Raw genomic sequence first — 56215 nt, 5'->3', positions numbered from 1 at the left:
CGGTGAGGTCGCGTTCCCCGGCGAGCGCGGTATCGCGATGGGAGACCCACCCGTCGGCCAGGATCGCATCCTCGTTGTGGTCGCGCACGAGCCCGGTCCGCGTCACTGCGGCGTACTGAATCTTCACTGACGGCCCTTCTGCCGATTCTCGGCCGGGTCGGGGAGGCCCTGCCTGTCCCTGCACGGTAGTACGCCTGCCCGGGCCCTGGAACGCACAATGGGCCCCGGAACGCACAAGGGGCCCCGGAACGCACAAGGGGCCCCGGAACGCACAAGGGGCCCCGGAACGCACAAGGGGCCCCGGAACGCACAAGGGGCCCCGACCATCGGTCGGGGCCCTGCAGGTTGTGCGCGAGAGAGGATTTGAACCTCCACGTCCCAAGGGACACTGGCACCTGAAGCCAGCGCGTCTGCCGTTCCGCCACTCGCGCGCCGCCTCAACGAGGCAACCGGAGTACCTTAGCACGACATACCGGCTCCGATGCAAATCGGGGTCAGCGGCCCTGCCTCAGCACGTTCTTGCGCACCTTACCGGTCGAAGTCTTGGGCAACTGACCGAAGTGCACTTCCCGGGGCGCCTTGAACTTCGCCAGCCGCGATCGGACATGCTCGATCACTTCCTGTTCGGTCAGTTCGACCCCGTCCCGGGTCACCACATAGGCGATCGGCACCTCGCCCCACTTGTCGTCGGGCTTGCCGATCACGGCCGCCTCGATCACTCCGGGCAGTTCGGTGATCGCCGCCTCCACCTGGACCGAGGAGATGTTCTCCCCGCCGGAGATGATCAGGTCCTTGAGGCGGTCCTGCAGCTGCACATACCCGTCGGGATGCATCACCCCGATGTCGCCGCTGCGGAAGTAGCCGTCGGGGGTGGTCGCCCGTGCGGTCGCTTCCTCATCGAGGTAGTAGCCGAGCATCACATTGTTGCCGCGCAGGCAGATCTCCCCCTGGGTGTGCCCATCGGCGGGGACGTCGCGGAAGTCGCCGTCCAACACCCGCACCGGTTCCCCGACCACGTTGGTGACGCCCTGCCGGGCCATCAGCATGGAGCGTTCCACCAGCGGGAGATCGGCCCATTCCGGCGGTACCTCACAGATCGTCGCCGGCCCGTAGGTCTCGGTCAGCCCGTAGACGTGCTGCATCGAGATGCCCAGCTCGCCCAACCGCTGCAGCAGCGCCGGCCACGGCGGCGCCCCACCGGTGACCACGTTGATCGGGTGGTCGATCTCGGGGATGTCGGTGTGGTTGGCCAACATGGTGAGCACGGTCGGCGCGCCGCAGAAGTGGGTCACGCCGGCGGCGATCTTGTTCCACATGTTCGCCCCGCTGACCTTGCGCAGTCCGTAGTGCACCGCCCCGGCCGCGGTCACCGCCCACGGGAAGGTCCAGCCGTTGCAGTGGAACATCGGCAGCGTCCACAGGTACTTCGAGGACATGTCCAGCTTCATGTGGTGGGCCATCGCCACCGCCTGCAGGTAGGCGCCGCGGTAGTGGTACATCACGCCCTTGGGCTGTCCGGTGGTTCCCGAGGTGTAGTTGATCGACACCATGCCCCGCTCGTCGGGGCACTCCAGCACCAGCTCCGGTGCGGTCGCCGCCTGATCCTCGTAGTCGGCGTCGGTCAGCACCTGCACCGGGTGCGCCACCTGGGTCAGCGCCTCGGCGAGCACCTCGGCGTACTCCCGATCGACCAGGACCACACCCACCTGCGCGTGCCCGAGGATGTACGCGATCTCCGCCGGGGCCAACCGGGTGTTGAGGGCGACCAGGACCCCGCGGGCCAGCGGCACCCCGTAGTGGGCATCCAGCAGCAGTCGGGTATTCGGGCTGAGCACCGCCACCCGGCCCCCGGGCCTGACCCCGAGGCCGGCGAGCAGGCCGGCCATCCGTTTCGCCCGGGCCCAGAACTCGGCGTAGGTACAGGTGAAACCGTCGTCGTCCACGAGGGCGGTGCGGCCGGCGTAGACCACCGCCGCGCGTTCGAGAAAGTTCACTGGGTTGAGTTCACGAAATGCAATCTGGGCCATCATCGCTCCTGTGCCACCGGTGCCGCGGCAGGCAGTTGCCCACCGTCCCTCACGGTAATGTTTCCGGGCCTGCCGCGTGGGCCGATCGCCCCATTGCGGTGCCGATGCGGTAATGCAATCCCGCCACACCTGCGCCGCGAATAGCTCCACTTGCCATCCACACCTAAGATCGACGGTGGCTGTCTGCAACCATGGGCGGTCACAGGACCAGCAGGAGCAGGGGAGGGACGTGGGTTTCGCCAGCGGAATGAGAAAAGCCGTCGACGCGGCCGAGCGCGGCATCGAGGGTGCTGTCAACGGCGTCTTCGCCCGTGCCTTCAAGGGTGAGGTGCAGCCGGTCGAGATCGCTGCCCGCCTGCAGAAGGAGATCGATCATCGCTCGGTCCTGCTGTCGCGCGAGCGCAAGCTGGTCCCCAACGAGTTCAGCATCGAGTTGTCCGAGCACGATTACAACCGACTGACCCCCTACGGGCGCAGCGTCTCCCGCGAGATCATCCCGCACCTGCAGCAGCACGCCAAGGACATGGGCTATGTCTTCAACGGCCCGATCCGACTGCAGTTCGAACTCGACAACAGCTTGCACACCGGACATTTCCGGGTCCGCTCGGAGGCGGTGGCCGACAGCCGCTCGCCGCAGCGGGAGAGTTCGACGGCGATCCGGACCGCGGAGCTGGTGCTCGAGGTGAACGGGATGCGCCATCCGCTGGTCCCGCCGGGAATCGTGATCGGCCGCGGCGAACGCGCCGACCTGCGGATCAACGACCCGGGCATCTCCCGCCAGCACGCCGAGATCCAGGTCACCGATACCCAGTACGGCCGCCAGTACCGGATCCAGGATCTGGGCTCGCGCAACGGGATCAAGGTCGACGGGCAGCGGGTCACCCAGGCCGAGCTGCACGCCGGAACGCGCCTGGAAATCGGCAGCACCCGCCTGCTGGTGCACTCCCCCTCGGGACGCTGATGCCTGCGATCGCCGTCACGCTGCTCAAAGTTCTCTTCCTGGCCCTGCTGTGGATCTTCGTGATCTCCTGCGCGGGCGTCATCCGTACCGACCTGTTCGGCCGTGCGGTGCCGAGTTCCGATCTGCCCCAGGAGTTGGAGAAGCCACGGCGCAAGCGGCGCAAGCGCGGTACGCCGACCCGGGTCGAGGTGGTCGAAGGCCCCCAGACCGGGGCCTGGGCCCCACTCCCCGATGTCAGCGACCCCCCGGTGAAGATCGGCCGGACCGGGGACTGCGCGATCCGGCTCGACGACGACTATGTGTCCACCCTGCACGCCCAGATCCGGGCCGACAACGCCGGCGGCTGGTTCATCGAGGACCGCGGATCGACGAACGGGACCTATGTGAACGGCCAGATGGTCACCCAACCGACCACGATCAGCATGGCTGACACGGTCCGGGTCGGGCGGACCATCATGAAGCTGGTCAGCGCATGACCGATCGGCTGCACCTGCGCTATCTGACCCATTCCGAGATCGGATTGGTCCGCAAGAACAACCAGGATTCCGGGTACGCCTCCCCGCGGATGCTGGTCGTCGCCGACGGCATGGGCGGCGCGGCCGCCGGTGACCTGGCCTCGGCGGTGGCGATTGCGCAGGCGCAGAAGGCCGATCAGGATGCCCGCCGGATCACCGGTGAGGACATGCTGGCCCTGTTGGCCGGCGCGGTCGACCGGGCCAATGAGAAGATCGCCGATCTGGTCGCCGACGACCCCACCCTGGACGGCATGGGCACGACGTTCTCCGGCGCCATGTTCGACGGGTCCCAGCTGGGCATCGTGCACATCGGTGACTCCCGGATCTACCTGCTGCGCGACGGCGAGCTGACCCGGCTGACCCACGACCACTCCTGGGTGCAGTCCCTGGTCGACGAGGGCAAGCTGACCCCCGAGGAGGCCGCGTACCATCCGCACCGCTCGCTGCTGCTGCGGGTGCTGAACGGGCAACCGGCCAGCGATCCGGACACCGATCTGGTCGACCTGCAGGCCGGCGACCGGCTGCTGCTGTGTTCGGACGGTCTGTGCGGTCTGGTCGAGGACGACGACCTGCGGGACATGCTCACCGAGGCGGACCCGGACACGGTCCTGGCCGACCTGATCGCCGCGGCCCACGAGGCCGGCGGCATCGACAACATCACCATCCTGCTCGCCGACGTCTACACCGATGAGACCCCGGCCGCCGCGGCGCCGACCGATGCGGCCGCCGAACCGGAGACCGGCGCGGAGGCCGACGCGACCGCGGCCACCGCGGCCGAGGATGACGACGCGGAGAAGACCGTACGCCGGACCGCGATCGCCCCGGTGGTGATCGGCGCCGCGCAGACCCGCGAGATCCCCGACATCCCACCGCGGCACGACCTTCCCGAGCGGCAGTCCCCCGCCGAGGACGCAGACGAGGATGAGGCCGAGCCGACCATTCCGCTGGAGAAGGGCGATGAGGAGGAACTGCGCTATGCCCCGCAGTTGGCGCCGCGCCTGCAGTTCCGGCGGTTGCTGCGCTGGGTGGTGGTGGGGATCGTGGTGATCGCGGTCGTGGTCGGCGTCCTGGCCGGCGGCTGGTCCTGGTCGCGCACGCAGTACTTCGTCGGCGCCCATCAGGGTCAGGTCACGATCTTCCGGGGACTGCATCAGCAGGTCGCCGGCGTCTCGTTGTCGGAGGTGTACCGGATCGAGCAGATCCAGGTGAACGACCTGCCGGCGTACTCCCGCGAACGGGTCCGGAACTCGATCGACACCGCCACGCTGGACGGCGCCGAGCGTACGGTCAACGAGCTTCGCCTGCTGGCCGACGATTGCCGCCAGCGCCGGGCGGCGCAGCAGCAGCGCTCCCTGGACCCCACGCCCAGTGCGGCCCCCGCCCCGCAGCCGCCGGTCGACCCGAACGCCACCCCGACTCCGGTGGATCCGAACGCCACCCCGACACCGGTCGAGCCCAACGCCACCGCGACCCCGCCGATCACCGCCGCTCCGCCGATCACCGCCACCCCGGCCACCGCGGCCCCGACCGGGGCACCCACCCCCACGCCGGAGGTGTGCTGATGAGCGACTCCGGCATGGTGGTGGTCTACCCGAAGCGACGCAACATCGAACTGGTAATGCTGATCTTCGCCATGGTCATCGGGGTGGGCGGATACCTGCTCAGCGAGCTCAACATGTTCGGCCAGATCCCGTCGAACTGGTGGCTGGTCACCCTGATCTGGTTCGGGATCGGCATCGGCGCGCATATCGCGGTCCGGATCCGGCTGCCGTACGCCGACCCCCTGCTGCTGCCGATCGTGATCCTGCTCAACGGCATCGGGCTGGCGATGATCCATCGCATCGACAAGGTGCCGCTGCCGGAGCGTCCGGCCACCACGGGTGCCAACACGCAGTTGATCCTGACCCTGATCGCGGTGATCCTGTTCGTCCTGGTGGTGACGCTGCTGCGCGATTACCGGCCGTTGCAGGGCTACACCTACGTGCTGTTCCTGGCCGGTGTGGTGCTCCTGCTGATGCCGCTGATGCCGATCATCGGCGTGTCCGAGTACGGCGCACGGATCTGGATCCGGGTCGGGCCGGTGTCCTTCCAGCCCGCCGAGGTCGCCAAGATCGTCCTGGTGATCGCCTTCGCCTCCTACCTGGTGGAGAAGAAGGAAGTCCTCGCCCTGGCCGGTCGACGCATCCTGGGCATCGACCTGCCCCGCGGCCGGGACCTGGGCCCGATCGCGATCATGTGGGCGATCGCCATGGTCATCATCATCTTCGAGAAGGACCTCGGCACCGCGATGTTGTTCTTCGGGATCTTCGTCGCGATGCTCTACATCGCCACCGCCCGACCGGGCTGGCCGATCCTCGGCCTGATCGCCCTGGGTGTCGGCGCGGTCGGCGCCTGGATGGCATTCGGTCACGTCCAGATCCGGGTCAATGCCTGGCTCGACCCGTTCTCCAACTTCGATCAGAACCGGCAGATCATCAACGCCCAGTTCGGCTTCGCCTGGGGCGGGATTCTCGGCACCGGCTGGGGCCTGGGCCGCCCGGGCCTGACCACCTTCGCCTCCTCGGACATGATCGCCGCCGCGATCGGCGAGGAACTCGGCACCGCCGGGCTGATGGCGGTCATCATGCTCTACGGCATCCTGGTGGCCCGCGGTCTGCGGATCGCGCTCGGCGCCAAGGAGCCGTTCGGCAAACTGCTGGCCGGCGGTCTGTCCTTCGTGTTCGCGCTGCAGGTCTTCGCGATCATCGGCGGCGTCACCCGCCTGCTCCCGCTGACCGGCCTGACCACGCCGTTCATGTCCAAGGGCGGCTCGTCGCTGATCGCGAACTGGATCATCATCGGCCTGTTGCTGGTCATCTCCCATCAGGTCCGCAAGCCGGTCGCCAGCAGCACCACGGAGCCGGAGGCAGCCATGTCGGCGATGACCACCCAGCTGATCCGGAGGTCGGCATGAGCGATTCCTCGACCTCGATGAACGGGCCGCTGCGTCGGTTGGCGGTGTTCGTGATGGTGCTGTTCGCGCTGCTGCTGATCAACTCCTCCTACACCATCGTCGTGCGCCAGAACGACCTCAATGCCCACCCGCAGAACCGGCGCGCCCGCGACGACGAGTTCTCCCGCGACCGGGGTCCGATCCTGGTGGGCCAGGAGCAGGTGGCCACCACCGAACCGTCGCAGGACCAGTACCGCTATCAGCGGGTCTACCCCGACGCCAAGATGTACGCCCCGATCACCGGCTACTACTCCTACGACTTCGGCCGCTCGGGCCTGGAATACAGCCAGAACTCCCAGCTGTCGGGCACCGACGATTCCCAGTTCGTCCGCCGGATGCTCGACATCGTGACCGGGGAGAAGCCCGCCGGCGCCACCGTGGAGACCACCATCAACCCGGACCTGCAGCAGGCGGCGTACCAGGCGATGGGCAACCGCAAGGGTGCGGTGGTCGCGCTCGACCCGAAGACCGGCGCGGTGCTGGCGATGGTGAGTACGCCCAGCTACGACCCCAACGACCTGGCCTCCCACGACCGACAGAAGGCGACCCAGGCCTGGAGCGAACTCAACGCCGACAGCGGCAGCCCGCTGTCCAATCGCGCGGTCCGGGAGGTCTACCCGCCGGGGTCGGTGTTCAAACTGGTCACCGCCGCCGCGGCCCTGGAGAACGGCCACCCCGTCGATCAGCCGGTGGACGCCCCCGAGACGCTGCGGCTGCCGGGCAGCCAGACCTATCTGGGCAACCAGCTCGACTGCGGCGGCACCAAGATCACCATCGAGCAGGCGATGAAGGTCTCCTGCAACACCGCCTTCGCCAACCTCGGCCTGGAGGTCGGCAGTGACAAGCTGCGCGCCCAGGCGGAGAAGTTCGGCTTCGGCTCGCGGCCGCTGCCGGAACTGTCCGGGGTGGCCAGCCGCTTCCCGGCCAGTCCGAACGAGGCGCAGACCGCGCTGAGCGCGATCGGTCAGTACGAGGTGGCCGCCTCCCCGCTGCAGATGGCGATGGTGACCGCGGCGATCGCGAACGGCGGCGACGTGTACGAGCCGTACGTGGTCTCCAAGGTGCGCGCGGCCGACCTGTCCACGATCTCCACCGCGCGTCCGCAGTCCCGGGGTCGGGCGGTGTCCCCGAGCACCGCTCAGGCCCTGCAGAAGATGATGGTCGCCACCGCCGAGGGTGGCACCGCCACCCCGGCCCGGATCAGTGGCCGCACCGTGGGCGGCAAGACCGGCACCGCGCAGACCTCGCCCGAGCGCCCCCCGTACGCCTGGTTCACCTCCTACGCACTCAACGACAAGGGGGACCCCGCGATCGCGGTGACGGTCTTCGTGGAGGATGCCGATGTGGCCCGGGACGACATCTCGGGCGGACGACTCGCCGCACCCGTGGCCAAAGCGGTAATGGAGGCAGCCGTCAAATGATCCCGAACCCGAACCCCCAGTCCACGCCCGGAGGTGACCACCGATGACCGAAGAACCGACAGTGGCGCGACGGGCCCTGCCGCCGGAGGAGCCGGTCGGCCCGCGCCTGCTCGGCGGTCGCTACCAGCTGGGTGAAGTGATCGGGCGCGGTGGGATGGCCGAGGTGTTCGCCGCCACGGACTCCCGGCTCGGCCGCCCGGTGGCGGTGAAGATCCTGCGCAAGGATCTGGCCAATGACGCCACCTTCCAGGGCCGGTTCCGGCGCGAGGCCCAGTCGGCCGCGTCGCTGAACCATCCGAACATCGTCTCGATCTACGACACCGGCGAGGAGTTCGACCCGGTCGTCGGGCTGTCGGTGCCCTACATCGTGATGGAGCTGGTCGAGGGCCACACCCTGCGCGAGATCCTCCGCGACGGCCGCAAGATCCTGCCGGAGCGGGCGCTGGAGTTCACCCAGGGCGTGCTGGACGCGCTCAGCTACTCCCACAAGGCCGGCATCATCCACCGCGACATCAAGCCGGCGAACGTCATGCTCACCCCGCAGGGCCAGGTCAAGGTGATGGACTTCGGCATCGCCCGCGCGGTGGCCGACACCTCGGCGACGATGACCCAGACCGCGGCGGTGATCGGGACCGCCCAGTACCTCTCTCCCGAGCAGGCCCGCGGCGAGACCGTCGACGCCCGCTCCGACCTGTACTCCGCGGGCTGCCTGATGTACGAGCTCCTGACCGGACGTCCCCCGTTCGTGGGTGATTCGCCGGTGTCGGTGGCGTACCAGCACGTCCGGGAAATGCCGGCCCCGCCCAGCTCGATCGACCCGATGATCACCCCCGAGATCGATGCGATCACGATGAAGTCGCTGGCCAAGAACCCGGCCGACCGGTACCAGTCGGCCCGGGAGATGCGCGATGACATCGGCCGGCTGCTGGCCGGACTGGAGGTCACCGCCCAGCTCACGCCGGCCACGGCCGCGGTCGCGGGGAGCACCCCGAGCGAGTACGCCGACCGCGACGCCAGCCTGGTGGCGGCCGGGGAGGACGACGCCGAGCCGGAGACCCCCAAGAAGAAGAAGGCGCTGCCGATCGTCCTGGTCGCCCTGGCGGTCCTCCTGGTGGCCGGCCTGATCGGTGGGGCGGTGTGGTGGAACAGCCGCCCGAAGGGTCCGGTCATGCTGACCGTCCCGGTGGTGGTCGGCGAGCAGCGGGTCTCGGCGGAGAACTCGGTGCGCAACGACGGCTTCCGGCCCCGGACCAGCGAGGTGAACGGGACCGATGACAACACCGTGGGAACGGTGACCAAGCAGACTCCGGCCGGCGGCCAACCCGCCGCCCAGGGCTCGGAGGTCCTGCTGGAGGTCAACATCGGGCCGCAGAAGATCGCCATTCCCAGCGATCTGGTCGGTCAGAAGAAGGACGACGTCATGCGCAAGCTGCGCGACGCCGGCTTCACCAACGTGACCGCGGTCGCGGCCAACTCCGAGCCCCGGGACGCCCAGCCCGACCAGGTGCTGTCCATCGATCCCGGCTCGGGCACCCAGGCCACCGCCGACACCGCGATCCACGTCAACTACGCCAGCGGGCGTTCCCAGGTGCCGGACTGGCGGGGCTGGAACCGCAGCTCGGTGACCAGTGACGCCGCCGACCGCGGCTTCAGCAACATCACCTTCGGTTTCCGCCGGGTCACCGATCAGACCCAGGACGGCACCGTCCTGGCGACCGACCCGCAGGCGGGCACGACGGTGCTGCGGACCGCGGAGATCAAGGTCACCCTCGGTCGCTACGAGCAGCCGACCCCGACCCCCACGCCGACCCAGCAGCAGCAGCCGCCGCAGCCGCAGCCGCCCGCCCCGCCGGCCACCACCCAGAACACCACGGCACCGCGGACCGAGCCGACCCCGGCGCCGAGCACCCAGTCCCATGAACCCACCCCGGAACCGACACCCTCATGATGCGCATCCTGCTGGTCGACAACTACGACTCCTTCGTCTACAACATCGCCCAATACCTCGGCCAACTCGGTGCCGAGGTCACGGTGTGGCGCAATGACGATGCCCGGCTGGACCGGGACCTGACCGCCGACTTCGACGGGTTGCTGCTCTCCCCCGGACCGGGCACCCCGGAGCGGGCCGGGCGCTGCGTCGAGCTGGTCCGGGCGTACGCCGGGCGACTGCCGATCTTCGGGGTCTGCCTGGGCCTGCAGGTGATCGCGATCGCCTACGGCGGCGTGGTCGGCCGCGCCCCGGAACTGCGCCACGGGAAGGTGTCCCCGGTCACCCACGACAACCGGGGCGTCTTCGCCGGCGTGGCGAATCCGTTCACCGCCACCCGCTACCACTCGCTGGCGATCATCGACGTTCCCCCGGTCCTGGAGGTCAGTGCCCGTACCGACAACGGGATCATCATGGGGGTGCGGCATCGGGACCTGGCCGTGGAGGCGGTGCAGTTCCACCCGGAGTCGGTGCTCACCGAAAGCGGCTACCTGATCCTGGGCAACTGGCTCACCGCCTGTGGCGATCCCGACGCAGCCCGGATCGGCGCCGGGCTGGCGCCACTGATGACGCGTCCCTGAACAAGCCAAAAACCCTGAGAAATCTCTCAACTAATGACCTTATTTCTCAGGGCTTCTGTCCCAGAATAATGGGGCACCTCTTGAATTGGTTGGCGCCACTTCGATGATTTACGCTTGCGCCGGAACAGGCATCAGTCAAGATTGGCAGGCAAACGCCGTGGAAACGTCCGTCAAACAAAAGAGCCCCGAAGACGTCCCATCCGACGACGTCGCCACTGCGTCGACCACACAGTCGGCCGGTGATCCCGTAGCCGCGACGTCGGCCGGCGCGCACCGGTTCAGCAAGGCTTCCACCTGGCAGCGCCCCCGCGTCCAGCGGCGTACCCGCCTTGCCTCGGTCGCCGCGGCCGTCATCGCCCTGATCGTCGCCGGCCTGGCCGTCGCCTGGATGGCCATGTCCACGGCCACCGCCGGCTGGATCGGCAAGCCTGCCGACGACGCCCCCAATGTATCGATGCCGCTGGGCAAAGACCCCCAGGTGAACCAGGACCTGGTCTCGCCGGCCCCGGTCTGGGAAGCCCCGCCCAGCCCCGAACCCACCGATGATGCCGCGGCCAACGATGCCGGGCCGGTCCGCCGCGCGCCGGCCGCCAAGCCCAGCAAGCAGCCGGTCCTCAAGAAGTCGGTCCCGCCGGCCCGGGCCAGCCAGGCCCCCGCGCAGGTGAACGCGTCGGCGAAGGCCACCGTCCCGGCGGCGACCAAGGCGTCCGTGGCGCCCAAGGCCCCCGCGGTGACGCACGCCCCCGTTCCCACCAAGGCCCCGGCAACCACTCAGGCCGCGCCGACCAAGGCGCCGGCCACCACGAACCCTCCGGCGCAGCCCTCGGTTTCCACCCAGCCCACGGCTGCGCACCCCAGCGCGACCGCGGCCCCCTGATCCACCGCGCGCGAGCCACGCATACCGGAACGACCCGCCCGATTCGGGCGGGTCGTTCCGGTTCCGCGCCGGCCAGATCGGCTCAGCAGCTCTGCAAGGGTCCGTCCAGGCTGAGATCCTTGATCACCGTCGACATACCTGCGGGGCGACGCGCACAGACCGTCGCCGGATCCCCGGTGTATTCGATGTTGAACACCGCCCGGCCCGACGCCAGGAACGGCACGTAGGGGTCGCATTCCTGGTACTCGATGCACTGCTCGTTGACCGCGAAGTCGACGACGTGGGAAAGATCGGCCAGTTGCTTGGCGTCGTTCTTGAGCCCGATCGCCATTCCCCGATTGTGCGCCTCCTGGGCCAGGGCGGTCTGGTAGGCGATCTGGGCCTGCGGGGTAATGGTGAACCCCGTCTTCTGATTCCAGCCGTCGGTGTTGTCCGGATCGACCGCGTCGAAGCCCTTGTCCGCGCATACCTGCATGCGGGCGGCCATGATCGGGACCAGAACATCGGTCCGGTTCACGTCGAGCCAGTTCTCCCCCTCCCAGCCCTTCATCGACTTTCCGATCACCTCACGCGGGAATTTCTGCTTGTCCGATCGCCAATTCTCCGATGCACCCGCGTTGATGTAGCAGACCAGTTTGACGCCCCGCGCCTTCAACTGTGCCGTCTGTTCCGTGGTGGTCGACTCCCAGTCGAGGTTGTACACCGCCACCGGCAGGGTCAGGTCGGGTTGCCCGGCGTACTGGATCTGGAAGGAGGCGCCGCGTTCGGGCACCCACCACGAGCCCGGGGTCGCCGGCCGGACCGACGTGGTCGGGGTCTCCTCGGTGCTGGTGTCGGCCGAGGTCGAGCAGCCCGTGAGCAGCAGCAGACCGGCCAGCAGGCCGGCCGCCAGGGCTCCGGGACGGGCCCGGTCAGCGCCACGTTCGTTCATTGGTCACCACCGCTTCTGTAGCTGCTGCCAGGGATTCGGGGGTTTGCCCGCTGTGGCCCAGGCGAACTGTGCCCCGTGCCGGGCGGCGCGCCGCAGGGCCGCCTGCTGGCGCCACGGTGGGCACGAATGGATGAGGTGCCACACGCCGGATTCACGAGAGGCATTCAACCACGCCGGGTACTGCGCCCGCGCATGCTGGCCGACAGTGCCCTCGAAGACGCAGGTGACATCGGCCACGCGGACCACGTCGGGATGGGGCACCGTCCCGGGGTTCAGCGCGACCAGTTCGCAGTCGGCGGCGCGGAGGGCATCGACGACTTCCAGCGACCACGCGCCCGCCCGCAGGGTGCTGGGTACCTGGTCGAGGAAGACCGCTCGGACGTCGTAGCGGGCCCGCCATTCGGCCGCCTCGGCCAGCACCGCCCGGACCGGCCGCGCCCCGTACGCCACATCGACATAGCCGAGCAGCCGGGTCGCACTCCCGTCGGCCAGGGCGGCCCGGTACGCCGGATCCGGCTCGGTCCCCGGGCCGTTGTGCACGTTGATCACCGCGAAGGCCAGCCCGCAGCCCTCCACCAGCCGGCGCCAGGCCGCCGCATCCTGGCTCGGATGGACGTACCAGGGCGCCGCCGGACGGGCGCTCACCACGCCGTGGGATGTCCGAAGCGCGCCGCGGCCACCAGCAGGGCCAGGAGGCTGATCAGCGCCGCCATCGCCGCCATCGCGTAGAACCCGCTCGGCTCGTCGGCCGGGAAGAACAAGGTGATGGCCACCAGCAGCTCGGCCAGCGCCGCGAACAGCATGGCACTCAGTCGGGAGCCGGTCCGCAACAGGATGTTCGTGCCGCAGATCACCGCGCTGCACAACACCGCGGCCGCGACGATCGCCGGTTCGTTCAGCGTGATCCGGTAGGGGTCGGACAGGACGATCAGGACCGCGGCGGCGGTGATCACGAGCACGATCACCACGATCACCACCCCCAACAGCCCGATCTGGAACCGTCCGCGGCGCCAGGAGTCCGACCGCTGGGAGACCCGATGGGTCCACATCGCCTGCACGGTGAGCAGGGGGTCGGTCAGGGCACCGGCAGCCATCACCGCCAGGGCGACCGCGCCGAACTCGCTGGCCCCGACGCCGAGGAAGATCTGCAGCAGCACGACCAGTTGGAACAGCACCTGCAGCAGGGCCACGATCAGGGCGCGGGCGCCGCCGCGGACATACCGCGGCCGGGCGCCCCGCACCTCGCGGACCAGCAGCACGGCCGCGACCAGGACCGCGACCGCAGTGATCGCGTAGGCCAGTGGAATCCCCACCGGCGCCAGCGCGGACGGCGCCCAGGCGTAGTGGTTGCGGGCGAACCAGGAGATCCCGCAGATCGCCGCGGTGGCGACTCCGGCGACCACCAGGACAGCCCCGTTGGCCAGCAGCAGCAGGATCGGCGTTGCGGCGCCGACCCCGACCCAGACCAGGAGTCCGGGCAGTCCGGACACGGCCGCGGCGATGGCGGAGACGACCAGCAGGACCAGACCCACGACCCCGGCGGCGGCCATCCCGTCACGGCGGCGGCCGGCACCCCAGGCGTACCAGGCGGACGCGCTGACCGCCTGGCCCACGATCCAGCCGCTGGCCGCCATCAGGAACACGGCCATCTCCGAGGCCTGCGGCAGGCTGGTGGCACACAGGATGACCCCGCACAGCATCACCACCATGCGGATCAGCGAGGCCCGCAGGGAGACCCGGTTGCGCCCGGAATGACGCTGCCGGGACGCCTGCATTTCCTCGGCGGGCACCTGTTCGGTGATGGTGTGGGCAAAGTCGAACACCGACTCGTAGCCGTGCGCGGCAGCCACCCCGCGGGAGACGCCGGAGGACTCCAGCCGCGCGGTGACCTCGTAGATGTCGGTCCCCGAGGCCGCCACCTGCTGCAGCGCTGCCCGACCGCCCGGGGTCGGCGCCACGGTCCCGGCGCTCATCGGGCACCCACCAGCGGGTGATCGGCGCTGTCGTACGCCCGGCGGTACAGGTCCCGGTAGGCATCGAGGAAGTCGGCCATGTTGAACAGGCGGGTGGCCCGCTCCCGGGCGGCCCGACCGAGCGCGTGCCGCCGGGCCGGATCGGTGAGCAGGTCGGTCAGGGCGGCAGCGAAGGCCTCCGGATCGCGCGGTGGCACCACGATCCCGCAGGTACCGTCGCGGCCGACGATCTCGGCAACCCCGCCGACGTCGGTGTTGACGCTGGGCCGCCCGGCCATCATCGCCTCGATCACCCCGTACGGCAGGCCCTCGGAGATGCTCGACAGCGCGACCACGGTGGCCGCCTCGAACGCCGTCATCGACGACTCGACCGCGCCCTCGAAGCTGACGCTCTCGGTCAGCCCGGCCAGCCGGACCTGCTCCTGCAGACTCGCCAGGTACGCCTCGTTGCCCGAGGGCGTCGGACCGAAGATGCGCAGTCGGGCCCCGGGCACCCGGTCGCGGACCAGGGCGAAGGCATCCACCAGCACCTCCAGTGCCTTCAGCGGATCGATGCGGCCGACGAAGACCACGGTCGGCTCGGCCGGCTCGCTGCCGATCGGGCGGTAGCCGGTGGTGTCGACCCCGTTGTAGATCGTCCGAGTCCGGGACGGATCCGCCCCCAGATACAGCTCCCAGTCCCGGTTGAAGTCGCTCACCGGGGCGATCGCGACGGCCTCGGCATAGGTGGCCTGGGTGAGCAGGCGCAGGAAGGTGCCGATCACCGACCGGGTGGACCAGTTCAGGTCGCCGGCAGCCAGGGCCAGCAGGCGCTCGCGCAGGTAGATCCCGTGCTCGGTCACCACGATCGGGGTGCCGTGCTGCCACCAGCGGCCCAGCGCCAGGATCGAGGGCGACCCGTTGGAGGCGACATGGCTGATGTCCACCTCGGGGAATCGACGGTCGGCCAGGGCCAGGATCCGATCGACCATGGCCGCCGCCGCGGCGGCATCGGCGAGGGTCATCACCGGCAGATCGGCCCGCCCGGTGCGGTGCCGGGTCCAGGCGTCAATGATGTGCCGGGTGCTGCCGTGGCGGCTCAGCAGAGAGCCCAACCGGTGGCCGCGCCAGCCGGTCAGCTCCTTCAGGCAGGCGGTGAACCCCGCCAGGTCACCGTCGCCCTCGGCGGGCAGCACCGCGGTCCACAGCCGGCGCAGGATCCGGCCGAGTGCGGCGGCATCCCCGGAGTCCACGATCGGCACCGGGGCGCGTTCGTGCCCCCACATCGGCACCAGGGTCACCTCGGCCACATTGTCCGGGAGCCCGCTGCGGGCGGTCTCGGTCCCCCCGATCAGCGTGATCGGGACGAAGGTGTGTTCCGGCAGCCCGGTGATCAGATGCTCACACCAGGTGCTGACACCACCGGAAGTGACCGGGTAGGTGCCCTCGGTGAACAGGCCTACGCGCATCAGTTGCCTTTCGCTGACCAGGTGGCGTCGGTGGCGAAGCCGGACGTCGCGGACGTTTGAATGGTGACCGTGGCCCCCGGGGCCACGCTGACCCAGTCCGAGGTCGCCCCCTGGTAGCTCGTCCCGAACCCGCCGGTAAGCTGTCCGTCCCGGACGGTGCGGGCCCCCTCGGGCACGGTGACCGGAACCAGCGCCGGCGTGGTCCCGGTGTTGCTGAGCCGGACGGTCTGCCCGGCGACCGAGGCCACCACATGGCCGGTCGCCTCGCTCCAGTGGCGGTGGTTCATCAGGTCGGTGCCGGCCTCGGACATGGTCGGGTTCAGCAGCGGGCTGGAGTCGGCGAAGGTGGCGTGGTAGCGCCCGAGCATGTTGTCGAGCATCGGATAGATCACCCGATCGCCGGTGAAGTTGGCCTGATGGACGAAGTGGGGCCGCGCGTCGTTGGCGACCACGTGGGCGTACGCTTTCTCCCCCTCCATCGGCGCGATCACCTGGTTGAACCCGGTGTCGATGTTGATCGGGGCCACGCACGGATTGTCCGTGGCGGTCTCGCACTCGCCGGAGCCGCCGTCGGCCTTCGAGGTGTTCTTCCAGTTGTACGCATCGGCCACCTGACGCCCGGTCGGGGTGTTGTAGTCCAGGTCGATCGGATAGCGCGGCACCGTCGTGGCCCCGCCGATCTGCCGCGGCTCAGCCTCGGTGGAGGTGTCCGAGGCGACCCATTTGATCCCCGCCTCGTCGAGGGCCGGTGCCAGATTCGGGTTGTCGGTGGGCTGCTGCGGCGGCTTTGCCAGTCCGGAATGCTCGCCGGTGACCAGTTCGGTCTGGTTGTAGTTCTCCAAGCCGTTCTTCTCCACGAACAGCTGGTTCTTGGCCACCTGGGCGTAGATGTCCTTCTTGCTCATCCAGCGGGTGTTGCCCTTGTCGTCCCCGAGGCACCGCCAGTCATCGGGCAGCAGGACCCGGTCACACCCGAGGAAGTTGTGGTTCCAGGTGTGGTTCAGGATGCGGAGTTCGGAACGCTGGGCGACCATCTGCTCCATCAGCGCGTCCCGCCCCGAGTTGGACAGGGCATGCTCGCCCGCCCCGGCACCGTTCAGGGCGAGGCTGACCTTGATGCCGGAACCCTGCTGCCAGGCGACCAGATAATCGATGTCGGCGGCGGTCATCCGGATCGGGGGCAGCTGCTCCACCGTCGGCGGGCAGTTGCGCCCGACCTCACAGTGTCCGGCCACGCTCCATTGCGCGTTGGGCAACAGCACGTCATCGCTGTCCACCGAGAAGTAGTTGCGGCTGTAGGACGTGGTCACGTCCCGGTTCAGCCAGCGAATGATGCCGTGGGTCAGCGCCTGGATGTGGGCCTGCTCGGGGTCGCCCTCCAGGGTGACCAGCATCTCCTCGCGATTGCCCTCCCGGGTCACCGCGAGGAGATCGGCGGTGCCCCCGCCCGGGACATCCATGGTGGCCAGCGGCTGATATTGCGCCGCGGCGGCCAATTTGGGCGGGCGTCCGGCCTTCGGCGCCCGATACCCGCCCGCCTCCGACTCATCGAAGGTGATGCTGCGCTGCAGGTAGGAGAACGGACCGGCAGCGGCTGCCTCGCTGAAGTTCACCTTCGCGCCATCGGTCGACACCTCCGCGAAGTTCTCGGGGAACAGGGCCGTCATGTCGGTCCGTACGCTCCGCACGCCGAAGGTGCTCACATATTCCGACAGGGTCGCCTGTTCGGCCGCGGTCAGTGCGCCGGAGGTCAGCGACGGCGCCACGATTCCGGAGAAATGTGCGGTGACCGCGCCCGAGGCGTCGGTGCCGGCCAGCATGTCCCGGGTCACCGCCTTGCGGGAGCGATCTCCCAGCAGCACCCGCTCCACCGGGACGCCTTCGCGGACCAGCCGGTCGGCCAGGGAGCGGATCATGTTGCTCCCGTCATCGAGCACCAGGGTGCGCAACTCCACGGCCACCTTGGCGGGCTCGGCCGCCGGGCCGGTGGGGGTCTGGCTGGAGTCCTGGTGCTGCTCGGGCGGGGCCGGCGCGGTGCACCCCGTCACGATCAGGGCCAGCCCCAACGCCACGGCAGGGAGCACCGACCGCAGACGGCGACCTCGAGTTTTCGGCATGAGTGCATTTCCCCCGAATAGGCTGATCACTGGGCGACACAGGCGAAGCCCCCGCCCGAGTCCCCCCGGAGCTCGGTGCGTTTTTCGGACACCCGCGCCTGCTGCCTCGATAATATGGACCGATCCGTACTATCGCGAAACCGTGTTTCCGAAGCAGTATTGCCCTCGTAAATAAGGGCAGTCAGCCGGGGTTTGCGTACTTGAGCGTCAATGCCCCCTGATATCCGGGCAATTCCGCGTCCGCCTGGGTATTGACCTCATAACCCAGGTGGTATGCATCGGCAAATTGCCGGTACGCCCGCAGGTGGGCCGAGTCCTGCAAAGATTGACGGATCCGGCCGGTGTCGCCGATGGCGGTGATCTCGTACGGCGGGGCGTACGGGATGCCGTGCAGGACGACCGAGTTCCCGACGCACTTGATCCCGGTGGTGGCCAACACCCGTTGCCCCTGAATCGTCATGGCCTCCGCACCGGCCTGCCACATTGCATTCGCGACGGCCTGAATATCCTGCTGGTGCACCACGAGCAGATCCTGGTCGATGTCGGGCGCCCGCACCGAGGTGGGCGCATCGGAGAGCACCACGGTGACCGCCGGCCCGTGCACCGGTTCGGTCCCCGCGGCGGCCGCCACCCGGGCCAGTTCGGTCCGGGCCTGCCCGCCGTCGGTCTGCGACGGTACGCCGAGGGCATCGACTTCGGCCCGCAGGGCGCTCACCCGGCGGGCCAGTTCCCGGTTGCTGGCCGACTTGTCCTCGACCAGACCGGCCAGGCTGGTGTTCCGGGTCGGCCGCAGATCGGTCCCCCGGGCATGCAGGGCGCTGGCACTCAACATCACCCCGATCACCACCATGGTGAGGATCGTGGCGATCCGGGCCCGACCGCTGGAGCGGCGCCGCTGGAAGTCGCGCGCTTCGCGCAAGACTCCGCGTCCCCTCTCCCACCAGGTCACACCGGCTCCCTCCACCGCGGATGCGTCCGGCCCGAGGCGCGCGATGCCCGGTGGTTGCGAGCTTCTCGACATTGGGTGGGCCAGTCTTGTCGGCTACGCTACTCGGCGAAACCAAAGGAGGAGCGTTGGCCAAAAAGAAGAAGCCGGCCGTTACCGACGCCGAGAGCACCCTGACCGAAGAGGCCGTCGTGGCCGAGGGGGCGCGCGTGGAGACCGCCGACGACCTGGCCGACGTGTCCGCCGCCGACCCGAGCGAGACCGGGTCCGACGAGCCGACCGAGACCGACGAGCCGACCGAGGCCGAAGCCGGGCCGGCCAAGCGGTCCCGCAACACCGCCCCGAAGAAGGCCCGGACCACTGTCGCCGAGGATTCCGACGCGGCGAGCGAGGATGCGGCCGAGGACGCCGACGCGACCCCGAAGAGCAGGGCGAAGTCGACCGGCAAGGCCGCCTCGTCGGTCGACCGGCGCGGCCCCAAGGCCCGCAACACCAAGGGCAAGAAGAAGCGCAAGAAGAAGGTCGCCGGTCCCGGTTCGCGCCGCTGGGTGGTGCCGCTGTTCCTGGTGCTGCTGCTGCTCGGTGTGGTCTGGCTGGTGGTGTTCTACATCGGTTCGGTCACCGGGTTCATTTTCGACGTGCCCGTCATGGGCAAGCTGGGTAACTGGAACATCCTGATCGGGATGGGCCTGATGGGCGCCTCCTTCTTCACCATGACCCTGTGGAAGTAGCGCCGGGGCGCCCATGACGCGGACCGTTCCCGCCGCTGCCGCCGTCCCCGCCCGCAGTCGCGCCGGGGCGGCGGCAACCGGGCATCGACCCGAGATCCACGGCCTGCGCGGCGTTGCGATCGCGTTGGTGATCGTGTTCCACCTGTGGGGCGAGGGGCGGATCTCCGGCGGGGTCGACGTCTTCCTGATCATCTCGGCGTACCTGTTGGCCGGGAGTATGGCCCGCCGCGGGGATCAGTTCGACTTCGCCGATTACCTCGTCCGGCGCTTCCGCCGGTTGGTGCCCCAGGCGGCCGTGGTGATTCTGGTGACCCTGCTCGCCGGCTACCTGCTGCTGCCGCCGGTACGCTGGCCCACCCTGGTCGACCAGGCGTTCTCCTCCCTGTTCTACTGGCAGAACTGGGCGCTGATCCAGGCCTCGACCGACTACACCGCCGACTCCCACGCCCTGGCCAGCCCGCTGCAGCACTACTGGTCGCTGTCGGTGCAGGGTCAGATCTTCGTGATCTGGCCGCTGGTGCTGCTGCTGGCGATCGGGCTGGCCAAGTTGCTGCGGACCCGGGTCTCCTACCTGCTGGCGGTGCTGTTCGCCCTGATCACCGTCGCCTCCTTCTGGTACGCCCATGTGGCGATCGCGGAGGATCCCGCCGCGGCGTACTTCGACACCTTCGCGCGGGCCTGGGAGTTCGCGCTGGCCTCCCTGGTCGCGGTGCTCCCCGCGCCGACGCTGCGCAAGCCGCTGCAGATCCTGCTGGGGTGGATGGGTCTGGCCGGCGTGCTCGCGACCGGTGTGGTTGTCGGCCGGGAGAATTTCCCCGGCATGGCCGCGCTCTACCCGGTGCTCTCGACCATCGCGGTGATCTGGGCCGGTTCGGTGCTCCGCCCGGCGTACGCCGCCTGGTGGCTGTCCACCCGCCCGGTGAAATTCCTGGCCGACCGGGCGTACGGGCTGTATCTGTGGCACTGGCCGATCTACGTCTACTACCTCGACACGGCCGGCAAGACCGAGTTGGACGCGCTCGACGGGGTCATCGTGATCGGCCTGTCGGTGCTGTTCGCCGACATCAGTACCCGGCTGATCGAGCGACGGTTCAACCAGCGTGCCCAACGGCGTTGGCGCGGGGTGCTGGTGACCGCGGCGGTGCTGTTGGTCAGTGTCGGCACGATCGGCGGCGCGGTTCGCTGGGTGCAGGTCGACAACGCCCGGCTGCAGGCCGAGAACCGCCCGGGCGCACAGGCGATCACTCCCGGCGCCCCGTACACCCCGGAGGCGACCCGGGCCCGGATCGCGCCCGGCGACGCCGTGATCGGCCGGGACTGGCACGATCCGTTGCCGCATTGTGCCCCGAATCCGGACAACCCGCCGCCGGCATCGGGCTGCACCGAGGTCGCCGCGCAGGGCCACCCGGACCTCACCATCGCGATGGTCGGCGACTCACACACCGAGCAATGGATCACGGTGCTGGCCGAGATTGCCCGGGCGGAGAATTACCGGGTGATCCTGCTGACCCACGGCGGTTGTCGCTACACCGTCGAGATTCCCGAGCTGATCGCGCCGGCCTGCGCGGCGCACAATCGGGAGGTGACCCGCTTCCTGCTCCAGGAACGGCCCGACATCCTGGTGACCGTCGACACCTGGTCCAACCCCGGCTGGAACGAGGAGGAACCGCTGATCGGCATGGCGGAGGCGATGCAACCGCTGATCGACGTAGGGATCCGGCCGATCGGGATCCGGGACAACCCCCGCTGGAGCTTCGACATGCCCGAGTGCGTCCAGCGTTACGGCGCCGACGCCCTGCGGTGCACCGCGAACGTCTCGGAGAAGCTCCTGGATCAGAAACCGGTCAATGACGACGCCCGCTACCCCTCGATCGACCTGACCGAGTACATCTGCCCCGGCCGGCTCTGCACCGGGGTGATCGGTGGGGTGTACGTCTACATGGACGACAACCATCTGAGCAAGACCTACGCCCGAACGCTGATCGACGAATTCGCCGGGCAATGGCACACGGCGCTGGCCCAATGAGAGGGAAGGCACCGGCGGCGGGATCGCGGCTGACGATCCTGCTGTGTGTGCTGTGCCTGCTGCTGGTCACCGGCTGCGCCAAGCAGGAGCCGCAACCGGTCCCACCGCCGGCGGAATCGCCGGCCGCACCGATCCGCGACGCGGCGCCGCTGGAGAACCGGGTCAAGCCCCGGACCACCAACATCGCCGGGAACACCTTCAACTACTGCGCCAACGGCTCGGCCGATCTGGTCGCCCAGCAGGCCACCCGGGTGCTGTTCGTGGTGCACGGCTACGGCGGCGGGGCCTGCGAGTTCGCCGAACTCGCGCTGCGCACGATGCCCGCCCAGCAACAGGCGACCACCCTGGTGGTGGCCCCCGGCTTCATCTGGCTGCAGCAGCCCAAACGGGGCGAACTGCGCTGGGGCGCGGTGAACTGGGCCCAGGGCGACCCGGCCAACGACACCCAGGTCTCCTCCTTCGCGGTGCTGGAGCAGTTGACCGAGCGGATCGCGCTGCCCCGCGTGGTCGCCGGGTTCTCCGGCGGGGCGCAGTTCACCACCCGGTATGCCGCCGCGTCGGCCCACGATGCCGAACGCTTCGTGGTCGGCGACCCCTCGAGCTACCTGTACTTCGACGCCTACCGCCCGGACGTCTCCGCCGCCGAGCTCGCGGCCTGCCCGAGCTACCACCAGTGGCGCTACGGCACCGACAAGCTGACCGGGTTCGCCGCGAAGGTCGGGGCCAACACGATGCGGGAGCGCTACGGGGAACGGACCGTGTGGTACCTGATCGGGCTGAAGGACAACGACCCGCGATCACCGTCGATGGACCAGTCCTGCGCGGCCATGGTGCAGGGCAGCAACCGGGTGGAGCGGGCGATGCGCTACTACGGCTATCTGGAGACCGTCTACGGCAAGGACGTCTATCAACGGCACACCCAGCACCGGGTTCCCGGGGCCACACACAGCCTGCAGCAGCTGTTCGACTCCCCCGAGGGCCGCGCGGCGCTGCACGGCTGAGCGCCGGGCCCGGTCATCGGGGATCAGTGTGCGGATCGTGCTGGTCGATGGTCCGAATCGACCGGAAACCCGGGTCTACTGCAAAGTAGCCACGCGATCCGCACACCCGACGGTTCAGCCGTGCGGTTTCAGCAGCGGGAAGAGGATGGTCTCGCGGATCCCGGCACCGGTGAACAGCATCACCAACCGGTCGAGCCCCAGCCCCATCCCGCCCATCGGGGGCGCGCCGGCCTCCAGCGCGGCGAGGAAGTCCTCATCCAGCTGCATCGCCTCCGGATCACCCGCCGCGGCGGCCAGCGACTGCTGGGTGAGCACCTCGCGCTGGACCACCGGATCGATCAACTCGGAGAAGCCGGTTCCGCGTTCCATCCCGCCGATGATCAGGTCCCACGCCTCGACCAGGCGCGGCTCGGCGCTGTTCAACCGGGCCAGCGGCTGCGCGATCGCGGGATAGCTGTGCACGAAGGTGGGCTGAATCAGGTCCGGTTCGACGAGTTCGCCGAACAGTTCCAGCACGAGCTTCTGCGCCCCCCACGACGCATCGTGGGCGACCTCATGGCGATCGGCGATCTCCCGCAGCCGCGCGGCCGGGGTGTCCAGCGTGATCTCCTCCCCCAGCTTCGCCGACAGGCCCGGGTAGACCGAGACCCACGCCCAGTCCCCGCCCAGATCGATCTCCTGCTCCCCGTGCCGGACCGTCCGCGTCCCGACGGCGTCCGCGGCATCCAGAATCAGTTGCTTGGTCAGCTCGGCGATCGTGTACTGGTCGCCCCAGGCCTGGTAGGCCTCGAGCATGGTGAACTCCGGGGCGTGGGAGGAGTCGATGCCCTCGTTGCGGAAGACCCGACCGATCTCGTAGACCCGGTCGACCCCGCCGACCATCGCCCGCTTGAGGTAGAGCTCCAGCGCGATCCGCAGCGTCATGTCGATGTCGAAGGCGTTCAGGTGGGAGCGGAACGGGCGGGCCGCGGCGCCGCCGTGCATCATCTGCAGCACCGGAGTCTCGATCTCCAGGTACCCGTCGGCGTGCAGGGTCTCCCGCAGTGAGCGGGTGATCGCGGCCCGGGTCCGGACCATGTCCCGGGCGGCGTCGCGGACGATCAGGTCGCTGTGCCGTTGCCGGACCCGGGTCTCCTCGCCCAGTTCGGAGTGCAGGTTCGGCAGCGGGCGCAGGGCCTTCGAGGCCAGCGTCCACTCGGTGGCCATGATCGACAGCTCGCCGCGCTTGGAGGCGATGACCCGCCCGGTGGCCGAGACCCAGTCGCCCAGGTCGACGTCGGCCTTCCAGTCGGCCAGCCGCTGCTCGCCGACCTCGGCCAGCGAGAGCATGATCTGCAGCCGCTCGCCGTTGTTGTCCTCTGTGAAGCCCTCCTGGAGGGTGGCGAAGCACAGCTTGCCGGTGTTGCGGATGAACACCACCCGCCCGGCGACGCTGACCACCTGGTCGGTCTCCTCGCCCGCGGCCAGCTCACCCCACTGGGCCCGCACCGCGCGCAGCGTGTGGGTCCGCGGCACCTGCACCGGATAGGGGTAGCGGCCCTCGGTGATCAGCCGGTCGCGCTTGTCCCGGCGTACCTGCATCTGCTCGGGCAGATCGGCGTCGGGTGCGGTCGCGGGGGTCGGGGAATCATCGGTTCGGCTCACCCGGGACACCCTACCGATGCCGCGCCCCCGCGGGCCTCCCCCCGCCGCCGGTGGGCTGCGGTGGGTAGGGTGTTCGCCATGAGCTACGGGCAGAATCCATACGGCCAGAATCCTTACGGAGGGCAGCAGCAGAACCCGTACGGGCAGCGCCCGGGCGGACAGCCCCAGCAGAACCCCTACGGTCAGCCGCCGCAGGGCCAGCCGCCGCAGGGCCAGCCGCAGCCCGGCTACGGACAGCCGAATCCGTACGGAGCGCCGCCGCAGCAGCGTCCCTACCCGCAGCAGCCGCCGCCCGGCGCCCCCCAACCGCCGCAGCCGTACGGACAGCCGCCGCAGCAGCCGCCGGGCTATGGCCAGCAGGCCCCCTACGGTCAGCCGCAGAACCCCTACCAGAAGCCCGCTTCGGCCGCCGAACCGCCGCGACCGCCGGAGCAGCCGCCCGCCGCGGCCCCGTCGGCCGAATCGCACGCCGACACCGGCGAGCTCGTCGAGATCGCCCAGCATGCGATCCCGGTGCACACCCTGGAGGAGGACCCCGAGGAGTTCGTGCTCGCCACCCTCGGCGAGGTGATCGGGATCGCGCTGCGCCCGCGGCAGGGGTCGCTCGCCGACCTGGTCCGGGCCCGTCAGCAGGCGGTCGCCCAGATGGCGGAGATGGCCGATCGGGCCGGGGCCGACGCCGTGATCGGGCTGCGCTTCGACTCCACCGCCGAGGAGGTCGTGGCCTATGGGACCGCGGTCACCTGGCTGGATGAGGAGATGTTCTTCGAGGAGCTCGAGGGTGACACCTATGTCTTCTCCGACGAGGACGAGGACGATCCGAACGCGGACAACCAGGACCTGAGCGATCAGGATCTCAGCGCCGCGGACGATGAGCCCTACCGGGACCTCGGTGACCCCGCCGCCCCGACCGCCGGCAGCACCGGGCACGTCGTGGGCGCGACTGCCACCTCCGCCCCGACCACCGGTACGCCGGCGCCGACCACCGGTACGCCCGCACAGCCCACCGGTGCCGGTGCGGCGACCCAGGCAGGTGCCGAACACAGCGCCCCGACCGCGGCGCAATCGACCGGTACCGCCACCGGCCCCACCGCGGCGGCCGACCCGGCCGCGCCCGACACCGACAAGGAGCCGGATCCCGATGTGACCACCCTGGTCCCCCGACAGGTGCGGCAGGCCGCCGAGCCGACCGGGGAGGGCTTCGATCCGGAGGCCACCACCCTGCACGGCCCGCGGCAGACCCAGGGGCCGGCCGGCCCGCAGGACTCGCCGTTCGCCGGCGGGTCCAGCCCGTACGCACCGGCCGGCACCGGTCCGTACAGCAGCGGCCAGCCCAACCCGTACGGCCAGGGCGCCCACCCGTACGGCGAACCCGCCGCCAACCCGTACGCCGAACCCGCCTCGAATCCGTACGCCGAACCCGGCCGGAGCGGGGAGCAGGCGTCCACCGAGCACAACCGGCCCGCCACGGATCAGGCCCAGTCGGGACAGCCCGCCGACGGCGTACGCCCGGCCGAAGGCAGCACCGACGAGCAGAATCCGTACGGCGGCCAGGGCTGGCCGTGGGGGTCCGGGAAGCGCTGAGGGCTCAGCGCCGGGTCAGGCGGATCCCCCGGTCGCTGAGCGACCAGTCCACCTGACCCAGGTTGGGCACGATGAGGTCGGCCCGGGTCAGTCGGTCCGGGGTGTTGGTGGTGACCACCGCCAGGGTGGCGCAGCCGGCATCAGCGGCCCCGGCCAGACCGGCCGGGGCATCCTCGACCACCAGGCAGTCCTCGGGGCGTTGGCCGAGCCGGTGCGCCGCGGTCCGGAAGGGTTCGGGATCCGGTTTGCCGTGGGTGACGTCGTCCACGGTGATCACCACCGTCGGTACCGGGATCCCGGAGGCCCGCAGCCGGGCATCGGCGAGCACGCGGGTGGAACTGGTCGCGATCGCGGCCCGGTCACCAAGCACCTGCAATGCCCGGGCGGCTCCGGGCAGGGCGACCACGCCGTCAAGATCGGTCAGTTCGAGGTCGACGATCCGCCGGGTGGCCTCCTCGGCCCGATCGGCCGGGATCAGCCGGCGTACCAGGGCCGCCGCCGGCAACCCGTGGGAATCAGCGAGCTGCTCAGCAGTGATGCCGTATTCAAGGGCCCAGGTGGTCCAGGACCGGATCACCGCCGGGGTCGAATCGATCAGGGTTCCGTCCATGTCGAAGATCACCGCGGCGAAATCACGATCCAGTGCGCCGGACATCACGTCACTCCTCCCGCCGGCGTCGCTGTGGCGGCCGGCTTCCCACCAGTGGGCCTGTGCGGCCCCGGGACGCCCGACGGACTTCCCGCGCGCAGTCTAGGTGCCGACCGAAATCCGAGCCCCGGTCGCCCTGCCCGGACCGACAACCCACACGTCCGCACAGCCCGCAAGCCCTCAAGTAAAGGATGAGACTCTTGTGCCGCCTGAGGCGCCGAAACGGCCTGCGTCCCCCGTTCAGCAGATTCTTGGTGTTAGGTTGACAAGCGCCAGCCCTAGCCGGAGGACTAAATTGAGCGAACTTCCGCGGGATCCTGACCAAGCAGGCCGCATCGGAAAGCGCACCTGGGACATCGACGACGGACTCTCCGACGTCGATCTGACCCGCGATTCCCAGCCGGGCCGCGCCGCGGACGGCTACGTCGACGATCCCGAAGTCGAGGACAGCCCGGAGTCGACCGAATCGACCGATTCCGCCGCCGAGCGCGACGCCCGGCCCGAACGCGACGCCAACGCCGAACGCGACGCCAACGCCGAACGCCACGCCAACGCCGAACGCGGCAGTGCCGCCGCGAAGGCGCCCACCGCGGACAACCGTGCCGGGCGGTCGCGGGCGGCCGAGCTGAACGCCGCGTACGGGCAACCACGTCGCGAACCGGCCGACAGCGAGGAGACCTCGGACGCGCCGCGGGAGGCGGACAGCCAGGACTCGGGCCGGCGGCCGATCCGGACCGCGGGTGCCCCGCCCGGCGCCCGGAGCCCCAGCGGTACGCCGCAACCCCGAACCGGCCCCGAGCCGCGCCCGCAACAGGGCACCCGGCCGCAGCCCCGGGTCAATCCGGAGCAGACGCCCAGCGTTGCCCCGCGCCCGGCCGAGCAGAGCGCGCCGATGACCCCGGAGCAGACCGCCGAGGTGTCGGCCGGGGATCTGATTCAGCGCCTGGAGACCGACGAGCACGGCGCGAAGGCGACCAGTGGCTGGCGCAAGGCCTTCGGCCTGGGCCCCTCGGCCAAGGAGCGCGACCAACAGCGCGATATGGCCGACGCCAAGACCATCTTCAGCCGGCCGGTCACCATCATGATCGCCAACCCCAAGGGCGGTGCGGGCAAGACCCCGACCAGCCTGCTGCTGGCCGCGGCCTTCGGGATGGCACGCGGCGGCGGCGTGGTGGCCTGGGACAACAATGAGCTGCGGGGCACGATGCCCGACCGGTCGGAGTCGATCCACCGGCGCAACGTCCGGGATCTGCTGGCCAACATCGACGAGTTGCGCCAGCCGTACTCCCAGTTCACCGATCTGGCCCAGTTTCTGAACCATCAGAGCCAGGGCACCTTCTACACCCTGGGGTCGGCCTCGAACTCGGTGGAGGTGGTCTCCAAGACCGACTTCGAGCTGATCCACGACATCTTCTCCCGGTACTTCCAGGTGATCGTGGTCGACACCGGCAACAACGAGGCCGCGCCCAACTGGCTCGCCGCCGCGCGGGTCGCCGACTGCCTGGTGGTGCCGACCAAGTGGCGCAAGGATTCGCTGATTCCGGCTGCCCGGATGTTGGAAACCCTCCAGACGGTCAACCCGGGGCTGTTGGAGCGTACGGTGATCGCGGCCACCAACGGTCCGGCCGACTCCCGCGCCGATGTGAAGAGCAGTGGCGCCGGCTGGTTCGGCTCGTCCCACCCGATCGTGGAGATCCCGGTGGATCCGCATATCGCCGACGGTGGCGTGATCAAGTACGCGTCGCTGAAGCCCGCCACCCAGCGGGCGGCGCTGCGGCTGGCCGCGGAGGTCTCCCGCCGGCTCATTCAGGTGGCCAACAAGGAGTGACCCGAGCGGGGAGGGCTTGACCCGGTCGGCGACTTCGGCTCATCGGCCGGTGACCGAGTCCAGTACACTCTCGACCGCTGCGAGGCCGCCCGGAACCGGCCAGTAGTAGACCCAGGTGCCCCGGCGCTCGCTGTCGATCAAGCCGGCCTCGCGGAGCTTGCGCAGGTGATGGCTCACCGTGGGCTGGGAGACCCCCACATCCTGAATGTCGCACACGCAGACCTCGCCGGCCGCACCCGCGATCCGGGAGTACAGCCGCAGCCGCACCGGATCCGACAGCGCCTTGAACACTGTCGCGGCCCGTTCCGCGGCCGACACGTCGAGCCCGCGGCCGGGCGCTCGGACCGGTCCACAACCCGCGACCGGGCCATCCTCGACGGCGAGCGGGGCATTCTCGATGGTGCTCATACTCAATATTGACAACCCCGGATTCTGTGGGCAACGCTGTCCATATCGATGTTGGTCGAATCAATAGGTTCGTACGTCATCTGCTGCTCGACTGCGTCCTCCGCGACCGACCCGACGACCGAGTGATCCGAAGGGACCGATCTGATGCACCTGGTTGCCATCGGCGGCAGCGACGCCGGCATCTCCGCCGCGCTGCGCGCCCGCGAACTCGACCCCGCCACCGACGTCACCGTCGTCGTCGCCGACTCCTACCCGAACTTCTCGATCTGCGGCATCCCCTACTACATCTCCGGTGAGGTCACGCACTGGAGCAACCTGGCCCACCGCACGTACGCCGACCTCACAGCCACCGGGATGAAGTTGCGGCTGGACACCGTGGCCACCGCGATCGAGGCGACGGGGCAGCGCGTACGCCTGCGCGATCGGACCGGCACGACCTCGACCCTGGACTACGACGCCCTGGTCGTGGGCACCGGCGCCGAGCCGGTCCGCCCGCCCATCGCCGGGCTCGCCGAACTCGGCCCGGCCGACGGAGTGCACCTGCTGCACTCGATGGGGGACACCTTCGCCCTGACCGACTCGCTGGAGCGGATCGAGCCGACGACCGCCCTGATCGTCGGCGCGGGTTACATCGGCCTCGAGATGGCCGAGGGCCTCACCGCGCGCGGAATCCGGGTGACGCAGGTAGAGATGGCGCCCGAGGTGCTGCCGACGGTCGATCCGGAGTTGGGTGCCCTGGTGCACGCCGAACTCGAGCGGCACGGGGTCGAGGTACGCACCGGGTGCCGGGTCACCCGATTCGCGAAGTCCGCCACCGGCATCGTGGTGACCGCAGCCGGCCCGGACGGGGACCCGCTGTCGTGGACGGTGGATCTGGTGCTGGTGGTCGTGGGGGTCACCCCGGCCTCCGACCTGCTCGTTCGGGCCGGAGCCGGCACCGGACCCCGGGGTGCGGTCCTGGTCGACGACACGATGGCGACCGGGCTGCCGCACATCTGGGCGGCCGGCGACTGTGTGGTCACCCACCATCGTCTGCTGGGCACGACCTATCTGCCGTTGGGGACCACGGCACACAAGCAGGGTCGGATCGCCGGAGAGAACGCGATCGGTGGCGCCGCGCGGTACGCCGGCAGCCTCGGCACCCAGGTGGTGAAGGTCTTCGATCTGGTCGCCGCACGGACCGGGCTGCGGGAGCGGGAGGCGACCGCGGCCGGCTACCACCCGGTGTCCACCACCGCGACCCCCGATGACCACAAGGCCTACTACCCCGGGGCCAGCCCGATCACGATCCGGGTCACCGGGGATCGCGAGTCCGGTCGGCTGTTGGGCGCCCAACTGATCGGCGCCCGGGGTACCGAAACCGCCAAACGGGTCGATACCTGTGCCACGGCGCTCTTCCATGACATGAGCGTCGCGGCGGTCAGCGAACTCGATCTGTCCTACACGCCCCCCGCTGGGCTCACCCTGGGACGCCGTTCAGGTGGCGACCCAGGCCTGGACCAGCCAACACGCCCGGCCCAGTCACCACACCCGACCCAGCCCAGGAGCCCCCTCATGAGTCCGTCAGTCCTGTTCGTCTGCGTGAAGAACGGCGGCAAATCCCAGATGGCCGCCGCGCTGATGCGGCAGATCGCCGGGGACCGGATCACCGTGCATTCGGCCGGCACCAGGCCCGGGAAGGCGCTCAACACCGAGTCCGCCGCAGCGGTGGCCGAGATCGGGGCCAGTATGGCCGGGGAGTTTCCCAAGCCCATCGACCCGGCGCTGCTCGACAGCGTCGATCGGGTCGTCATCATCGGGTCGGATGCGCAGATCGAGAACCCGGGTCGGGCACCGATCGAACGCTGGGAGACCGATGAGCCCTCGACCCGGGGCATCGAGGGGGCCGAGCGGATGCGGCTGATCCGCGAGGACATCCGGCGCCGGGTCACCGCCCTGGCCGACGAACTCGGCTGAGCCGCCCTTCCCGCGACAGGTAACGCGCCAGCCGTCCTTCCCGCGACGGATCCGGCCGGGGCCAGGCCTCCCGCGACAGGTAAAGCGCCGGCCGTCATTCCCGCGACGGCTCCGGCAATCACGCACCCAGAAAAGTTTCCCGCGCCTGTTGCAACACCCCGCGGGAACCCTCTGCCATCGCTTCCCCGCCCGAGCCATCGCGGGAGGCACCCACCCCGAACTTGCTGTCGCGGGAACGCCGACCGCCCAATCTCCCGACGCGGGAACGCCGACGTCGACCCCGGCGGCTACTGCTTCGGCGTACGCGGAATCGTGGCGCGGACGATCAGGTGCGCGATCACCGCGATCGCCACGTTCACCAGGAGCGCGACCATGGCAGCGTAGCGGACCGCGGCGTTGTCCACCCGGCCGAGGAAGTGATCGGTGGTGAAGGCGACCGCCTCCGCGGGAATCCCGGCGAGCCCGGAATAGATCGCACCGGAGATGGCCGTCCCGAACGCCCCGCCCAGCAGCGAGGCCATCTTGTAGATGCCGGAGGCCGAACCCGCCCGGTCCGCCGGAATATTGGTCAGCGCGGCATCCAGCGAGGGGGTGGCGTACAGACCCAACCCGACACCGAACAGGGTGAAGCCCAGCACCGCCACGACCACGTACTGCCCGATCAGCAGGAACGTGAACGCCAGCGGCAGGATGCCCAGGGCGGCGAGGAAGGTGCCCAACAGCATCGGGAACCGCGGTCCGTGCTTCTTCAGCAGCCGCTCGCCGAGCCGGATGGCGACCAGCACGCCGATCAGGTAGCCGATGGTCAGCAGGCCCGCCTGCAGCGCACTGAACCCGGCCCCGGCCTGCACCACCCCCAGCGCCACCAGCAGGGTCCCGATCGCCATGTTCACCATGAAGTTGGACGCGGTCGCGCCGGTGAACAGCCGATCCTTGAACAATTCCAGCTCCATGAACGGCGAGGCGACCCGACGTTCGGTCCGCAGGAAGAGCACCAGCCCGATGACGAACACCGCCAGCAGCACCAACGACGTCGGGGACAGCCAGCCCAGGGTTGCCCCCTGATTGATCCAGACATTGATCGCGATCAGGGCCACCACGAACGTGATCAGCCCGACATAGTCGAAGCTGCCCACTGCCTCGGTGTCGGCCTTGGACTCCGGCAGGTCCCGGATCAGCAGGAATGACACCACGGCGACCGCCATGGCCACCACGAAGATCCAGCGCCAGCCGACCGCGGAGGCGACCAGACCGCCGAGCAGGGAGGTGAGGCCCGCGCCGCCCCACGAGCCGATGGACCAGAACGACAGCGCGCGCTGCCGGGCCGGACCGTCGACGAAGGCTTTCACCAGAGCCAGGGTGGCCGGCATGATGCAGGCCGCCGACAGGCCCTGCAGCACCCGCCCGGAGTACAGCACCAGCGTGGTCGCCAGCCCCGCCTGGGACGGGGTGAGGGCGATCAGCAGCGACCCGACGAAGCTGAGGACCAGCCCCCACTGGGTGATCCGCTTCCGCCCGACGCGGTCGGCGAGTCCGCCGAAGATGACGACGGTGATGCCCGCACACAGGCTGGTCAGCGATACCGCGACATTGCCCTGGGAGGCGTCGAGGCCCAGGTCCTCGCGCATCATCCCGATCACATTGAGGACGGTCTGCGCGAACAGGAAATACGTTGTCACCGCGAGGACGATGCCGGCGAGATGACGATCGGTGAATCGGAACTTCGAAACGACGGTGGTGCCTGGCTGCGAGCTCATCTGTGCCCCCGGGTCGAGATAGGTGCAACTCAGCCTAGAAGGACCGGGCCGTCCGCCGTTACCGCCGTGGAAAACCCAGGGAAAATCCTGAGCGAACCATTGGGTGCCGACGCCTATGATTGTGCGGTGCGCACAACGCACCCGGAGACCGAACCTGGCCGAACCGGCGGCCGGCTCGAGGCGGATCGTGCTTCTCACCCTGCTCAAGCGATTCCTGGGCCCCTACCGGGGTCTGCTGATCGCGGTAGTTCTGCTCCAGATCGTGGGGACGATGGCATCCCTGCTGCTCCCCACGCTCAACGCGCGGATCATCGATGAAGGTGTTGCCAAGGGCGACACCGATTTCATCTGGCGCACCGGCGGCATCATGTTGGCGATCTCCCTGGTCCAGGTGGTCTGCACCATCGCCGCCGTCGGCTGTGGCGCCCGGGCCGCGATGAGCTTCGGTCGCGACGTCCGGGCGGCCCAGTTCCACCGGACGCTGTCGTTCAGCGCCCGGGAGATGAATCACTTCGGTGCTCCGTCGCTGCTGACCCGCAACACCAATGACGTGCAGCAGGTGCAGATGCTGGTGGTGATGACATGCACGATGGTGGTCGCCGCACCGATCACGATGATCGGCGGGGTGATCATGGCGCTGCGCGAGGACCCCGGACTGTCGATTCTGGTGGCGGTGGCGGTGCCCGTGCTGGCGCTGGCGATCGGCCTGCTGATCGGTCGTGCCGGCCCGCTGTTCCGGGTGATGCAGACCCGGATCGATGCGGTGAACCGGATCCTGCGCGAGCAGATCACCGGCGTCCGGGTGGTGCGCGCCTTCGTTCGCGAGCCGTACGAGGAGCAGCGCTTCGAGGTCGCCAACGCCGAACTCACCGACACCACCACCAAGGTCGGCCGGATCATGGCGGCGCTGTTCCCGGTGGTGATGCTGGTGATGAACCTGTCCCAGGTGGCGGTGCTGTGGTTCGGCCCGCACCGGATCGCGTCCGGGGACCTGCAGATCGGCCAGTTGAGTGCCTTCCTGACCTACCTGATCCAGATCCTGATGTCGGTGATGATGGCCTCGATGATGTTCATGATCGCCCCGCGGGCCGCGGTGTGTGCCGAGCGGATCATGGAGGTCCTGAACACCGAGAGCTCGGTCGTGCCGCCGGTCGATGGCGTACGCACCCTGCCCGGGCGGGCCACCGTCGAGTTCGACAACGTGTCCTTCTGCTACCCGGGAGCCGACTCCCCGGTGCTGTCGAACATCTCCTTCACCGCCGAGCCCGGCACCACCACCGCGGTGATCGGCTCCACCGGATCGGGCAAGACCACCCTGATCAGCCTGATCCCGCGGCTGTTCGATGCGACTTCCGGATCGGTGCGGGTGGACGGGGTCGATGTCCGCGAGATCGAACCGGAAACGCTGTGGGGGCGACTGGGGCTGGTCCCGCAGAAGGCCTTCCTGTTCTCCGGCACCGTTGCGGAGAACCTGCGCTACGGCGCCGCCGAGGCCACCGACGACCAGTTGTGGGCCGCGCTGGACGTCGCCCAGGGCGACTTCGTCCGGGAGAAACCCGAGGGCCTGGACACCCCCGTCGCCCAGGGCGGCACCAACCTGTCCGGCGGTCAGCGGCAGCGCCTGGCGATTGCCCGCGCCCTGGTGAAGCGGCCGGAGATCTACCTGTTCGACGATGCCTTCTCCGCCCTGGACGTGGCCACCGACGCCCGGTTGCGGCAGGCCCTGGGCCCGGTCACCGCCGACGCGGCGGTGATCACCGTGGCGCAGCGGATCTCCACGATCCGGGGCGCCGACCAGATCATCGTGCTCGAGGACGGTCGGATGGTCGGCCGCGGCCGGCACGAGGAACTGCTGCGCACCTGCGAGACGTACGCCGAGATCGTTGCCTCGCAGCTGAGCGTGGAGGAGGTCGCATGAGCCGCACCGAACAGGCCCCCGAACGGCCCAAGAACGCGCCCACCGGGCCGCAGCACGGACCGATGGCCCAGCGGGTCAACGAGCGGGCGATCAACTTCGGCCCCTCCCTGAAGCGGCTGGTACGCCGGATGCGCCCGGAGGCGGCGGTGCTGACCGGGGTGATTGTCCTCGGGGTGATCGGGGTAGCGCTGATGGTGCTGGGCCCGAAGGTGCTGGGCTGGGCCACCGATGTGGTGTTCACCGGCGTGATGGGCATGCTGTTGCCGCAGCTCGCGCCCGGGCTGTCCAAGGACCAGGCCGTCGAGCTGTTCCGGGCCAACGGGCAGGGCGGGTTCGCCGACATGCTCGCCCGCCTCGACGTCGTCCCCGGTCAGGGCATCGACTTCGACCAGCTCGGCCGGATCCTGCTGCTCGCCCTGGCGCTCTACCTGGTCTCCGGGATCTTCTCCTTCGTCCAGGGCTGGGTGCTGAACGGGGCGATCCAGCGCACCATCTACCGAATGCGCGCCGATCTGCAGGCGAAGTTGAGCCGGCTTCCGCTGTCCTACTTCGACAAGCAGCCCCGCGGCGAACTGCTCAGCCGCGCCACCAATGACATCGACAACGTCTCCCAGACGATGCAGCAGACCCTGTCGCAGATGCTGAATGCGCTGCTGCAGGTGATCGGCGTACTGATCATGATGTTCTGGATCTCCCCGACGCTGGCGCTGGTGGCGCTGATCGTGGTGCCCGCGGCAATGGGGATCTCGGTGCTGATCGGCCGCAAGGCGCAGATCCACTTCAAACGCACCTGGGCGGCCACCGGCGAACTGAATGCCCACGTGGAGGAGGCCTACACCGGGCACAGTCTGGTCAAGGTCTTCGGTCACACCAAGGAGGCCGAACGGGTCTTCGCCGAGCGCAACGAACAGCTGTACCACGCCTCGTTCATGTCGCAGTTCATCTCCGGGATCATGATGCCGGCGAACATGTTCCTGGGGAACGTCTCCTACGTGGTGATCGCGGTACTCGGCGGGCTGCGGGTCGCCTCGGGGACGATGAGCCTGGGTGATGTCCAGGCCTTCATCCAGTACTCCCGCCAGTTCACCCAGCCGCTGACCCAGCTCGCCTCGATGGCGAACCTGCTCCAGTCCGGGGTGGCCTCGGCCGAGCGGGTGTTCGCGGTGATGGACGCCCCCGAGCAGAGTCCGGAGGCCGACGGGCAGCTGCAGGTGGTACGCGGGGAGACCCGGTTCGAGCACGTCAGCTTCTCCTACTCCCCCGACGAGCCGCTGATCGAGGACCTGTCCCTGGTGGTCCGCCCCGGGCAGACGGTCGCGATCGTCGGTCCGACCGGTGCCGGCAAGACGACCCTGGTCAATCTGCTGATGCGCTTCTACGAGCTCGACGCCGGCCGGATCACCCTGGACGGCACCGACATCGCCACCGTGCCCCGGGCCGATCTGCGGCGCCGGATCGGGATGGTGCTGCAGGACACCTGGTTGTTCCACGGCACGATCGAGGAGAACCTGGCGTACGGCCGGTTGGACGCCACCGGCGAGGAGGTCCGCGCCGCGGCCGAGGCGACGTATGTGGATCGCTTCGTGCATTCCCTGCCCGACGGTTACGACACCGTGATCGATGAGGAGGCCAGCAATCTCTCCGCCGGGGAGAAGCAGTTGCTCACCATCGCCCGGGCCTTCCTGGCCAATGCCCCGCTGCTGATCCTGGACGAGGCCACCAGCTCGGTGGACACCCGCACCGAGGTGGCGGTGCAGCAGGCGATGAACGCGCTGCGCAAGGATCGGACCAGCTTCGTGATCGCGCACCGCCTGTCGACCATCCGGGATGCCGATCTGATCCTGGTGATGGAGGCCGGGCGGATCGTCGAGCAGGGCAACCACGACGAACTGCTGGCCGCCGACGGGGCGTACCGCCGGCTGTACCTGTCTCAGTTCAGCGGGCCGGTGGACGCCGAGGTCTGAGTCGGCTGCCCGAGCGGGCCGGGCAGCACGGTCTGCAGCGCCGCGGCCAGGGCCGAACGCTCGGCCGCGGGCAGCCGGCCGACCAGTTCGATCAGGCAGGCCACCCGGTCGGCCGGGACGTCGGGCAGCGTCTGCAGCAGCTGGGTCGCCACCAGGTCCGGCATGGTGGAGGCGGGTCGGTACAACCAGTGCCGGCCCGCCCGGGTCCGGCGTACGATCGCCTTCTTCGCCAACCGATCCAGCACCGTGAGCACCGTGGTGTACGCCAGCTTCCGCTCGGCGCCGATCACGTCATGCACCTGGCGTACGGTCACCGGGGTGGGGGTGCGCCACAGCAGGTCCATCACCCGCTGCTCGAGTTCTCCCAAAGCTGGCACAACGGTCAGTCTACGCCTCCTACTACGGGTCGTAGTGACTACTACTTTCGGTAGTGACGTTTCGCACAGAGGAAAGGTCATCGGACCCCTCAATTTCCACGACGCCCAGTAGTACATTGCCGCCATGGATCCGGTGACTCTCGCCCGGTGGCAGTTCGGGATCACAACCGTCTACCACTTTTTCTTCGTGCCGATTACGTTGTCGCTGTCGTTCATCGTCGCGATCTTCCAGAGCGTGTGGCTGCGGACGCGCAATCTCGCCTATCTCCGGTTGACCAAGTTCTACGGCAAGCTGTTCCTGATCAACTTCGCGATGGGCGTGGTCACCGGCATCGTGCAGGAATTCCAATTCGGGATGAACTGGTCGGACTACTCCCGGTTCGTCGGCGACATTTTCGGGGCCCCGCTGGCGCTGGAGGCGCTGCTGGCATTCTTCCTGGAGTCGACCTTCCTGGGCCTGTGGATCTTCGGCTGGGACCGGCTCAAGCCGAAGGTCCATCTGGCCACGATCTGGATCGTCGCGGTCGGCACCGCGCTGAGCGCCTCGTTCATCCTGGCCGCCAATGCATGGATGCAGAACCCGGTGGGCTTCCACATCGACCAGACCCAGAACCGCGCCGAATTGGACAGCTTCCTGGCGGTGCTGACCAATCCGGTCTTCATGGCCACCTTCCCGCACACGATGACCGCCGCCTGGCTGGTCGGCGGCGGCTTCGTCGCCGGCGTCGCCGGCTGGCACCTGTGGCGGATCAACCGGGCCGGTCGCCTCACCGAGCAGGCCGAGGACGTGAATGCGTTCCGCTGGGCGACCAAGTTCGGCGCCTGGGTGCTGATCTTCGCCGGGATCGGCGTGTCCCTGTCGGGTGACTTCCAGGGCAAGGTGATGTACCAGGCCCAGCCGATGAAGATGGCCGCCGCCGAGGCCGCGTTCACCGACGGCACCGAGTTCTCCCTGTTGACCATCTGCCCGGTGGACAAGCAGTCCGAGGAGCACTGCCGCGCGATCAAGATCCCGGGTCTGCTGTCGTTCCTGGCGCACGGCAACTTCACCGAGCCGGTGCCCGGCATCGTGACCACGCAGGCCGAGTACGAGCGGACGATGACCCCGCGGCTGGAGCAGTTGTACGGCCCGGAAGTGGCCCAACGAGTGTCGCGGAACTTCGCGCCGAACATCCCGGTGTCCTACTGGACCTTCCGGATGATGATCACCCTGGGCATGATTTCGGTGGCGATCGGCGTGTTCATGCTGCTGTTCCTGCGCAAGAGCAAGTCGGGCCACCAACGCCTGCCCCGGACCAGATGGTGGCTGGCCGCCTTCATCGCGCTGCCGCTGCTGCCGCTGTTCGGGAACTCGATGGGCTGGATCTTCACCGAGATGGGCCGCCAGCCCTGGGTGGTGTTCGGCTGGATGCCGACGATCGCGGCCGTCTCCCCCGGCGTACCGGCGGCGCAGGTACTCACCTCCATGATCGTGTTCACGCTGCTGTACGGCAGCCTGGCGGTGGTCGAGGTCAAACTCATGCTGCACTACATCCGCAAGGGTCTGCCCGAGGATGTCCAAGAACCCAAGGTCGTCGAGCACGACGACGAACCCCTGACCTTCGCGTACTGAGGAGTTCACGATGGATCTGCCAACAATCTGGTTCGTCCTCATCGCGGTGCTGTGGGTGGGCTACTTCGTGCTGGAGGGCTACGACTTCGGCGTCGGCATGCTGGTCGGCATCCTGGGCCGCAAGAACAACGATCGCCGGGTACTCATCAACACCATCGGCCCGCTGTGGGACGGTAACGAGGTCTGGCTGCTGACCGCCGGCGGCGCGATCTTCGCCGCCTTCCCGGAGTGGTACGCCACGTTGTTCTCCGGGTTGTATCTGCCGTTGCTGCTGATCCTGATCGCGCTGATCCTGCGCGGCGTCGCGTTCGAGTACCGGGCCAAGCGGGACTCGGCGGCCTGGCGCCGCGGCTGGGACTTCTGCATCATCTTCGGCTCCTTCGTACCGGCCCTGGTGTGGGGCATCGGATTCGCGAACTTCGTCCGCGGGCTGCCGATCACCACCCAGACCACCGAGACCGGCCTGTTCAAGGGGTGGGTGATGCAGGGCAACGTGGAGAACTTCTTCGGGCTGTTCATGCCGTTCGCCCTGCTCGGCGGCGTCCTCACCGTGGTGCTGTTCCTGTTCCACGGCGCGGTCTTCGTGACCTTCAAGACCAAGGACGAGATGCGGGAGCGGGCGCAGGCCTTCGCCAACCGGATCGGCATCGTCACCATCGTCGTGATGGCCGGCTGGACGCTGTGGATGGCCGGGGCGTACGGCAAGCCCGCCAACTGGGTGCTCGCGGTGCTGGCGATCCTCGCGGTGGTCGGCGCCTGGTTGCTGAACCGGGTGGGCCGCGACGGGCTGGCCTTCGCCTCGACCGCCGCCTCGATCGTCTTCCTGTTCGTGGGAATCTTCGTCGCGCTGTACCCCTATGTGATGAAGTCCAGCCTCGGCGAGCAGTTCTCGATGACCGCGGCTCAGGCGGCCTCCAGCGACAAGGTGTTGCAGATCATGTCGGTGGCCGCGCTGGTCGCGGTGCCGGTGGTGATCGCGTACCAGGCCTGGTCGTTCTGGGTCTTCCGCAAGCGGTTGAGCGTGAAGAACCTGCCGGTGGAGCAGCCGGAAGCCGAGGGCGTGCATTGAGTTGGTGAGTCCGGGATCGCCGACCGGGACGCAGCGATCGCGGCGCGGCGGGGCGGTCGATCCGCGGCTGTGGCGCCGGGCCCGGGCGACCCGGAGGTACCTGGTGGCCGCGGTGGGGATCGGAATCCTCACCGCGGTGCTGGTCCTGGCGCAGTCGTGGGTGCTGTCGCAGACCGTCGCCGGGGTCTTCGCGGATCGCTCGCCGGCCGGTGTCCCGTTCGGGGGGCCGGCCGGGGCGATCGGGCTGTTCGCGCTGATCCTGCTCGGCCGGGCGGGCCTGGCCTGGGTGAACTCCTGCCTGGCCCATCGCAGCGCGGCGCGGGTGAAGGCCCAGTTGCGCCACGACATCGTCGCCGCGCGGCTGGCGGCCCCGACCCGGCCCCAGCCCACCGGGCGGCTGATCACGCTGATGACCCAGGGTCTGGACGCCCTGGACGGCTACTACGCGAAGTATCTGCCGCAGCTCGGGCTGGCGCTGACCGTTCCGGTGATCGTGCTGGTGGCGATCGTGCTGACCGATTGGGAGTCCGCCCTGATCATCGCGTTGACCCTGCCGCTGATCCCGATGTTCATGATTCTGATCGGGAAGGTGACCCAGGCCCGGATGGATCGGCGCTGGGTGGTGCAATCCCGGCTCGCCCATCATTTCGGGGACCTGGTCGCCGGGCTCCCCACACTGCAGGTCTTCGGTCGGGCGCGGGCGCAGGAGACCGGCCTGATCCGCACCGAGGAGAAGCACCGCGAGGAGACGATGTCGACGCTGCGGGTGTCGTTCCTGTCGGCGTTCGTGCTCGAGTTGGTGGCGACCTACTCGGTGGCGCTGGTGGCGGTGCCGATCGGGATCCGGCTGGTCTACGGCCAGCTCGATCTGGCGGCCGGGCTGTTTGTGCTGATGCTGGCGCCCGAGGCGTACCTGCCGGTCCGCAAGGTCGGTGCGCACTACCACGACTCGGTGGACGGGATTGCCGCCGCCGATGAGGCCTTCGCGGTGATCGACGGGACCGACCTGCCCGGCGGCACCCGTCCTGCCCCCGCGCAGGGTCCGGTGGCGCTGGAGAACGTGAGTGTCACCTATCCCGGCACGAGCGAGCCGGCGCTGACCGGACTGAGCCTGGAGGTGCGGCCCGGTGAGGTGGTGGCCCTGGTCGGCCCCAGTGGCAGCGGGAAATCGACGGCGCTGGCGGCGCTGCTCGGCTTCGTCGCCCCGACCGACGGCCGGGTCCTGCTGGCTGGGGTGGACCTCGCCGACTGCGACATCGCGACCTGGCGGTCCCAGCTGGCCTGGGTGGCGCAGGAGCCCGGCATCATCAACGGAACCATCGCCGACAACGTACGCCTGGGCGACCCGGGCGCAGCCGACGCACAGGTCGAGACGGCCCTGTCCCGGGCCCGGGCGGCCGGACTGGGGGCGAATCGGGAGATCGGGGACTCCGGGGAGGGGCTTTCGGCCGGCGAGCGGCGCCGGGTCGCGCTGGCCCGGGCCCTGCTGCGGATCGAGGCCGGAGGTCGACTGTTGGTCCTCGACGAGCCGACCGCCGGCCTGGACACCGATACCGAGGCCGAGATCATCGCCGAGGTGCGCGCCGCCGGGGTTGCCGCGCTGGTGGTGACCCACCGGCCGGCGGTGATCGCCGCCGCCGACCGGGTGGTCAGCGTGGGAGCGCAGGTGTCGTCATGATCGGGTTGCTACGGACCCTGTTCGCCGATGTACCCGGCTCGCGTCGCCGCTTCGCGCTGGCCCTGCTGCTCAGCCTGCTCACCGCGCTGTGCTCGGTCGGTCTGATGGCGGCGTCCGGACTGCTGATCTCGTGGGCGGCTGAGCATCCGCCGATCCTGTGGTTGCAGACCACGATCGTCGCGGTGCGCGCGACCGGCCTGGGCAAGGGCGCCTTCCGGTACGCCGAGCGGCTCGTCTCGCACTCCCTGGCGCTGCGCCTGCAGAGCGGGCTGCGGCTGCGGGTGTATCGGGCGCTGGCCGGGACCACTCTGCTCGGGCGCCGCAAGGGCGACCTGCTGGTCCGCATCGTCACCGATGTGGAGGCGATCCAGGATCTGGTGGTCCGGGTGCTACTGCCGTTCACCTCGCTGACGGTGCTCTCGGTCGGGGTGAGCGTGGCGATCATGGCGCTGTCCCCCGGCGCGGGCGTGGGCCTGTTGGTGTCCGCGGCGCTGGCCGGGGCTGTGGTGCCGCTGCTGGCACGCCTGGTGTCCCGGCGGGCCGACCGGGAGATCGCGCCGCTGCGCGGGGCACTGGCCGACCGGGTGGGTCAGTTGAATCATGCCGCGGTCGACCTGGCGGCGTACGGGGACGAGCGGGAGCTGACCGGGGTGCTCGAGGTGGATCGGCGGCTGGAACGGGCCGAGGCCCGGGCTGCCCTGGTCCGGGGCGCGGCCGGGGCGCTGATGGTGCTGGCCGCCGGGTTGTCGGTGGTGGTCGCGCTCGCGGTGGGGATCCCGGCGGTGGCATCGGGTGAGTTGAATCGGATCCATCTGGCGGTGCTGGTGCTGACCCCGCTGGCGCTGCACGAGGTGTTGTCGGATCTGCCCCAGGCCGCGCAGACCCTCACCCGGGCGTACGCCTCGCTCGGCCGGGTCCGCGCGGTGTTGGCCGAACCGGCGGTCGGCACCGGAGATCTGGCCGCCGGCAGCGAGTCCGACCGCCCCGGGCTGGCCCTGCATGAGGCATCGATCGGCTGGCCCGGGGAGGCCGCGATCCTGACGGGGGTGAACCTGAGTGTGCGGCCCGGGCAACGGATCGCTCTGACCGGGCCCAGCGGGGTCGGAAAGACCACCGTGGCCGCGACCCTGCTCGGCCTGATCGAGCCCCTCGCCGGGTCGGTGGAGCGGCGTGGCACGGTGGGCTATCTGGCTCAGGACGCGCACATCTTCAACACCACCGTGGCCGAGAACATCCGGATCGGGAAGCGGGATGCCTCGCCCGAGGAGATCCGCACCGCCCTGACCCGGGCCGGCCTGGACCTGGCACCGGAGCGAATGGTCGGCGAGGACGGTTCGGCCCTGTCCGGCGGCGAGGCCCGCCGGTTGGCGCTGGCCCGGCTGCTGGTCGGCGAGCATCAGGTCTGGATTCTCGACGAACCGACCGAACATCTGGATCGGGAGACCGCCGACGCGCTGGTGGCCGACCTGTGGGCGCAGACCGAGGGCGCCGCCATGCTGGTGATCACCCACGATCCGGACCTGATCGCCCGCTGCGAGGCCCGGATCGACCTCCAACCGTCAGTTTCGGTGCAGTAGATCTTTCCCGACCTCTGTCAGCCGGCGTGTCGCAGGGCCTGGTCGAATTCTGCTGCACCCAAACTGTCACCCGGCCTCGGTGAGGCGGCGGTCGTAGGCGTCGGCGAGGTCGAGCAGGGCCCGGCGGCAGTCGCCGACATAGGCCGGGCCGTGCATCAGGGCCAGCGTGTCGATCTCCAGTTCGGCCAGCTGGCGCATCGTCTTCCCGGCCAGCGCCGTCGGGGCGGTGGAGTGGAAGATGTCCTCGGCAGCCAGGGCCGGCTCGATGAGGTCGGCACCGTCCACCAGTGGCGGGGTGTGCCCGATCCGGGTGAAGAGGTCACCGCAGAACAGGGTTCGGGTCGTCCGGTCGTAGAGGAGCTGGGCCTCCCAGCCGTGCGGCACGTGCGGGGTGGGGATGGTCCGGAACACGTGCCCGCCGGTGTCGATCGGCTGATCGGGATCGGCGACCACCGGTGGGCGGTCGGCCAGGTCGTTGAGCGAAACGTTGATCCCGAGACCGTTGAACAGCACCTGAGCCTGCGGTGCCGCCGCCAGCCAGCGGTTCATCGCCCCGCATTCGTCGGCCTCCACGTGGCCGAAGCTGATCCAGCGCAGTTGCTCCAGCGGGAGCACGGTCGCCGCCGCGGCGGAGGTGAGGGGGAACATGGCGCGCTGCCCGGTGTGGAACAGCAGCGGCTGTTCGCCGGTGACCAAGTACTGGTTGAAGGCGAAGCCACCGGGGGCGACGTCCGGAACCAGGGTGGAAAGTCGGTAGATGCCCGTGGCGATCTCCGAGACTTCGGTATCCATACGTTCAGTGTCCGGCGGTTCGGAGCCGGGAGACAGTCCCCCGAAAAAAGGACCGGCCGGACCCCTGGGTGTGGGGTCCGGCCGGTCGGCGGCGTTCAGTGCGGGGTGATCACAGCACCTGGTAGGTGACGGTCATCACGCCGGAGCCGGTGTTGCCGATCGCCGCGAAGGCGGCCTGGGACAGGTCGAGGCAGCGACCACCGATGTACGGGCCACGGTCGTTGATCCGAACGGTGACGGTCTTGCCGGTGGCCGGGTTGGTCACCTTGACCATCGAGCCCAGCGGCAGCGTCTTGTGGGCCGCGGTCATCGCGCTGGGGTCGAACTGCTCACCGGAAGCGGTGATCTGGGGCTCGTAGTAGAACGAGGCCTGGCAGGAAGCGCCCTGGGCGGGCGAGGTGTCCTGGGCGGCCGAGCTCTGGCTGGACTTGCTGGAGCCGGAGTTCGAGGAGGAGCTCGACTTGCTGGAGCTGGAGGAGCTGGAGGAGGAGGACCCGCCGGAGCTCTGGGACGCGTCGGCCGACTTGCTGGCCGAGGAGCTGCTCGGGGCACTGGACGCCGAGGACGACTTGCTCTGCGACGGCGTCGGGGTCGGGGTGGCCTTACCGGTGCCGACGAGGACGACCTCATCGACCGGCTGCGGGTCGGTCTTCTCGGAGACCTTCTTCTTCTCCACCGACTTGCCGTCGACGAAGCGCTCTTCCCAGACCTCGATGTGCTTGCCCTTGACACCGGCGGTCTGCACCTTCTCGGTGCCCTTGGGCAGGCTGTCGGTTTCCTTGCGGACCGTCTTGTAATCGATGTCGGTCTCGTTGGTCGTCTGCTTGACGTCCTGGGTGCTGACGGTGATCGTGCCACCCTCGACCAGCGGCTCGGTGACCGCGGGATCGACCACGTTCTTGTCGGTGATCTCGATGCCGGCGTTCTTCAGGCCGTCGCCGACGTTCTCGCCGAGCACGGTGTAGCTCTTGGCCTCGCCGTTCTGCACGATCTCCACCTGCTTGGCGGTCTTGATCGTCAGATCCATGCCTTCGCGCGGGATGGCGGTGCTACGAGAGGCCGAAACTTCGGACCCGTCGCGAACCGACAACTCGTTGAGGGCTTCGTCCACCGTGGCCGACGTGGTCCAGGTGCTCGACTTGTGACCGTCCACGTCCAGCCGCAGCTCGCGGCCGTAGCGCACCGAGATCGACTGGCCGTCGGAGATCTTCTGGTCGAAGCTGGGAGCCACCAGGTCCTTCGCGCCGACAGTGATCTTGCGCTGCTTCAGCACATCTCCGACCGTGCCCGAGTTCGTCTTCACCTGGACCGGTACGCCATCGACCGACAGCTGAACGTCCTTGGCCAGCGCGGCGTTGGCACCGAGGACACCACCCGAGGCGATCAGGACACCACCGGCGATCGCCAGCGGAATAACCTTCTTGCGCATACTTCTCCAAAATCCGATTCGGTCGGCCCGGTGGGCCAGCCGTCCTTGGCCAAGCAAACGCAAGGCCCCGACGTCACGAAATGGTAACGTCGGGGCCAGCGGTATCCAAATCGGCCCTGAGAAGACCTCAGCTTCGGTCCGTCAGACGGAACCCGCCGAAGGCATCGGTCAGGCCGGCACGACGGTGTAGTCGCCGGCTTCGGAGACCGCCTCGGTGATCTTGACCAGGTCGATGGCGTCGTCGGATTCGACGGTCATCGCTCCGTTGTCCAGGACGACATTGACGCTGGTGACACCGGGAATCGCGCTGACCTCTTCGGTGACCGCGTTGGTGCAGTGACCGCAGGTCATCCCGGAAACGACGTAGTTGGTGGTTGCCATGGCTCTCTCCTTACCGTGGGGACGAATCCACTATATACCCCTCCCCCGTATACCCCAATCAGATCGCCGTGCCTGTGCGGACTATCCACAGATTCCCCCCGGTTTGGGGGCCGATCGGCCTTGCGGCGCACCGAGAGAGGCTGATAGTGGGCGCTCCACAGCCTCTGGCGCACGGTGTTATCCACGTCGAAAAAATATTGATATGCCTAGTCAGCGCAGAAACTGTGGATCGAGGGGCGGGTTATCCCCCGACCTGTCCCCAGGGCACGAACGATGCCACAGCGGATGTCCACAAGGCCTGTGGATAACTGCCCGCGGCGCGTGGTGACAGCCGGGTGGATTGGGCGTACGGTTGCCGAGCCGACGAGCAATATGTGTCAGTCCTGGCACCTAGAGTCGCCGGCAGATCATCGGCAGCCGGCAGTTGCCTGTCGGGAAGGGGCGTTCGTGAGCACAGATTCCAGGTCCTACACCGATCACGCGGATCTCGATGAGCTCCGGGGGGTGGGCGATCGGACGCCACCTCAGGATCTGGCCGCCGAGCAGTCGGTGCTGGGCGCGATGCTGATGAGCCAGGACGCCATCGCCGATGTGGTCGAGGTGGTGCGGCCGACCGACTTCTACAAGCCGGCCCACGAGTTCATCTTCGACGCCATTCTCAGCTTGTACGGGCGGGGCCATCCCGCCGACGCGATCACCGTCGCCGATGAGCTGGGCCGCACCGGCCAGTTGGCCAAGGTCGGCGGGCATCCCTACCTGCACGACCTGCTGGCCAGTGTGTCGATCGCGGCCAATGCCGGGCACTACGCGCAGATCGTGCGCGACAAGGCGATCCTGCGGCGCCTGGTCGAGGCGTCGGTGCGGATCGCCCAGATGGGGTACGCCGGGGAGGGCAATGCCTCCGAACTGGTCGACCGCGCCCAGGCCGAGGTGTACGCCGTCACCGACGGGAAGACTTCCGAGGACTACGCGCCGCTGTCGGAGATCATGGAAGCGACCCTCGACGAGATCGAGGCCCTGGGCGCCCGGACCGGTGAGATGGGCGGGGTCCCCACCGGTTTCATCGAGTTGGACGAACTCACCAACGGGCTGCATCCGGGCCAGATGGTGATCCTCGCGGCGCGTCCGGCGATGGGCAAGTCCACCCTGGGGCTGGATTTCGCGCGCTCGGCCTCGATCAAGCACGGGATGTGCTCGGCGATCTTCTCCCTGGAGATGAGCAAGGTCGAGATCGTGATGCGCCTGTTGTCCGCCGAGGCCGGCATCCTGCTCGACCATGTCCGCAAGGGCAATATGAGTGAGGACGACTGGCAGCGACTGGCCAACAAGATGGCCGACATCTCCGCCGCCCCACTGTTCATCGACGACTCGCCGAACCTGACGATGATGGAGATCCGGGCCAAGGCGCGCCGGCTGAAGCAGAAGCACAACCTGAAGCTGATCGTGATCGACTACCTGCAGCTGATGTCGTCGGGCCGCAAGGTCGAGTCCCGCCAACTCGAGGTCTCCGAGTTCTCCCGGCAGATCAAGCTGCTGGCCAAGGAACTCGGCGTGCCGGTGGTCGCGATGTCCCAGTTGAACCGTGGGCCCGAGCAGCGCACCGACAAGAAGCCGGCCGTGTCGGACCTGCGTGAGTCCGGCTCGCTGGAGCAGGACGCCGACATCGTCATCCTGCTGCACCGCGAGGATGTCTACGACAAGGAGTCCGCCCGCCTGGGGGAAGCCGACTTCATCGTCGCCAAGAACCGGAACGGGCCCACCCGGACCGTGGTGACCGCCTTCCAGGGCCACTACTCCCGCTTCGTAGACATGCAGCACTGAGGACATCACGCTCCGACGCTCGACTGACCCGCGGGTGGCGTTCATGGCCGACGCAACAAATTCTCGACAAGTACAACAACCTGCCAATGCCACGCCCGGTTGACACTCGGAGTGACAAAGTGACACACAAAGTAACAAATCTACCATCAGTGATGACAAAGGGTTGAGACAGCGTCAAGATGGATTTGTGACCTTGACGAGTTTCGACATTGTCGAGTTGGTGGACGAGCTCCGGAGTCGAGGCGGTGACTCCGCCTCCATAGAGGTGAAGAGTGGTGCCGGGGGTTGCCCCGACGTCGCTGACACGCTGTGTGCCTTCGCCAACATGCCGGATGGCGGGACACTAATAGTCGGGCTTGATGAGGCCTCTGGGTTTGCCCCGGTCGGGCTGACCGAACTGGCCACGATCGAGCAGGGGATCGCAAGCCAAGCGCGCACTGCGGTGACTCCACCGGTCCGGTGTGACTTCGACACGGTCACGTTCGGGGGCTCCGACCTCCTCGTCTGTCGAGTTGCCGGGATCCCGCTTCTTGACCGTCCGGCCCGGCACGGGTCCCGGGCCTTTCTGCGCCAAAGTGACGGTGACTACGCCATGAGCGAGCAGGAGCTGGCTCAACTCCGCTATCTGCAGGCGCAGGCGGTTCAGCGCAAGCACCCGGACCATGAGAGCGTACTCGGCACCAGTAGCGCTGACCTCGACGAGGACCTCACAAGAGCCTATCTCAGCGCCGCCCGGGCGAACTCGGCCCGGCACGCATCGGTGAGCGACACCGAGATTCTGCGTCGCACCTCGGTCCTGTCGCATGACAATTCGCTTACTCTCGGTGGCCTCTACACGCTGGGCAAATATCCACAACAGTGGCGCCCCACCTTGGGGATCACCGCCGCCGTGCAACTGCCCCGCGGCTCGGGGAGCCGTACCCGGGATTTGGTCCATCTCGATGGTCCGTTGCCGGAGTTGCTCGATAGGGCCATGGAGTGGGTACGCCGGAATACGTCGCATCGGATGAGCTACAACGACGGCGGGCACGGGATCGATACCCCCGAAGTTCCAATGCGAGCGGTCCGGGAACTAATCGCCAATGCATTGGTTCACCGAGACCTGTCTGCCACCACAGACTCCAAACGAGTCGAGATTCGACTCAAAGACGACCTGCTCGTCATCACCAGCCCCGGTGGCCTCTGGGGAATCTCCGAAGGACAGCTCGGGCACCCGGAGGGCAAGAGCGCCGTGAACAGCTTTCTCTATGAGATCTGCAAGAACGTCCGGTTACCCGATGGCACCAGAGTGATCGAAGGCGAAGGAGGAGGGATCCGAGAGGCCATCCTGGCAACTCGGGAGGCAGGTCTGCGTCCTCCGCGGTTTACCGACTATGGGGTTCGTTTCACCGCGTTGCTGTCACGCCACACGTTGTTGAGTCAGGACGACCTGAGCTGGTTGGCGACACTTCCAGGCGGAGGCGACCTCAGCAGCGAACAGCGAGCGATCCTGGCAGGCATGCGGCATGGTGCCCAATGGACGAACTCTTCGGTGAGAACAGACTTTCCCCCAGTCGACTCGGTCGAGGCCCGACGGTGGCTCCAGCAACTGGTCGAACGGGGCTTCGCCGAGGCGGTGGGCGAACGTGGCCAAACGACTTATCAACTCAGTCCTGCGCTCAGAGTCCCCACGGGTGCCGAGGCCACATATCTGCCAATCGAAGCCCCGGCCGAGGTGGTTGACCTCGGCCCGCACACGCCCACCGTGTGGGCCGCCTTGGCGCAGCCGCGAACGGTTGCCGAGGTTGCCTCACGCACGGGGCTGTCCCAGCGCCAGGTTCGATACGCTCTCAACCGGCTCCGTGAAGAAGGCCACGCTGTCCCGGCCGCCGTCCCCCGGCGCCGGGGCACCTATCAACGGGTGCCTGCCTCACCCGAGGCTACGAGATGACCGCGAGTACCCCCGCCACGGCGCATGCGTACACCCGACTGCGCGAGCAGCCTGCGCTCGCCCTCCTCCGCTCCGACAACGCCGCGGTGACCGCAGCGATCCTGACTGTGCATCTGGGCGGGTCGCGCCGGGTGGTGCCGGCGGCCGAGTTTGTCACCGAGGTAGCTGCCGATCTGTCTTTGCTGCGTGATGGCGGGTTCGACCTGCCGCAGACCGCGCAGGAGTACGTCAGCGACTGGGTTCGTCGGGGCTATCTGATCCGGCGGCCCGGAGCGGGCCGGGAGGAGACCGTGGAGCTGTCGGCGGGGGCTGCGGCGGCACTGGCTTTTCTGGAGACCCTCGAGTCTCCCCGCACCAGCATGACCTCCTCCCGCTTCACCAATGTGGCCGACCTGTTGGCTCGGCTGGCTCGCGACACCGACCCCGAGTCAAGCAGTCGACTCGAAGCTCTGACCGCCGAACGGGACCGACTCGACGCCGAGATCGCCCGGGTCGAGCGAGGCGAGTTCGACCCACTGGATGCAGCCACCGCCCGGGAGCGGCTGGCCGACATCCTGGCGCTTTCCGGCGAAATCTCCACCGACTTCGCCCGGGTCAACGCCGACCTCGAGTCGCTCAACCGAGAGCTCAAGGACCGCATCATCCGATCATCAGCAGCCCGCGCGGAGGTCCTGGAGGAGGTCTTCGCCGGAGTGGACCTCATCGAGGATTCCCCGGCCGGGCGGACATTCCGCGCCTTCCATGCCGTGGTACTGGATCCGGAGAGAGCCGAAACCTTCGACGCGGCAGTCGCCGGCATCCTCGACCGCAGCTTCGCCCAAGCGCTCCCCGCGCAACAGCGCCATGTTCTGCGCGAACTGCTCACCACCCTGCAACACGATTCAGGCACCGTTCGCTCCACCATGACCGGGCTGTCCCGCAGCCTGCGCCAGTTCGTCCAGACCCGCTCCTGGCAGGAGCACCGGCGCCTCGAGGACGCCATCACCGCCGCCCAGCGGGTGGTCCTCGACGCGTTGCGGACGCTGACGCCGACCGCCGGGGCCCGCAGCGAGCTCACCATCACGTCGATCCCGCTGGCCTCGATCGGGACCTGGGCCCTGCACAACCCCGGCGATGTGCGCGCTACCGCCCCGCTGGCCGTGGTGCCTGCCGGCACCGTCGACCTGGCCGAGTTGCGCCGTCGCGTACGCGAGAGCGAGATCGATTTCGCGGAGTTGACCGCCGCCGTCGCAGCGACCCTGGCCCAACACCCCAGCGCGACCGTGGCCCAGGTGCTGACCGAGCATCCCGCCACTCAGGGGCTGGCGTCGGTCATCGGGTTGCTGTCGCTGGCCGAACGGCACGCCACCAGGACCACCGACACCGAACTGCTGCGCTGGCGCAGTGTCAGCGGTGTCGACCGGGCCGCGTACGCCCCGAGGTACGTCTTCACCACCCCACCCGCAGAATGGGACCGATGACTGCGGAAATCGAAGATCCACGAATCGATCCGTCCGAAGATCCACCGACCGACAGCCACACGCTGGACCTGCACCAGTTGAGTCGCGAGGATCACGGCCGGCTGCCCGACGACACCCGGCGCGCGGTGGTGGCCCTGCTGCGGGGCCCCTACCTGCATCAGGAACGCAATGCCGCTGCGTGGCGGGCGATCATCCGGGACGAGGCAGCCGTCCGGGAACTGCTGGGGAATCTGTTCCTGCGGCTGAGTCTGGACACCGAACGAGGTCTGGCGTTCATCGAGAATGCCCCGCTCGAGGAAGCCCCGAAGGTGGTCCGCCGGGTTCCGCTAACCCTGATCGACACCGCTGTAGTGCTCCTGCTGCGCCTCCGGCTGCTCCGCGACGCCGGGGCCACCGGCAGGGTCTTCATCGGCCGGGACGAGATCGACGACGAACTGGCCCCGTACCGTCCGGCCACCAATACCGATGCGAGCACCTTCGCCAAGCGAATCAACGCGTCGGTGGAGAAGATGAAGAAGGCATCGGTCCTGCTCAGTACCGCTGAGGACACGCGCTTCGAGATCTCGCCGATCCTGACCCTGGTCTTCGACGTCGAACAGGTTGCCGCAGTGACCGCAGAGATCGAGGCCCTGGTGGCCACGTCGAACACAGCCAGCCGGGCCGCCCCCGACGAGGACGAGCCGGACGACTTCGACCCGCGCGACGAACCCGCCCCGATCCCCCGTCGCAGCGCCAGCGAGGACGGCGGTGACCGACCTTGATCCCCGACGACACGACCACCGACCACACGACCCCGAAGGACTCAACTCCGGTCCTGCAACAGCACCGACTGATCCGGATCCAGTTGGTGAACTGGGGCACTTTCGACGGCTACCACGACCTGCCCGTCCCTCGCCGCGGGCTGCTGCTCACCGGCGACTCGGGCACCGGCAAGTCGACGCTGCTGGACGCGATGGCGACGCTGCTGGTGCCGCCGAAATGGAGCTCGTTCAATGCGGCGGCCAACCAGAGCGGTTCGGGGGATCGCTCCCGCAGCATCGCGACGTATGTCCGCGGCGCGTACGGCCGAACCACCGATGACGCCACCGGTCAGGTCACGATCAGCCATTTGCGCAGCCGAGATGCCGTGTGGAGTGCCGTGGCGCTCACCTATGAGCACACCGACGGGCGGGTCACCACGCTCGCGCAGTTGTTCCACCTCGCCCGGCACAGGCATCTGCCCGCCGAGGTGAGCCGGCTATACCTGCTCGCCCCGGAGAACGTGGACCTGCTCGACGTTCGCCCGTACGCCGAGAACGGGTTGGCACCGCAGCGGATCAAGGCCGACCACTCCGACTGGTATCACAGCTCCAAATACTCCAGCTTCGGCAGCCGCCTGCAGCGGCGGCTCGGACTGGGCAGCGACCAGGCCCTGCGGTTGCTGCACAAGACCCAGTCGGCGAAGAATCTGAACAATCTGAATCAATTGCTGCGCGACTTCATGCTGGACGAACCGAGCACTTTTGCTTACGCGGCGGCTGCGGTCGATCAGTTCGTCGAACTGTCCCAGGCCCATGCCGCAGTCGTCGATGCCCGGCGCCAGGTTGAGTGTCTGGAGCCGCTGCGGCAGCATGTCGCCACCCATACCGAGTCGAACACGGCGCTGGCGAAGCTCCAGCAACAGTCCCGCCACCTGGACGCGCATCTGCTCGGCGTGCGGACCCGGTTGCTGACCCGGGACCTGGAGACCTGGGTCGCGCGGGCCTCGGCGACCGCAGCGGAATCCATGCGGGCGCTGGAAAAGGCGCGGCTGGCTCAGGTGGAACGCGACGCCTGTGCCGCCGCAGTGGTGGGCATCGCCGGCGACCTCCCCGCCCTGGAACAGGTGGCCGGTGCCCGCGCCGAGCGGGTGGACTCGGTACGCCGCGAACGGGACCGGATCGCCGGCAACGCCCACCGCGCCCGGCTGACACTTCCCGATACCGCTGCTGGCTTCGCCCAGTGGCAGGAAGAGTTGCGGCGTACCGCCGGGGAGCTCGATGTGGCCGGTGCCTGGCAGGACTTGAGCGCCGCGGTGACCCGTCGCAGCGGACTTGACGACCGTGAACGCAATCTGGTGCGTGAACTGGCGTCACTGGAGCAGCAACGGTCCAATCTCGGCGCCCAGCTGCTGGAGGTGCGGTCCCAGCTCTGCGAATCCCTGGATGTGGCACCGCAGCGGCTCCGGTTCGCCGGCGAGCTGATCGATGTGGTTGACGAGTACGCCGACTGGCAGGGTGCGATCGAACGGGTGCTGCGCCCCCTCGCCCAGACTCTGCTGGTCCCCGACGACCTGTATCGCGCACTCGCGGCGCACGTCGACGCAAAATGGCTGCGCACGCGACTGGTCTACGCGCGGCTGGTGTCCCTGCCCCCGGTCGACCGGCCGGAGCCGTCGGAGGAGTCCCTGCTGCATCGCATCCGGGTCGCCGACGGGGAACAACGGCAATGGCTGCAACAACGGCTGTCCGAGGGATTCGACTATGACTGCGTGGGCACCGTCGCCGAACTGGCGATGTGCACCAGGGGCGTCACTGCCGCCGGCCAGGTCAAGCACGGTTCCAGCCGGCATGAAAAGGACGACCGCTCCCGCATCGACGACCGCACCCGCTGGATCCTGGGATCGTCCACCGTGGCCAAGAAGTCTGCGCTGGAGGCAGCCCTCACCGAGGTCCGGGCCGCCTTGCGACAAGCGAACGCAGAGTTCGACCGAGCCCAGGCTGCCCGGGACGAGTTGCGCGACCGCAGAGGCCTCATCAATGAGTTGTGCCGGGTCACCTGGGCCCAGATCGACACCGACTCGGCCGAAGAGGCTCTCGCGCAGGCGCAGCGGGCAGTTGCCGAGCGGCTCAGCACCAGCAGCGAACTGGTCCGGGCCACCGCAGCGCTGGAACTCGCCGATGCCCGGCTGACCGAGGCCCAGGACGTCACCCGGCGCTGTCACACCGACCACAGTGACGCGCAGAAGCGGGTGACCGACGGCAAGCGAGAACTGGCACGCTGCACCGCACGGCTCGCCGAAGCGGAGGTGGTGCCCGAGCAGGTCGCGGCCTCCCTCGACCAGGACTGGGAGATCTCGGAGGACTCGATCGACGCCCTAGACACCACGGCCGCCCGGGTCACCCGGGGGATCAGTGAGCGACAGCTCGTCGAACAGGGTCGCCGCGACCGGGCCACCGGGCGCTCGGAGCGGGTGATGCAGGCGTACAAGAATGACTGGCCGGAACGCTCAGCAGATCTGGCTGCGGAGATGGCATACGCGGAGGAGTTTCTGCGCCGGCTGGACGAGCTCGAGGCCGACGGGCTGCCCCGCTTCGAGGAGCGCTTCTTCGCGATGCTCCAGTCGCAATCACGCAACAACGTCGGCCAGTTGGCCCACCAACTACGGGCGGCCCGGCGGGAGATCCGCGCCCGGATCGATCCGATCAACGAGTCGCTGGCACGCAGCCCGTACGCCCCGGGCCGCTTTCTCCAGATCAAGGTGGGGGATCGGATCCTACCGGTGGTCTCGGACTTCCTCACGGCACTGAGCCGGATCACGTCGGACTCACTGGCCGACCTCGCCGGCGCGCCCGAGGATGCTGAGGGGCGCCGGGCCGCGGAGGAGCGTTTCGATGCCATGAAGACCCTGTTGGATCGCTTGGCGTCGCACGACCCGGCGGATCTGGCCTGGCGTCGGCAGGTGCTTGACACGCGCCAGCATGTCGAATTCGTCGCCCGCGTGGTGGACCCCGGCGGCCGGGAGACCGACGTGTTCACCGATTCCGGCGGTCTCTCCGGGGGTGAGCGACAGAAGCTGGTGACCTTCTGTCTGGTCGCGGCGCTGCGCTACCAGCTGGCCCGGGAAGGGGCGTTGTGGCCCGAGTACGCGCTGGTCGTGCTCGACGAGGCCTTCGACAAGACCGATCCGACCTTCACCCGGGCCGGGTTGGCAGTGTTCCGGGAGTTCGGGTTTCAGCTATTGCTGGCCACCCCGATGAAGATGCTCCAGACGCTGGAGGATCACGTCGGCGGGGCGGCGGTGGTGTCCATGGACGCCGATCATCGCTCCCGGTTGTCGGTCCTCCGGTTCGATGCCGACGACGCCCCGCGGGGGACCACCACCTCCGACCGGAACGGGGCCGACCATACTCCCGCGGCGGAGAAACGACCGAATGTCGTGGCGGACCCCGCAACGATGGAAACGCTGTTTTGAGGACGCCGGACGACGTGCGGAGGCTCGCGGCAGACCGCTATCGCCGTCGTGTCCGTGAGTGGCTGGGCGCCGATGATCTCGGTGCGACCGAGGTCTGGTCGGTGCCGCTCCACCCGCCCACTGAGGCCACCGTGCTCGCGGACCGGGACCGAGTGGCTGGCTGGCTGAGCGCTTGGCGGGAGCTCGACGGCACACCGGGCGTTTCGGTGGCCTGGGCGCCGCGGCGCTGGCCGGCGATGGGCAGCCAGTCGGTACCGGTGCGGGTCCTGCTGACCGGAGCTGCCCCGGTCGCCACCATGGCCGGCCGGAGCCAGGAATGGGACCGGCTGACCGGATTTGCGTCCACCTTGCGCGCGGCGTGGCCCGCCGCGGCATACCTCGGCGACGGCCTCCGAGCCTGCGCAACGACGCTGGCCCGACTACCGGCGACAGAGTTGGAACCGTTGTCCGACGTGGTGGCATGGCTGTTGCAGAATCCGCATGGCCACCTGCGTCCGCGTGAAGTGCCGGTGCCCGGGGTGGACACGAAGTGGCTGGAAAGACACCGCCGACCGGTCGAATCGCTGGTGGCGGCGATCTCCGGCAATGCCAGCAGCGAGCTGGTGGCCGAGGCACAACGCTTCCGCGTCCGGGTCCTGGACAACCAACTGCTCGGCCCCGGACAGGTTCGCGATCTCACCGCAACCGTGGCCGAACTGGCACTGTGGTCGCTCAGCCCGGTCCGCGTCCTGATCGTGGAGAACCTGACCTCGCTGGCCTCGCTTCCGCCGCTGCACGGCACGGTGGCCCTGCACGGGCGCGGGTACGCGGTCACCGAACTCGCGCGTATCCCCTGGGTCGGCGGGTCGCCGATCGACTACTGGGGCGACCTCGACAGCCATGGCTTCGCGATCCTCGGCCGCTGTCGCGACCGGCTCCCCCACACGCGCTCGGTGCTGATGGACCGGGTCACGCTGCGCCGACACGCTGCCCTGATGGTGCCGGAGCCGAGCCCCTACCGCGCGGCGGTCCCCGGCCTGACCGTCGATGAGGCGGCCGCGCTGGCGCTCCTGGCCGAGCACGATCTGCGCCTGGAACAGGAGCGGCTGGAGCTGGCGTACGCCCACTTGCGGCTGCGGGGCCTGCCGGACTGACCCGCCTCGGTCAGGAATGCGAGGTCTGCTCGACGCTGGTCACCGTGGTCAGCAGAAAGACACTGTCGGCCAGGGCCAGCACCGCGTGCCGCTCATGCGGGATCAGGGCCATCTCGCCGGCGGCCAGTTCGGCTGCGCTGCCGCTGCCCACCTCCAGCCGGATCCGGCCCTGCAGCACCTGCACACTCGCCGCCGGCGGCGCATTGTGCTCCTGCAACTGCGCCCCCTCGCGCAGTGCGATGACCGTCTGGCGCAGCGGCCCGTCGTGGGCGATCAGCTGTGCGCTGCGCCCGTGTTCGCTGTCGCGTGCCCCGGCCAGTTGATCCGTCACCGTCTGCGTCAGATCGATGTTGTCGCCCATACCCGCCTCCGCTGTGAAACGTCATGCTGCTGAATGTCTTCCCACCCTAGCTGTACCCGGCCATGAGGTTGGTTACAGGCGGCTGATCGGGGGCTGGTCTCTGAGTGCGGTGTGGCGTCGTTCAGTGTTGTAGTACTCCA

The 56215-nt window shown here is 68.8% G+C and carries 42 protein-coding genes and 1 tRNA gene; 26 read left to right on the top strand and 17 right to left on the bottom strand.

Annotated elements, in window-relative coordinates:
• Window positions 1-348: 348 nt before the first annotated feature.
• Both G531_RS0112465 and G531_RS0112460 read right to left on the bottom strand, forming a co-directional pair.
• Window positions 349-431 (bottom strand) — tRNA-Leu (locus tag G531_RS0112465).
• A gap of 63 nt (window positions 432-494) precedes the next feature.
• Window positions 495-2027 carry an AMP-binding protein gene (locus G531_RS0112460; RefSeq protein WP_026927505.1) on the bottom strand — a complete coding sequence of 511 codons (1533 nt, stop codon included), beginning with the start codon at window positions 2025-2027 and terminating at the stop codon, window positions 495-497.
• A 247-nt stretch (window positions 2028-2274) separates the two neighbouring features.
• Between G531_RS0112460 and G531_RS0112445 the strand changes: the two genes are divergently transcribed.
• From G531_RS0112445 to G531_RS0112410, 8 genes are all read left to right on the top strand, one after another.
• The gene (locus G531_RS0112445; protein ID WP_026927503.1) at window positions 2275-2988 is read left to right on the top strand and encodes an FHA domain-containing protein; all 714 of its coding nucleotides are present in this window, start codon (window positions 2275-2277) and stop codon (window positions 2986-2988) included.
• Window positions 2988-3464, top strand: a complete 477-nt coding sequence (locus tag G531_RS0112440) for an FHA domain-containing protein FhaB/FipA (RefSeq protein ID WP_026927502.1) — start codon at window positions 2988-2990, stop codon at window positions 3462-3464. The genes G531_RS0112445 and G531_RS0112440 overlap by 1 nt, the downstream gene beginning before the upstream one ends.
• Window positions 3461-5065 carry a PP2C family protein-serine/threonine phosphatase gene (locus G531_RS22345; RefSeq protein ID WP_051215439.1) on the top strand — a complete coding sequence of 535 codons (1605 nt, stop codon included), beginning with the start codon at window positions 3461-3463 and terminating at the stop codon, window positions 5063-5065. Before G531_RS0112440 ends, G531_RS22345 begins: the two co-directional genes overlap by 4 nt.
• A complete protein-coding gene (locus G531_RS0112430; protein ID WP_026927501.1) occupies window positions 5065-6456 on the top strand; it encodes an FtsW/RodA/SpoVE family cell cycle protein in 1392 nt (463 codons plus the stop codon). The genes G531_RS22345 and G531_RS0112430 overlap by 1 nt, the downstream gene beginning before the upstream one ends.
• Window positions 6457-6473: 17 nt before the next feature.
• Window positions 6474-7916: a peptidoglycan D,D-transpeptidase FtsI family protein gene (locus G531_RS0112425; protein ID WP_026927500.1), complete on the top strand. Its 1443-nt coding sequence runs from the start codon at window positions 6474-6476 to the stop codon at window positions 7914-7916.
• Window positions 7917-7959: 43 nt separating this feature from the next.
• On the top strand, window positions 7960-9864 hold the full coding sequence (pknB, locus tag G531_RS22340) for a Stk1 family PASTA domain-containing Ser/Thr kinase (RefSeq protein WP_081684088.1): 1905 nt from the start codon (window positions 7960-7962) through the stop codon (window positions 9862-9864).
• Window positions 9861-10484 carry an anthranilate synthase component II gene (locus G531_RS0112415; protein WP_026927499.1) on the top strand — a complete coding sequence of 208 codons (624 nt, stop codon included), beginning with the start codon at window positions 9861-9863 and terminating at the stop codon, window positions 10482-10484. Before pknB ends, G531_RS0112415 begins: the two co-directional genes overlap by 4 nt.
• 157 nt (window positions 10485-10641) lie before the next feature.
• A complete protein-coding gene (locus G531_RS0112410; RefSeq protein WP_026927498.1) occupies window positions 10642-11361 on the top strand; it encodes a hypothetical protein in 720 nt (239 codons plus the stop codon).
• An 82-nt stretch (window positions 11362-11443) separates the two neighbouring features.
• Here G531_RS0112410 and G531_RS0112405 read toward each other — a convergent pair whose 3' ends face one another.
• From G531_RS0112405 to G531_RS0112380, 6 genes are all read right to left on the bottom strand, one after another.
• Complete coding sequence (locus G531_RS0112405) at window positions 11444-12292, bottom strand: endo alpha-1,4 polygalactosaminidase (protein WP_026927497.1); 849 nt, start codon at window positions 12290-12292, stop codon at window positions 11444-11446.
• Between the two features lie 3 nt (window positions 12293-12295).
• Complete coding sequence (locus tag G531_RS26155; RefSeq protein ID WP_162143179.1) at window positions 12296-12937, bottom strand: spherulation-specific family 4 protein; 642 nt, start codon at window positions 12935-12937, stop codon at window positions 12296-12298.
• Complete coding sequence (locus G531_RS26150) at window positions 12934-14265, bottom strand: hypothetical protein (protein ID WP_026927496.1); 1332 nt, start codon at window positions 14263-14265, stop codon at window positions 12934-12936. Before G531_RS26150 ends, G531_RS26155 begins: the two co-directional genes overlap by 4 nt.
• A complete protein-coding gene (gene pelF, locus G531_RS22330) occupies window positions 14262-15713 on the bottom strand; it encodes a GT4 family glycosyltransferase PelF (protein ID WP_051215437.1) in 1452 nt (483 codons plus the stop codon). Before pelF ends, G531_RS26150 begins: the two co-directional genes overlap by 4 nt.
• Window positions 15713-17797: a hypothetical protein gene (locus G531_RS22325; RefSeq protein ID WP_145978623.1), complete on the bottom strand. Its 2085-nt coding sequence runs from the start codon at window positions 17795-17797 to the stop codon at window positions 15713-15715. Before G531_RS22325 ends, pelF begins: the two co-directional genes overlap by 1 nt.
• Window positions 17798-18011: 214 nt before the next feature.
• Window positions 18012-18749 carry a DUF881 domain-containing protein gene (locus G531_RS0112380; protein ID WP_245630444.1) on the bottom strand — a complete coding sequence of 246 codons (738 nt, stop codon included), beginning with the start codon at window positions 18747-18749 and terminating at the stop codon, window positions 18012-18014.
• 155 nt (window positions 18750-18904) lie between these two features.
• On the opposite strand from G531_RS0112380, the gene G531_RS26475 reads away from it, so the two are divergent.
• The 3 genes from G531_RS26475 to G531_RS24690 are packed head-to-tail and all read left to right on the top strand — an operon-like array spanning window position 18905 to window position 22534.
• On the top strand, window positions 18905-19507 hold the full coding sequence (locus G531_RS26475; RefSeq protein ID WP_051215435.1) for a cell division protein CrgA: 603 nt from the start codon (window positions 18905-18907) through the stop codon (window positions 19505-19507).
• 13 nt (window positions 19508-19520) lie between these two features.
• A complete protein-coding gene (locus G531_RS0112370; RefSeq protein ID WP_026927494.1) occupies window positions 19521-21533 on the top strand; it encodes an acyltransferase family protein in 2013 nt (670 codons plus the stop codon).
• Entirely contained in the window at window positions 21530-22534 is a 1005-nt protein-coding gene (locus G531_RS24690) for a hypothetical protein (protein WP_060929991.1), read from the top strand. The genes G531_RS0112370 and G531_RS24690 overlap by 4 nt, the downstream gene beginning before the upstream one ends.
• A 114-nt stretch (window positions 22535-22648) precedes the next feature.
• Here the strand turns inward: G531_RS24690 and lysS are convergent, their stop codons facing one another.
• Complete coding sequence (lysS, locus tag G531_RS0112360) at window positions 22649-24115, bottom strand: lysine--tRNA ligase (RefSeq protein ID WP_026927492.1); 1467 nt, start codon at window positions 24113-24115, stop codon at window positions 22649-22651.
• Between the two features lie 141 nt (window positions 24116-24256).
• Between lysS and G531_RS22310 the strand changes: the two genes are divergently transcribed.
• Window positions 24257-25762 carry a heavy metal-binding domain-containing protein gene (locus G531_RS22310; protein ID WP_035758761.1) on the top strand — a complete coding sequence of 502 codons (1506 nt, stop codon included), beginning with the start codon at window positions 24257-24259 and terminating at the stop codon, window positions 25760-25762.
• Between the two features lie 4 nt (window positions 25763-25766).
• On the opposite strand, the gene G531_RS0112350 is transcribed toward G531_RS22310, so the two are convergent.
• The gene (locus tag G531_RS0112350) at window positions 25767-26417 is read right to left on the bottom strand and encodes an HAD-IA family hydrolase (protein WP_026927491.1); all 651 of its coding nucleotides are present in this window, start codon (window positions 26415-26417) and stop codon (window positions 25767-25769) included.
• Between the two features lie 289 nt (window positions 26418-26706).
• Here G531_RS0112350 and G531_RS24685 point away from each other — a divergent pair, with 289 nt between their 5' ends.
• On the top strand, window positions 26707-28239 hold the full coding sequence (locus G531_RS24685) for a MinD/ParA family ATP-binding protein (protein ID WP_051215434.1): 1533 nt from the start codon (window positions 26707-26709) through the stop codon (window positions 28237-28239).
• A gap of 39 nt (window positions 28240-28278) precedes the next feature.
• Here G531_RS24685 and G531_RS0112340 read toward each other — a convergent pair whose 3' ends face one another.
• The gene (locus G531_RS0112340; protein WP_026927490.1) at window positions 28279-28647 is read right to left on the bottom strand and encodes an ArsR/SmtB family transcription factor; all 369 of its coding nucleotides are present in this window, start codon (window positions 28645-28647) and stop codon (window positions 28279-28281) included.
• A gap of 144 nt (window positions 28648-28791) precedes the next feature.
• On the opposite strand from G531_RS0112340, the gene G531_RS22300 reads away from it, so the two are divergent.
• On the top strand, window positions 28792-30603 hold the full coding sequence (locus tag G531_RS22300) for an FAD-dependent oxidoreductase (protein WP_245630445.1): 1812 nt from the start codon (window positions 28792-28794) through the stop codon (window positions 30601-30603).
• 287 nt (window positions 30604-30890) lie between these two features.
• Here G531_RS22300 and G531_RS0112325 read toward each other — a convergent pair whose 3' ends face one another.
• Window positions 30891-32360, bottom strand: a complete 1470-nt coding sequence (locus tag G531_RS0112325; RefSeq protein ID WP_026927488.1) for an MFS transporter — start codon at window positions 32358-32360, stop codon at window positions 30891-30893.
• Window positions 32361-32547: 187 nt separating this feature from the next.
• Between G531_RS0112325 and G531_RS0112320 the strand changes: the two genes are divergently transcribed.
• Window positions 32548-34278 (top strand): ABC transporter ATP-binding protein, encoded by a 1731-nt coding sequence (locus G531_RS0112320; protein ID WP_026927487.1) that lies wholly within the window; start codon window positions 32548-32550, stop codon window positions 34276-34278.
• On the top strand, window positions 34275-36242 hold the full coding sequence (locus tag G531_RS0112315) for an ABC transporter ATP-binding protein (protein ID WP_051215433.1): 1968 nt from the start codon (window positions 34275-34277) through the stop codon (window positions 36240-36242). The genes G531_RS0112320 and G531_RS0112315 overlap by 4 nt, the downstream gene beginning before the upstream one ends.
• Here the strand turns inward: G531_RS0112315 and G531_RS25245 are convergent.
• Complete coding sequence (locus tag G531_RS25245; RefSeq protein WP_211221841.1) at window positions 36209-36619, bottom strand: BlaI/MecI/CopY family transcriptional regulator; 411 nt, start codon at window positions 36617-36619, stop codon at window positions 36209-36211. The genes G531_RS0112315 and G531_RS25245 overlap by 34 nt on opposite strands.
• 124 nt (window positions 36620-36743) lie before the next feature.
• Between G531_RS25245 and G531_RS0112305 the strand changes: the two genes are divergently transcribed.
• The 4 genes from G531_RS0112305 to cydC all read left to right on the top strand — a co-directional run bounded on the left by G531_RS0112305 (window position 36744) and on the right by cydC (window position 42555).
• The gene (locus tag G531_RS0112305) at window positions 36744-38231 is read left to right on the top strand and encodes a cytochrome ubiquinol oxidase subunit I (protein ID WP_026927485.1); all 1488 of its coding nucleotides are present in this window, start codon (window positions 36744-36746) and stop codon (window positions 38229-38231) included.
• A gap of 10 nt (window positions 38232-38241) precedes the next feature.
• Window positions 38242-39300: a cytochrome d ubiquinol oxidase subunit II gene (gene cydB / locus G531_RS0112300; protein WP_026927484.1), complete on the top strand. Its 1059-nt coding sequence runs from the start codon at window positions 38242-38244 to the stop codon at window positions 39298-39300.
• A gap of 118 nt (window positions 39301-39418) precedes the next feature.
• Window positions 39419-40978 carry a thiol reductant ABC exporter subunit CydD gene (gene cydD, locus G531_RS0112295; RefSeq protein WP_026927483.1) on the top strand — a complete coding sequence of 520 codons (1560 nt, stop codon included), beginning with the start codon at window positions 39419-39421 and terminating at the stop codon, window positions 40976-40978.
• Complete coding sequence (cydC, locus tag G531_RS0112290) at window positions 40975-42555, top strand: thiol reductant ABC exporter subunit CydC (protein ID WP_026927482.1); 1581 nt, start codon at window positions 40975-40977, stop codon at window positions 42553-42555. The genes cydD and cydC overlap by 4 nt, the downstream gene beginning before the upstream one ends.
• A gap of 66 nt (window positions 42556-42621) precedes the next feature.
• Here the strand turns inward: cydC and G531_RS0112285 are convergent, their stop codons facing one another.
• The 3 genes from G531_RS0112285 to G531_RS0112275 form a co-directional block, all read right to left on the bottom strand.
• Window positions 42622-43347, bottom strand: a complete 726-nt coding sequence (locus G531_RS0112285) for an MBL fold metallo-hydrolase (protein ID WP_026927481.1) — start codon at window positions 43345-43347, stop codon at window positions 42622-42624.
• A gap of 109 nt (window positions 43348-43456) precedes the next feature.
• A complete protein-coding gene (locus G531_RS0112280) occupies window positions 43457-44776 on the bottom strand; it encodes a septal ring lytic transglycosylase RlpA family protein (RefSeq protein ID WP_035758757.1) in 1320 nt (439 codons plus the stop codon).
• 168 nt (window positions 44777-44944) lie between these two features.
• A complete protein-coding gene (locus G531_RS0112275) occupies window positions 44945-45157 on the bottom strand; it encodes a heavy-metal-associated domain-containing protein (protein WP_026927479.1) in 213 nt (70 codons plus the stop codon).
• A 504-nt stretch (window positions 45158-45661) separates the two neighbouring features.
• Between G531_RS0112275 and dnaB the strand changes: the two genes are divergently transcribed.
• From dnaB to G531_RS22275, 6 genes are all read left to right on the top strand, one after another.
• Window positions 45662-46978, top strand: a complete 1317-nt coding sequence (gene dnaB / locus G531_RS0112270) for a replicative DNA helicase (protein WP_026927478.1) — start codon at window positions 45662-45664, stop codon at window positions 46976-46978.
• Window positions 46979-47165: 187 nt separating this feature from the next.
• A complete protein-coding gene (locus G531_RS22290; protein WP_051215432.1) occupies window positions 47166-48908 on the top strand; it encodes an ATP-binding protein in 1743 nt (580 codons plus the stop codon).
• Window positions 48905-50368 carry a DUF3375 domain-containing protein gene (locus G531_RS0112260; protein ID WP_051215431.1) on the top strand — a complete coding sequence of 488 codons (1464 nt, stop codon included), beginning with the start codon at window positions 48905-48907 and terminating at the stop codon, window positions 50366-50368. The genes G531_RS22290 and G531_RS0112260 overlap by 4 nt, the downstream gene beginning before the upstream one ends.
• On the top strand, window positions 50365-51129 hold the full coding sequence (locus tag G531_RS22285) for a DUF4194 domain-containing protein (protein WP_162143177.1): 765 nt from the start codon (window positions 50365-50367) through the stop codon (window positions 51127-51129). The genes G531_RS0112260 and G531_RS22285 overlap by 4 nt, the downstream gene beginning before the upstream one ends.
• Complete coding sequence (locus G531_RS22280; protein ID WP_051215429.1) at window positions 51126-54581, top strand: ATP-binding protein; 3456 nt, start codon at window positions 51126-51128, stop codon at window positions 54579-54581. The genes G531_RS22285 and G531_RS22280 overlap by 4 nt, the downstream gene beginning before the upstream one ends.
• A gap of 14 nt (window positions 54582-54595) precedes the next feature.
• Window positions 54596-55714 (top strand): Wadjet anti-phage system protein JetD domain-containing protein, encoded by a 1119-nt coding sequence (locus tag G531_RS22275; protein WP_051215428.1) that lies wholly within the window; start codon window positions 54596-54598, stop codon window positions 55712-55714.
• Window positions 55715-55724: 10 nt separating this feature from the next.
• Here G531_RS22275 and G531_RS0112240 read toward each other — a convergent pair whose 3' ends face one another.
• Window positions 55725-56075: a cupin domain-containing protein gene (locus G531_RS0112240; RefSeq protein WP_035758754.1), complete on the bottom strand. Its 351-nt coding sequence runs from the start codon at window positions 56073-56075 to the stop codon at window positions 55725-55727.
• Between the last annotated feature and the right edge of the window lie 140 nt (window positions 56076-56215).

Source organism: Granulicoccus phenolivorans DSM 17626 = NBRC 107789 = JCM 15570 (genome assembly GCF_000423085.1).
GTDB lineage: Bacteria > Actinomycetota > Actinomycetes > Propionibacteriales > Propionibacteriaceae > Granulicoccus > Granulicoccus phenolivorans.
Note: the sequence above shows the minus strand (reverse complement) of the source record. Positions and strands in the feature narration are given on the sequence as shown.

Bases quoted from the DNA above. Each gene is read 5' to 3' on its own strand.
- G531_RS0112285 (WP_026927481.1), bottom strand. From the start codon at position 43,347: ATGGATACCGAAGTCTCGGAGATCGCCACGGGCATCTACCGACTTTCC.
- G531_RS22300 (WP_245630445.1), top strand. From the start codon at position 28,792: ATGCACCTGGTTGCCATCGGCGGCAGCGACGCCGGCATCTCCGCCGCG.
- G531_RS0112460 (WP_026927505.1), bottom strand. From the start codon at position 2,027: ATGGCCCAGATTGCATTTCGTGAACTCAACCCAGTGAACTTTCTCGAA.
- G531_RS0112275 (WP_026927479.1), bottom strand. From the start codon at position 45,157: ATGGCAACCACCAACTACGTCGTTTCCGGGATGACCTGCGGTCACTGC.
- G531_RS0112305 (WP_026927485.1), top strand. From the start codon at position 36,744: ATGGATCCGGTGACTCTCGCCCGGTGGCAGTTCGGGATCACAACCGTC.
- pelF (WP_051215437.1), bottom strand. From the start codon at position 15,713: ATGCGCGTAGGCCTGTTCACCGAGGGCACCTACCCGGTCACTTCCGGT.
- G531_RS0112440 (WP_026927502.1), top strand. From the start codon at position 2,988: ATGCCTGCGATCGCCGTCACGCTGCTCAAAGTTCTCTTCCTGGCCCTG.
- G531_RS0112425 (WP_026927500.1), top strand. From the start codon at position 6,474: ATGAACGGGCCGCTGCGTCGGTTGGCGGTGTTCGTGATGGTGCTGTTC.
- G531_RS0112240 (WP_035758754.1), bottom strand. From the start codon at position 56,075: ATGGGCGACAACATCGATCTGACGCAGACGGTGACGGATCAACTGGCC.
- G531_RS0112405 (WP_026927497.1), bottom strand. From the start codon at position 12,292: ATGAACGAACGTGGCGCTGACCGGGCCCGTCCCGGAGCCCTGGCGGCC.
- G531_RS22310 (WP_035758761.1), top strand. From the start codon at position 24,257: ATGAGCTACGGGCAGAATCCATACGGCCAGAATCCTTACGGAGGGCAG.
- G531_RS0112325 (WP_026927488.1), bottom strand. From the start codon at position 32,360: ATGAGCTCGCAGCCAGGCACCACCGTCGTTTCGAAGTTCCGATTCACC.
- cydB (WP_026927484.1), top strand. From the start codon at position 38,242: ATGGATCTGCCAACAATCTGGTTCGTCCTCATCGCGGTGCTGTGGGTG.
- G531_RS26150 (WP_026927496.1), bottom strand. From the start codon at position 14,265: ATGAGCGCCGGGACCGTGGCGCCGACCCCGGGCGGTCGGGCAGCGCTG.
- G531_RS24690 (WP_060929991.1), top strand. From the start codon at position 21,530: ATGAGAGGGAAGGCACCGGCGGCGGGATCGCGGCTGACGATCCTGCTG.
- G531_RS0112260 (WP_051215431.1), top strand. From the start codon at position 48,905: ATGACCGCGAGTACCCCCGCCACGGCGCATGCGTACACCCGACTGCGC.
- G531_RS0112430 (WP_026927501.1), top strand. From the start codon at position 5,065: ATGAGCGACTCCGGCATGGTGGTGGTCTACCCGAAGCGACGCAACATC.
- G531_RS22345 (WP_051215439.1), top strand. From the start codon at position 3,461: ATGACCGATCGGCTGCACCTGCGCTATCTGACCCATTCCGAGATCGGA.
- G531_RS0112415 (WP_026927499.1), top strand. From the start codon at position 9,861: ATGATGCGCATCCTGCTGGTCGACAACTACGACTCCTTCGTCTACAAC.
- G531_RS0112445 (WP_026927503.1), top strand. From the start codon at position 2,275: ATGAGAAAAGCCGTCGACGCGGCCGAGCGCGGCATCGAGGGTGCTGTC.
- cydC (WP_026927482.1), top strand. From the start codon at position 40,975: ATGATCGGGTTGCTACGGACCCTGTTCGCCGATGTACCCGGCTCGCGT.
- G531_RS0112340 (WP_026927490.1), bottom strand. From the start codon at position 28,647: ATGAGCACCATCGAGAATGCCCCGCTCGCCGTCGAGGATGGCCCGGTC.
- G531_RS0112280 (WP_035758757.1), bottom strand. From the start codon at position 44,776: ATGCGCAAGAAGGTTATTCCGCTGGCGATCGCCGGTGGTGTCCTGATC.
- lysS (WP_026927492.1), bottom strand. From the start codon at position 24,115: ATGCAGGTACGCCGGGACAAGCGCGACCGGCTGATCACCGAGGGCCGC.
- G531_RS22285 (WP_162143177.1), top strand. From the start codon at position 50,365: ATGACTGCGGAAATCGAAGATCCACGAATCGATCCGTCCGAAGATCCA.
- G531_RS0112350 (WP_026927491.1), bottom strand. From the start codon at position 26,417: ATGTCCGGCGCACTGGATCGTGATTTCGCCGCGGTGATCTTCGACATG.
- G531_RS0112315 (WP_051215433.1), top strand. From the start codon at position 34,275: ATGAGCCGCACCGAACAGGCCCCCGAACGGCCCAAGAACGCGCCCACC.
- pknB (WP_081684088.1), top strand. From the start codon at position 7,960: ATGACCGAAGAACCGACAGTGGCGCGACGGGCCCTGCCGCCGGAGGAG.
- G531_RS0112370 (WP_026927494.1), top strand. From the start codon at position 19,521: ATGACGCGGACCGTTCCCGCCGCTGCCGCCGTCCCCGCCCGCAGTCGC.